We start from the raw sequence: 55,422 nt of genomic DNA, 5'->3' as shown, positions 1-55,422 counted from the left end.
AGCCGAAGTCGCCTTGCCTGGCGGTTGCGCCATTGGTTCGCGCCCGGTTGACCTGCACATTCGTGGCCTGGAAGCCATGGGCGCAGTCATCGACGTCGAAGGCGGCTACATCAAGGCCAAGGCGCCTGAAGGCGGCCTGCGCGGTGCGCACTTCTTCTTCGATACTGTCAGTGTGACCGGTACCGAAAACATCATGATGGCCGCGGCCCTGGCCAAGGGTCGCAGCGTCCTGCAAAACGCCGCTCGCGAGCCTGAAGTGGTCGACCTGGCGAACTTCCTGAACGCCATGGGCGCCAAGGTTTCCGGCGCCGGTACCGATACCATCACCATCGATGGTGTCGAGCGTCTGCACACCACCACGTATAAAGTGATGCCAGACCGTATCGAAACCGGTACCTACCTGGTTGCCGCTGCCGTGACCGGTGGTCGCGTGAAGGTCAAGGACACTGATCCGACCATCCTCGAAGCCGTTCTGGAAAAACTCCGTGAGTCCGGTGCCGAAATCACCTGCGGAGAAGACTGGATCGAGCTGAACATGCACGGCAAGCGTCCGAAAGCCGTCAACGTGCGGACTGCTCCGTACCCGGCGTTCCCGACCGACATGCAGGCGCAGTTCATCTCCCTCAACGCCATTGCCGAAGGCACCGGTGCGGTGATCGAGACGATCTTCGAAAACCGCTTCATGCACGTCTACGAACTGCACCGCATGGGCGCCAAGATCCAGGTCGAAGGCAACACCGCCATCGTCACCGGCACCGAAAAACTCAAGGGCGCGCCAGTGATGGCGACCGACCTGCGTGCTTCGGCCAGCCTGGTGATCTCGGCCCTGATCGCCGAAGGCGACACCCTGATCGACCGCATCTACCACATAGACCGTGGCTACGAGTGCATCGAAGAAAAACTGCAGATGCTGGGCGCCAAGATCCGTCGCGTTCCGGGCTAGACCCTGCTGCATGGGCATAAGGACGTGCCCGTTGATTTGTTGAAGTCGAGCCGTTTTCGGCTCGATGTGTGTCCGGCGCCATTTGCGACCGGGCATGAGTACCTTGATAAGGACTGACGTTTCCCATGTTGACCATCGCACTGTCCAAGGGCCGCATCCTTGACGACACCCTGCCGCTTCTGGCTGAAGCGGGCATCGTGCCGACCGAGAATCCGGACAAGAGCCGCAAGCTGATCATTCCCACGACCCAGGAAGATGTACGCCTGCTGATCGTGCGTGCCACCGACGTGCCGACTTACGTCGAGCATGGTGCCGCCGACCTCGGTGTCGCCGGTAAAGATGTGCTGATGGAATATGGCGGCCAGGGCCTGTACGAGCCACTGGACCTGCAAATTGCCCAGTGCAAGCTGATGACGGCCGGCAAGGTCGGCGCGGTCGAGCCCAAGGGCCGCCTGCGTATCGCCACCAAGTTCGTCAACGTTGCCAAGCGCTATTACGCTGAACAGGGTCGTCAGGTCGACATCATCAAGCTGTACGGCTCGATGGAGCTGGCACCGCTGATCGGTCTGGCAGACAAGATCATCGACGTGGTCGACACCGGTAACACGCTGCGGGCCAACGGCCTGGAGCCACAGGATTTCATTGCCGCCATCAGCTCCCGGCTGATCGTCAACAAAGCTTCGATGAAGATGCAGCACGCCCGTATCCAGGCGTTGATCGACACCCTGCGCAAGGCAGTGGAGTCTCGACACCGCGGCTGATTCACCTGCGCGACGTTAAGTCGCGCCCGTCTATCCGCCTCATAGCCAGAATTCTCAGGTGCCCAAGCGGAAACGACTGCTAAGTTAGGGCGCCTGAGTTTTTGCCATTCCTATGAGGCTCTCGCTATGACCGCACCGACTGCAATTCGCCGACTCAACGCTGCTGACCCGGATTTCGCGCATCATCTGGATCATCTGCTGAGCTGGGAAAGTGTGTCTGACGACTCGGTCAATCAGCGGGTGCTGGACATCATCAAGGCCGTGCGTGAGCGTGGCGACGCGGCACTGGTGGACTTTACCCGCCAGTTCGACGGCCTGGACGTGAAGTCCATGGCCGACCTGATCCTGCCGCGCGAGCGGCTGGAGCTGGCGCTGACCCGCATCTCCGTGCCTCAGCGCGAAGCCCTGGAAGTCGCCGCGGCTCGTGTGCGCAGCTATCACGAAAAACAGAAGCAGGATTCCTGGAGCTACACCGAGGCCGACGGCACCGTGCTGGGCCAGAAGGTCACGCCACTGGATCGCGCCGGCCTGTATGTACCGGGCGGCAAGGCGTCGTACCCGTCGTCGGTGTTGATGAACGCGATTCCGGCCAAGGTCGCCGGCGTGACCGAAGTAGTCATGGTGGTGCCGACCCCGCGCGGTGAAATCAACGAACTGGTGCTGGCCGCTGCCTGCATCGCCGGCGTCGACCGCGTGTTCACCATCGGTGGCGCTCAAGCCGTTGCGGCATTGGCTTACGGCACCGAAAGCGTGCCGAAAGTCGACAAGGTCGTCGGCCCGGGCAACATCTATGTCGCTACCGCCAAGCGCCACGTGTTCGGCCAGGTCGGTATCGACATGATCGCCGGTCCCTCCGAGATCCTCGTGGTGTGCGACGGCCAGACCGATCCGGACTGGATCGCCATGGACCTGTTCTCCCAGGCCGAGCACGACGAAGACGCCCAGGCAATCCTGGTCAGCCCCGACGCCGAGTTCCTCGACAAGGTCGCCGCCAGCATCACCAAGCTGATGCCGACCATGGAGCGCGCCGCGATCATCGAAACCTCAATCAATGGCCGTGGTGCACTGATCAAGGTTCGCGACATGGAGCAAGCCATCGAAGTGGCCAACCGCATCGCGCCGGAGCACCTCGAATTGTCCGTTGCCGATCCACAAGCCTGGCTGCCGCAGATCCGCCACGCCGGTGCGATCTTCATGGGGCGTCACACCAGCGAAGCCTTGGGCGACTACTGCGCCGGTCCCAACCACGTTTTGCCGACCTCCGGTACTGCGCGCTTCTCTTCGCCGCTGGGTGTGTATGACTTCCAGAAACGTTCGTCGATCATCTTCTGCTCCGAGCAGGGGGCGTCCGTACTGGGCAAGACCGCTTCCGTGCTGGCCCGTGGCGAGTCGCTGACTGCCCACGCCCGCAGCGCCGAATATCGCATCGTTGACGACAAGCAGGGGAACTGAACATGAGTAAATTCTGGAGCCCGTTCGTCAGGAATCTGGTGCCTTACGTGCCGGGCGAACAGCCGAAACTGGCGAAGCTGGTGAAGCTCAACACCAACGAAAACCCGTACGGTCCATCGCCGAAAGCCTTGGCTGCGATGCAAACCGAACTCAATGACAACCTGCGCCTGTACCCGGACCCGAACAGCGATCTGCTGAAGAACGCGGTCGCCAAATACTACGGCGTGCAGGGCAACCAGGTGTTCCTCGGCAACGGTTCCGATGAAGTGCTGGCGCACATATTCCACGGTTTGCTGCAGCACGATCAGCCGCTGCTGTTCCCTGACATCAGCTACAGCTTCTACCCGGTCTACTGCGGGTTGTACGGCATCAAGTTCGACGCGGTGCCGCTGGACGAGCAGTTCCGGATCAGCCCGGCGGACTACGCCAAACCGAACGGCGGGATCATCTTCCCTAACCCGAACGCACCGACCGGCTGCCTGTTGGCGCTGGAGGCGGTGGAGCAGATTCTCAAGGCAAGTCCGGATTCGGTGGTGGTGGTGGATGAGGCCTACATCGACTTCGGCGGTGAGACGGCAATCACCCTGGTGGACCGTTATCCGAACCTGCTGGTGACTCAGACCCTGTCCAAGTCCCGCTCCCTGGCCGGTCTGCGGGTCGGCCTGGCGGTCGGCCATCCAGACCTGATCGAGGCGCTGGAGCGGATCAAGAACAGCTTCAACTCCTATCCGCTGGATCGCATGGCGAATGTCGGCGCTGCCGCGGCGTTCGAAGATCGCGAGTATTTCGACAAGACCTGTCGGTTGGTGATCGAGAGTCGCGAGAAGGTCGTTGCACAGCTGGAGGATAAGGGTTTTGAAGTGCTGCCATCGGCGGCGAACTTCATATTCGCCCGTCACCCCCGGCACGATGCGGCGGGGCTTGCGGCGAAGCTGCGTGAGCAAGGCGTGATCGTGCGGCACTTCAAGCAGGAGCGGATTGCCCAGTTCCTGCGGATTTCCATCGGCACGCCTGAGCAGAATCAGGCGCTGATCGACGGCCTCGGCGACCTCTAAAACCAGGCACGACCCTGTGGGAGCGAGCTTGCTCGCGATGAGGCCATAACATTCAACATCATTGTTGACTGTCAGGCCGCCATCGCGAGCAAGCTCGCTCCCACAGTAGTTTTGGGCGCTACGTTACTCTTCTTCTTTATCCTTGACCGGAGCCGGCGGCGGACGCAGGCCGACTTCCGCCGTGAGCTTGAGCTCCTTGCCGTTGCGCATCACCTGGATTGCGACCTTGTCGGTCGGCTTGATCCGCGCCACCTGATTCATTGAGCGACGGCCATCACCGGCCGGTTCGCCATCGATGGCAAGAATCACATCACCCAGTTGCAGGCCGGCCTTCTGTGCCGGACCGTCGCGGAAGATCCCCGCCACGACAATGCCAGGACGCCCGGACAAGCCGAACGACTCGGCCAGTTCCTGGGTCAGCGGCTGCACTTCGATACCCAACCAGCCACGAATCACCTGGCCGTGCTCGATGATCGACTTCATCACTTCCATCGCCAGCTTCACCGGGATCGCGAAACCAATGCCCTGGGAGCCCCCGGACTTGGAAAAGATCGCCGTGTTGATGCCGGTCAGGTTGCCGATGGCATCCACCAGCGCACCGCCTGAGTTGCCCGGGTTGATCGCCGCATCGGTCTGGATGAAGTCTTCGTAGTTGTTCAGGCCCAGTTGGTTGCGCCCGGTGGCACTGATGATGCCCATGGTCACGGTCTGGCCGACGCCGAACGGGTTGCCGATGGCCAGCGCGACATCGCCGATGCGGATGTTGTCGGAACGCCCCACGGTGATCGACGGCAGGTTTTTCAGGTCGATTTTCAGAACCGCGAGGTCAGTCTCAGGGTCGCTGCCGATCACCCGCGCCAGGGTTTCCCGGCCGTCCTTGAGCGCCACCACGATCTGGTCGGCGCCGCTGGTCACGTGGTTGTTGGTCAGGATGTAGCCTTCCGGGCTCATGATCACGCCGGAACCGAGGCTCGACTCCATGCGTTTCTGCTTGGGCGAGTTATCGCCGAAGAAACGACGGAACTGCGGATCTTCGAACAACGGATGGTTGGGTTTGTTGATGACTTTGGTGGTGTAGAGGTTCACCACCGATGGCGCCGCGGTGGATACCGCTTCGGCATAAGACACCGGGCCCTGCTGCATGCTGGTGGTTTGCGGCGCTTGTTGCAGATTGACGTCGAGGCTCGGGAGCCCGACCCACTGCGGGTAACGCTGGATTATCAAAAGAGCGACAAGCACGCCGGCCAACAGCGGCCAGCCGGAAAAACGCAGCGCCTTGAGCATTAAGCAGTTCCTGAGAGAGTTGCAGGCGGTATGAGACCGCTCATAATGACGCGCATTATACGAGGCCGCACGCGCCTCTGAACGGGATATTTAGGAGTCTTTTATGGCCGTCGCCCTGAGCACCCTGGTCGAAGAAGCCGACCGCTACCTCAACAGCGCAAGAATCGCCGATTATTGCCCCAACGGCCTGCAGGTCGAGGGGCGGCCGCAAGTGATGCGCATTGTCAGTGGCGTCACCGCCAGCCAGGCCTTGCTCGATGCGGCCGTGGAAGCCAATGCCGACCTGGTGCTGGTGCATCATGGCTACTTCTGGAAAGGCGAGAACCCGTGCATCACCGGCATGAAGCAGCGCCGCTTGAAGACCCTGCTCAAACACGATATCAGCCTGTTGTCCTATCACCTGCCGCTGGACCTGCACCCGGACGTCGGCAATAACGTGCAGCTCGCGAAGCAGCTCGACATTACCGTCGAAGGTCCGCTGGACCCGGACAACCTGAAGATTGTCGGCCTGGTCGGCTCGCTGAATGAGCCGATGATGCCCAGGGATTTCGCCCGCCGTGTGCAGGAAGTGATGGGGCGTGAGCCGCTGTTGATCGAAGGCAGTGCAATGATCCGCCGCGTCGGCTGGTGCACCGGTGGTGGCCAGGGTTACATCGATCAGGCCATTCTGGCCGGTGTCGATCTGTACCTCAGCGGCGAGGCTTCCGAGCAAACCTTCCACAGTGCCCGGGAAAACGACATCAGCTTCATCGCCGCCGGTCACCATGCCACCGAGCGCTACGGCGTTCAGGCGCTGGGGGATTATCTGGCCCGTCGGTTTGCGCTGGAGCACATCTTCATCGATTGTCCGAATCCGATTTGACTCTGTCCGCAATGTGATCGCTCCCGTAGGAGCTGCCGAAGGCTGCGATCTTTTGATCTTGAAAAATCAACGTCAAAAAATCGCAGCCTTCGGCGGCTCCTACGTAGGGTGGGCATCCCAAACGGGCAGGCATATTCATATGCTCTTTCGATCTAGTTAGCGTCCTGATTAGAAGAGGTCGCTGTGCTAGGATCCCCGCTCGAACACGGCCCGCTGGCCGTTCATAAGAAAGCTTTCGTGAGTAGCCATGGTCGACAAACTGACGCATCTGAAACAGCTGGAGGCGGAAAGCATCCACATCATCCGCGAGGTGGCCGCCGAGTTCGACAACCCGGTGATGCTGTACTCCATCGGTAAAGACTCCGCCGTGATGCTGCATCTGGCACGCAAGGCGTTCTTCCCGGGCAAGCTGCCGTTTCCGGTGATGCACGTCGACACTCGCTGGAAATTCAAGGAGATGTACAGCTTCCGCGACAAGATGGTCGCCGAGCTGGGCCTCGACCTGATCACCCACGTCAATCCTGACGGCGTGGCGCAGGACATCAACCCGTTCACCCACGGCAGCGCCAAGCACACCGACATCATGAAGACCGAGGGCCTGAAGCAGGCACTCGACAAGTATGGTTTCGACGCAGCATTCGGTGGCGCCCGTCGCGATGAAGAGAAATCCCGCGCCAAAGAGCGCGTGTACTCGTTCCGCGACAGCAAGCACCGTTGGGACCCGAAGAACCAGCGTCCCGAGCTATGGAACGTCTACAACGGCAAGGTCAACAAGGGCGAGTCGATCCGTGTCTTCCCGCTGTCGAACTGGACCGAACTGGACATCTGGCAGTACATCTATCTTGAAGGCATCCCGATCGTTCCGCTGTACTTCGCCGCCGAGCGTGAAGTCATCGAGAAGAACGGCACGCTGATCATGATCGACGACGAGCGCATCCTCGAGCACCTGAGCGATGAAGACAAAGCCCGAATCGTCAAAAAGAAAGTGCGTTTCCGTACCCTTGGTTGCTACCCGTTGACGGGCGCGGTGGAGTCCGAGGCCGAAAGCCTCACGGACATCATTCAGGAAATGCTCCTGACGCGAACTTCCGAGCGCCAGGGCCGTGTCATCGACCACGATGGCGCCGGCTCCATGGAAGACAAAAAACGTCAGGGTTATTTCTAAGGGGTTGTCATGTCGCACGTATCTGATTTGATCAGCGAGGACATCCTCGCCTACCTGGGCCAGCACGAACGTAAAGAGCTGCTGCGCTTTCTGACCTGCGGTAACGTCGACGACGGCAAGAGCACCCTGATCGGGCGCCTGCTGCACGACTCCAAGATGATCTACGAAGATCACCTGGAAGCCATTACCCGCGACTCGAAAAAAGTCGGCACCACCGGTGAAGACATCGATCTGGCGCTGCTGGTCGACGGCCTGCAGGCCGAGCGTGAACAAGGCATCACCATCGATGTCGCGTACCGCTATTTCTCCACCGCCAAGCGCAAATTCATCATCGCCGACACCCCGGGCCATGAGCAGTACACCCGCAACATGGCCACCGGTGCCTCCACCTGTGACCTGGCGATCATCCTGGTCGATGCACGTTACGGCGTGCAGACCCAGACCCGTCGCCACAGCTTCATCGCCTCGTTGCTGGGCATCAAGCACATAGTCGTCGCCATCAACAAGATGGACCTCAAGGGCTTCGACCAGGGCGTGTTCGAGTCGATCAAGGCCGACTACCTGCAGTTTGCCGAAGGCTTGAAGCTCAAGCCGACCAGCATGCACTTCGTGCCGATGTCGGCCTTGAAGGGCGATAACGTGGTGAACAAGTCCGAGCGCTCGCCGTGGTACACCGGCCAGTCGCTGATGGAAATTCTTGAGACCGTGGAAGTGGCGGGCGATCGCAACTTCACCGACCTGCGTTTCCCGGTGCAGTACGTCAACCGTCCGAACCTGAACTTCCGTGGCTTCGCCGGTACGCTGGCCAGCGGCATCGTCAAGAAAGGCGATGAAGTCGTAGTGCTGCCGTCGGGCAAGAGCAGCCGCGTGAAGTCCATCGTCACCTTCGAAGGTGAACTGGAGCACGCCGGTCCCGGTCAGGCAGTCACGCTGACCATGGAAGACGAAATCGATATCTCCCGTGGCGATCTGTTGGTTCACGCCGACAACGTGCCGCCGGTGACCGACAGCTTCGAAGCGATGCTGGTGTGGATGGCTGAAGAGCCGATGCTGCCGGGCAAGAAGTACGACATCAAGCGCGCCACCAGTTACGTGCCGGGCTCTATCGCCAGCATCGTCAACAAGGTCGACGTGAACACCCTGGAAGAAGGTCCGGCCAGCGCGTTGCAGCTCAACGAAATCGGCAAGGTCAAGATCGCGCTCGATGCGCCGATTGCCCTCGACGGTTACGACAGCAACCGCACCACCGGCGCCTTCATCATCATCGACCGCCTGACCAACGGCACCGTTGGCGCGGGCATGATCGTCGCCCAGCCTTTGGCCCATGGCACCAGCACACACCACGGCAAACTGGCCCACGTCGCCACCGAAGAACGCGCACAGCGCTTCGGCCAGCAACCGGCCACCGTGCTGTTCAGCGGCTTGTCGGGCGCGGGCAAAAGCACCCTGGCATATGCCGTTGAACGCAAGTTGTTCGACATGGGCCGTGCGGTGTTCGTACTCGATGGCCAGAACCTGCGTCACGACCTGAACAAAGGTCTGCCACAGGATCGCGCCGGGCGTACCGAGAACTGGCGCCGTGCCGCACACGTTGCGCGTCAGTTCAACGAAGCCGGTCTGCTGACCCTCGCGGCGTTCGTTGCGCCGAGTGCCGAAGGTCGTGAACAGGCCCGGGAACTGATCGGCAAGGAGCGTCTGCTGACGGTCTACGTCCAGGCTTCGCCGACAGTCTGCGCCGAGCGCGATCCGCAAGGTTTGTACGCGGCGGCCGGGGATAACATCCCGGGCGACTCCTTCCCGTACGACGTACCGCTGGATGCCGATCTGGTGATCGACACCCAGTCCGTGTCCCTGGAAGAAGGCGTCAAGCAAGTGCTGGGTCTGCTGCGTGAGCGTGGTGCGATCTAAGCCTTAGCTGCAAAATGAAAAACCCGCCGATGAGTGATCATCGGCGGGTTTTTTGTGTCTTTCAGATCGTCAAAAGATCGCAGCCTTCGGCAGCTCCTACATTGGTTCGGCGTACATCCTGTAGGAGCTGCCGAAGGCTGCGATCTTTTGATCTTAAATCTGCGGATACTCGCGATGCATCTGTTCCAGCAACGCATCCTTGTCCTGCCACAACTGATTGATCCAGCCCTGGAACTGCAGGCGGTATTCGCCGTCCTGGTCATAGTTCTTGCCAATGAATTGCGGCGGAATCTTCAGCTCTTCAAAGTGCACCACCACATCCGCCACGTTCCCGCACAGCAAGTCCCAGAAACCCGGGCGCCCGGCGGGGTAGTGGATGGTCACGTTGACCAGGGATTCAAGCTGCTCGCCCATCGCATCCAGCACAAAGGCAATGCCGCCGGCCTTGGCCTTGAGCAGGTACTTGAAGGGTGACTGCTGTTGCTTGTGCTTGCCCTCGGTGAAGCGCGTGCCTTCGACGAAGTTGAAAATGCCCACCGGGTTGTCGCGAAATTTCGCACAGGTCTTGCGGGTGGTTTCCAGGTCCTTGCCTTTCTTCTCCGGGTGCTTCTCCAGATAGGCCTTGGAGTAGCGCTTCATGAACGGAAAGCCCAGCGCCCACCAGGCCAGCCCGATCACCGGAACCCAGATCAGCTCCTGCTTGAGGAAGAACTTCAGCGGCTGAATGCGCCGGTTGAGCACGTATTGCAGCACTAGGATGTCGACCCAGCTCTGGTGGTTGCTGGTAATCAGGTACGAGTGCTGATAGTCGAGGCCTTGCAGGCCGCTGATATGCCAGCGCGTGCGGCGTACCAGGTTCATCCAGCCTTTGTTGAGGCTGATCCAGGCTTCGTGGGTATGGCTCATCAGCCAGCCCGCGAGGCGCTGGGTGAGGGCGAACGGCAGTACCTTGACGAGTGCCACGCAGAACAGGAACGAACAGAGCAAAATCGTGTTCAGTGCCAACAGCAGCGAGGCGATCACGCCCCGCAACGGGGCGGGTAGGAAGTCCAGCATTTACACATCCATAGGTCGGTTGGCGGCTTGGATCGCGGTCAGGGCGATGGTGTAGACGATGTCATCGACCTGCGCGCCGCGGGGCAAATCGTTCACCGGTTTGCGCAAGCCTTGCAGCATCGGCCCGAGGCTGACGCAGTCGGCACTGCGCTGTACGGCCTTGTGCGTGGTATTGCCGGTGTTGAGGTCTGGGAACACGTAAACCGTGGCACGACCGGCCACCTGACTGTTCGGCGCCAATTGCCGGGCCACGCTTTCGTTAGCGGCGGCGTCGTACTGCAGGGGGCCGTCGATCAGCAGCGAGTGCTGTTGCTCATGGGCGAGCAGGGTCGCTTCGCGGACCTTCTCGACTTCTTCGCCGCTGTCCGACTCGCCGCTGGAGTAGCTGATCATCGCCACCCGTGGCGTGATGCCGAAGGCGGCGGCCGAGTCAGCGCTTTGCAGGGCGATCTCGGCCAGTTCGCTGGCGCTCGGGTGCGGGTTCATCACGCAGTCGCCGTAGACCAGCACCTCTTCCGGGAACAGCATGAAAAACACCGAAGACACCAAGGTGCAGCCGGGTGCGGTTTTGATCAGTTGCAGGGCCGGGCGGATGGTGTTGGCGGTGGTGTTGATCACGCCCGACACGAGGCCGTCGACTTCATCCAGGGCCAGCATCATGGTGCCGATCACCACGGTGTCTTCCAGTTGTTGCTCGGCCATCGGCGCGTTGAGGCTTTTGCTTTTGCGCAGCGCGACCATGGGCTCGACATAACGCTCGCGGATCGAGTCCGGATCGATGATTTCCAGTCCCGGCGGCAACTCGATGCCCTGGGCGCGGGCGACGGCCTGCACGTCCTCGGGCTTGGCCAGCAACACACAGCGAGCGATGCCACGGGCCTGGCAGATCGCGGCGGCCTGCACGGTCAGCGGCTCACTGCCTTCGGGCAGCACAATACGCTTGTTGGCCGCCTGCGCACGCTGGATCAATTGATAGCGGAACACCGCTGGCGACAGGCGCATTTCCCGTGGCGTACCGCAGCGTTGGTGCAGCCAGTTGGCATCGAGATGGCCGGCGATGAAATCGGTAATGATTTCGGCGCGCTCGCGATCGTCGATGGGGATTTCCTTGTTCAGGCCGTTGAGCAGGTTGGCGGTGTCATAGGAGCCGGTACTCACCGACAGCACCGGCAACCCGGCCTGCAGGGCGCCACGGCACAGGTCCATGATGCGCGGGTCGGGCAGGGTGTCGCTGGTCAGCAGCAGGCCGGCCAGCGGTACACCGTTCAAGGCCGCGAGGCTGACGGCGAGGATGATGTCGTCGCGGTCGCCAGGGGTCACCACCAGCACGCCGGGCTTGAGCAACTCCACGGTGTTGCGCATGGTGCGGGCGCAAATGATGATCTTGGTCATGCGCCGGGTTTCGTAATCACCGGCGTTGAGCACTTGCGCGCCCATCAGGTCAGCAACGTCGCGGGTGCGCGGGGCGTTCAGTTCCGGCTGGAACGGAATGCAGCCGAGCAAGCGGAAATCACCGCTGCGCAGCAAGGGCGAATGCTCCTTCAGGCGCGTGGCGAAGGCTTCCATGCTTTCCTCGGTCTTGACCTTGTTGAGGATCACACCGAGGACTTTCGGATCTTTCGGGCCGCCAAACAATTGCGCCTGCAACTCGACGCGACCGGAGAGTTCGGTCAGCACTTCGTTTTCCGGCGCCGAGACCAGGATCACTTCGGCGTCGAGGCTCTTGGCCAGGTGCAGGTTGACCCGCGCGGCGTAACTGGCGCTGCGGGTCGGTACCATGCCTTCGACAATCAGCACGTCCTTGCCGATGGCCGCCTGCTGATAAAGGGCGATGATTTCTTCGAGCAACTCATCGAGCTGACCGTCGCCGAGCATGCGCTCGACATGGGCCAGGCCCAGGGGCTGGGGCGGTTTCAAACCGTGGGTACGCGCCACCAGTTCGGTGGAACGTTCCGGGCCGGTGTCGCCCGGATGCGGCTGGGCAATCGGCTTGAAAAAACCGACCTTGAGGCCGGCGCGCTCAAGGGTACGCACCAGCCCGAGGCTGATGGAGGTCAGACCCACACCAAAATCGGTGGGCGCGATAAAAAAAGTTTGCATGCGGATTCTCTAAAGGTGCATTGCAAAGGCGATGACCTATAACTGGTCGTCTACCGAAATTCAGTCGCCAAGGTTATCGCTAACCGAGCCTTGTGCGCACCAACCACAATCAAAGGGTTGGCCTATTTTTTCCTGGCGCTGCGCAGGGTCCGTGACCCAGGCACGGGATTGCCATGGCGGCTGGTGCCGCAGGTGCTGGGTGTGGCCGCAGGAAAGCTCGGCCACCCAGTGCCCGTCCTCGTCCTGATGGAAGCCTGTGATCGTCGAATCCCGTCTGTCCGGGTTGTGTTCGCTTTCGGACGATTGCTTCGCTAAACTTGGCCTTTCAATCTTCTTATGCAAAAGGTCTCGCCCCATGCTGATCGCCGCCAATAAGGCTGTCTCCATCGACTATACCCTGACCAACGACGCTGGTGAGGTCATCGACAGCTCCGCCGGCGGCGCGCCGCTGGTCTACCTGCAAGGCGCAGGCAACATCATCCCGGGCCTGGAAAAGGCTCTGGAAGGCAAGGCTGTCGGCGACGAGCTGACCGTAGCCGTAGAACCTGAAGACGCTTACGGCGAATATGCTGCCGAACTGGTCAGCACCCTGAGCCGCAGCATGTTCGAAGGCGTCGACGAGCTGGAAGTGGGCATGCAGTTCCACGCCTCCGCTCCGGACGGCCAGATGCAGATCGTAACCATCCGTGATCTGGACGGCGACGACGTCACCGTCGACGGCAACCACCCGTTGGCCGGTCAGCGCCTGAATTTCCAGGTCAAGATCATCGACATCCGTGACGCCAGCCAGGAAGAAATCGCTCATGGCCACGTCCATGGCGAAGGTGGCCATCACCACTGATTTCTGCGCTAAGCTCAGATAACTGGAGAGGCGCCCTGTGGGCGCCTTTTTAGTCTGCGGCCGTCCCTGACGACACCGACAAGTGGCTGTTTCGAGAAGAACACGGGAATCTGGAGTACGCCATGAGTGCTTTTCACGACCTTAAATTGACAGCCCTGGATGGACAGGAGCTACCTCTGGCGCCTTTCAAAGGCCAAGTCGTACTGGTGGTCAACGTTGCCTCCAAATGCGGCCTGACCCCGCAGTACGCGGCGCTGGAAAACCTCTACCAGCAATTCAAGGCCAAGGGCTTCAGCGTCCTGGGCTTGCCGTGCAACCAGTTTGCCGGGCAGGAACCGGGGACCGAACAAGAGATCAAGGATTTCTGCAGCCTCAACTATGGCGTGACCTTTCCGTTGTCCAGCAAGCTGGAAGTCAACGGGCATGAGCGTCATCAGTTGTACCGTTTGCTGGCGGGCGAGGGCGCGGAGTTTCCCGGCGACATCACCTGGAACTTCGAGAAGTTCCTGTTGGGCAAGGACGGCCGTGTACTGGCTCGGTTCTCGCCGCGTACGGCGCCCGATGATCCGACCATCGTTCACGCGATTGAAAAAGCGCTGAGTTAAGCCAGAGATCAAGATCAGAGGATCGCAGCCTTCGGCAGCTCCTACGGCGAATGTGTACCCGTAGGAGCTGCCGAAGGCTGCGATCTTTTGCTTTCTGCCTTTTGACTCTTAATCACCGAAATCAATAATGCTGTTCAATGGGTTGGGCACTCCATATTATAGCCGTCATAAAGTCATTCTTCCGTGGAGCGTCCCATGTCCGTCAAAGCCCTGTTCAAACCGTTCCACCTCGGCACCCTCGAATTGCCGACCCGTGTCGTCATGGCGCCGATGACCCGCTCCTTTTCCCCGGGCGGTGTGCCTAATTCCAAAGTGATCGAATACTACCGTCGTCGCGCCGCTGCGGGCGTCGGCCTGATCATCACCGAAGGCACCACCGTCGGTCACAAGGCTTCCAACGGCTATCCGAACGTTCCGCATTTCTACGGTGAAGCGGCCTTGGCCGGCTGGAAGAAAGTCGTCGACGCCGTTCACGCCGAAGGCGGCAAGATCGTTCCGCAGTTGTGGCACGTGGGCAGCGTGCGCCGGATCGGCACCGAGCCGGACGCCAGCGTGCCGGGTTATGGCCCGTCGGAAAAACTGAAGGAAGGCCAGGTCGTGGTGCACGGCATGACCAAACAGGACATCCAGGACGTGATCGCCGCGTTCGCCCAGGCTGCCAAGGATGCCCAGAGCATCGGCATGGACGGCGTGGAAATCCACGGAGCCCACGGTTATCTGGTGGATCAGTTCTTCTGGGAAGGCAGCAACCAGCGTACCGACGAATACGGCGGCAGCCTGGCCAACCGTTCGCGCTTCGCCATTGAGTTGATTCAGGCCGTGCGTGCCGCGGTCGGTGAAGGTTTTCCGATCATCTTCCGTTTCTCCCAGTGGAAGCAGCAGGACTACACCGCGCGTCTGGTGCAAACCCCGGAAGCCTTGGGCGAGTTCCTCAAGCCGTTGGCCGACGCCGGCGTGGATATTTTCCACTGCTCGACCCGCCGCTTCTGGGAGCCGGAGTTCGACGGTTCCGAGCTGAACCTGGCCGGCTGGACCCGCCAACTCACCGGTAAACCGACCATCACCGTGGGCAGCGTCGGCCTGGATGGCGAGTTCCTGCAGTTCATGGTCAACACCGACAAGGTCGCGCAGCCGGCCAGCCTGGAAAAACTGCTGGAGCGCCTGAACAACGACGAGTTCGACCTGGTGGCGGTCGGTCGTGCCTTGCTGGTGGACCCGGACTGGGCACAAAAAGTGCGCGACGGCCGTGAGGATGACATTCTGCCGTTCAGCCGTGAGGCGTTGATGTCGCTGGTTTAAGCGGCGAGCGGGAAGGTCTCATCGCGAGCAAGCTCGCTCCCACAGGTTCTGCGGTGATCACCAATCATGTGTGAACCAAGAACCCTGTGGGAGCGGGCTTGCTCGCGAAGACCGACTCAAGAACACTGCAAAATCAAGGAACAATCGGTGCAATCGGCACCACCATCTCCCCGGTGCAGGCCCCGCGCAACTGCCCTTCGAACTGCTCGATGATCGTCGCCCAACCCTGGCGACTGGCATGTTGGCGTGCATTGAGGCGCACATTGCGCAAGGCTTCCCTTTCCTCCAGCAGCCATGCCGCTGCATCGCAGAACGCTTCTTCATCCCCCGGCATCGCCAGCACACCGTTGTAGCCATGACGAATATGCTGGGCGGCTGCCGCCTGGTCGTAGGCCACCACGCCGAGCCCCGAAGCGAGTGCTTCAAGCACCACATTGCCAAAGGTTTCGGTCAGGCTTGGAAACAGAAACACGTCGCCCGAGGCGTAGTGACAGGCCAGGGCTTCACCCCGTTGGGTGCCGCAGAAAATCGCCTCGGGCATTTCGTTTTCCAGTTCCTGGCGCTGCGGGCCATCGCCGACCACGATCAGTTTCAGCGTGCGCTGTGGATAACTCGCCTTGAGGGTATTGAAGGTGCGCTTGAGCAAGCCGAGATTCTTTTCCGGGGCCAGGCGTCCGACATGAATGACGGCGATGTCTGCTTCGGCCAGTCCCCATTGCTCGCGCAGGGCACTCAAGCGTTTGGCCGGGTGAAACAATTCGCTGTCGACCCCACGGGACAGCAACGCCACTCGCTCGAACTGACGTCGCTCCAGTTCCAGGCGCTGGCTGACGCTGGGCACCAGGGTCATGGTCGAACGGTTATGGAACCAGCGCAGGTAGTGGGTCAGCAGGCGCGTGAGCAAACCAAACCCGTACTGGTTGGAATACTGCTGGAAATTGGTGTGGAAACCGCTGACCACGGAAATCCCCAGTCGCCGTGCCGCACGTAGTGCAGAGAGACCCAGCGGGCCCTCGGTGGCGATGTAGAGCACATCCGGGCGGTGACGCGTCCAGCGCCGCAGCAGTTTGTGCATCGACGACTGACCCCATTGCAGGCCGGGATAGCCCGGTAGCGGCCAGCCGCGGCACAGCAGCAATTCATCGTCGCTGCCCAACTGCTGGTCGCAGCCCTGACGTGGTCGCACCAGCTCCACTTGATGCCCGCGCGCGCGCAAACCGTCGCACAAGCGACCCAGGGTATTGGCCACGCCGTTGATTTCCGGTGGGAAGGTTTCGGTGATCAGGGTGATATGCAGAGCTGTCGTCATGACCCCAGTGTCGACCGGGGCCATGTCGTCAGTGTGACGTCAGGATGATGGATTTATGAATTAGCGCTGGGTCACCAGGTTTTCCGCGCCGCGTTCACGCACCCAGAACAGCGTCGCCCCGGCCACGGCCGCCGGCATCATCAGAATGTTGACCACCGGGATCAGCAGCACCAGGTACACGCTGCCGCCGAAGCTCATGCTCTGCCAGCGCTTCTGCCGCAGCCAGGCGAGCATTTCGTTCCAGCCCAGCTTGTGGTTGTCCGCCGGGTAGTCGATGTACTGGATCGCCATCATCCACACTCCGAACAATAGCCACAGCGGCGCGGCGATGATGTTCACCACCGGGATGAACGAGAGGATGAACAACCCGACTGCCCTGGGCAGGAAGTAGCCGAGCTTGCGCATTTCCCGGGCCAGGGTGTGCGGGATCATGGCGATCAGCTCACCCCAGCTGAAGGCCGGGAAATCATCGGTGCCGCGCACCACCACTTCGACTTTCTCCGCGAGGAAACCATTGAACGGCGCGGCGATGACGTTGGCGAGCATGGTGAAGGTAAAGAACACCATGAACACTACAAGCACCACGAAAATCGGCCAGAGGATGTAGCTGAGAAAACTCAGCCAGTCGGGCAGGGAAGGCATCAAGGTATCGACCCACAGGCTGAATTGATGGCCGGCCAGGTAGATCAATCCGACGAACAGCACCAGGTTGATTGCCAGCGGCAACAGCACAAACAGACGCAGGCTGGGGCTCAGCACCAGCTTGAGGCCTTCGCGCAGGTATTGCGGGCCGGACAGGACAGGGGCGGGCATAAGAGGCTCCAGGCAGAGGGAAAACGCGCCGACCTTACCGGCTTTGCTTCACAGGCGAAAGCGCGATGGAGGTATCGACATTCACTGTAACAAAGACGTCGATATCATCGGCGAGATGGCATAGAGACCACCTATGAGCTGGATTGTTAAACCGTATTTCCTTAATCTTCGCCCCCTCGATACGCTGCACCCAATCTTTTTACAGGACGGTCGGGTTCAAGCCTTCCCCAAGTGCTTTCAACCGTTCTTTTTTATTCCAGCCGGCAATCCGGCGTTCCGCGCCAGGTATTCCGGGCCGGTCAACAGGAGCAGGTCATGTCTGAAGTCCGTCATTCGCGAGTGATTATTCTCGGTTCCGGCCCTGCCGGTTACAGCGCCGCGGTCTATGCCGCCCGTGCCAACCTCAAGCCGCTGCTGATCACCGGCATGCAGGCCGGCGGTCAACTGACCACCACCACCGAAGTCGACAACTGGCCGGGCGACGTCCATGGTCTGACCGGCCCGGCGCTGATGGAGCGGATGCGCGAGCACGCCGAGCGCTTTGAAACCGAGATCGTGTTCGATCACATCAATGCCGTCGACTTCGCTGCCAAGCCATACACCCTGACCGGCGACAGCGCGACTTACACCTGTGACGCGCTGATCATCGCCACTGGCGCCAGCGCTCGTTACCTGGGCCTGCCATCGGAAGAAGCGTTCATGGGCAAGGGCGTTTCGGCCTGCGCGACCTGCGACGGTTTCTTCTACCGCAACAAGCCTGTGGCTGTGGTCGGCGGCGGCAACACCGCTGTTGAAGAAGCCCTGTACCTGGCCAACATCGCCAGCAAAGTCACCCTGATCCACCGTCGCGAAACTTTCCGCGCCGAGAAGATCCTGATCGACAAGCTGAACGCCCGTGTTGCCGAAGGCAAGATCGAGCTGAAGCTGAACGCGACCCTGGACGAAGTACTGGGCGACAACATGGGCGTGACCGGTGCCCGCCTGAAGAACAACGACGGCAGCTTCGACGAAGTGACTGTCGACGGCGTGTTCATCGCTATCGGCCACACTCCGAACACTTCGCTGTTCGAAGGCCAGTTGACCTTGAAAGACGGTTACCTGGTAGTCCAGGGCGGCCGTGAAGGCAACGCCACTGCCACCAACCTCGAAGGTATCTTCGCCGCCGGTGACGTGGCTGACCACGTGTACCGTCAGGCCATCACCTCCGCTGGCGCCGGTTGCATGGCGGCACTGGATGCCGAACGTTACCTCGACGATCTGCAGAACGCTTGATTCTGCTTTCGTTGAACTGAAAAAACCGGCTTCGGCCGGTTTTTTTTGCCCGCGATTTACCACCCGATCACATTCCAGTGTGGGATTGTGTTCAGGTCAGTCTTGCCAGGCATGCCTCAAGGATGTCCAGCCCTTCCTCCAACACTGACGCCTCGATGGTCAGCGGCGCCAGCAGCCGGATGATGTGCCGCGATTTGCCGCTGGGCATCAGCAGCAGGCCCGCATCCCGCGCCAGGGCCAGCAGTTGGGTCAATTGCGCTGATGCGGGTGAGCCATCGGCGTTGATCAGCTCGATACCACGCATGGCGCCGACACCCGTCAGGCGTCCCAGGTACGGCGTCAGGTTGTTCGTGCGCCAGGTTGCATGGCGACCGACAATCGCTTCTTCCTGTTGGGAGCCCCAGGCATGCAGGTTGGCATCGGTCATTTCATCCAGGGTTGCCAGTGCCGCTGCGCAGGCGATGGGATTGCCGGAGTAAGTGCCACCAAGCCCGCCCTTGGGCAGGTTGTCCAGCAGCGACTTGCGTCCGACCACCGCACCCAGCGGCACACCGCCGGCGATGCTTTTGCCGAGCAGGATCAGGTCCGGCTCGATGCCCAGCCGCGAGAACGCGAAGCGCTGGCCGGTTCGGCCGAAACCGGACTGGATTTCATCGGCGATCAGCACGATGCCCTTGTCGTCGCAGAACTTGCGCAGTGCCTGGGCGAACTCGACATCCATGGCCACGAAGCCAGCTTCGCCCTGCACCGGTTCGACGATAAAGCAGGCGACGTCTTCGACATCAATCTCGACGCTGAACAGGCGCTCCATGGCTTTGAGGGCCTCGGCACAGGTGACGCCGTTGTCCTGGCTGGGGAAGGGCAGGTGAAACACCGGCCCCGGCAGCACGCCGACTTTCTGTTTGTAGGGCGCGACTTTGCCATTGAGGTTGAGTGTCGCCAGGGTGCGGCCGTGGAAAGCGCCGTCGAAGGCAATTACAGCGGTGCGACCCGTTGCGCCACGGACGATCTTCAGCGCGTTCTCAGCCGCTTCGGCGCCACTGTTGGTCAGCATGCCGCTGACCGGGTAATCGACCGGGATAAAGGCGCTGAGGCGGTCCATCAAGTCGATGTAAGGCCTATGAGGCGCGGCGTTGAACGCGTAGTGGGTCAGTCGGGTGGCTTGTTCGCGAATGGCTTCGACGATGCGCGGATGGCAATGGCCGAGGTTTAGCACGCCGATGCCGCCGACAAAGTCGATATAGCGCTTGCCATCGGTGTCCCAGACCTCGGCATTCTTGCCGTGGCTGAGCGTGACAGGGTGAACGATGTTGATCGACTGGCTGATGGTTTCGCTGCGCATGGAGGATCGGCTCGGAAGAAGGAGGACTTCTTTTTATCTAAGCCGTGAGCGGTGGTACGGGGCAAACGAAATAAAGTTGCCGGGTCAATCTTAAAAGTCGGAATGTGCAGGGCGAAACAATAGAGATCAAAAGATCACAGCCTTCGGCAGCTCCTACATTGAGGTTTGATTCCCTGTAGGAGCTGCCGAAGGCTGCGATCTTTTTGGTATCAGCGGCGGGTCAATGGCTGCTGAGCGAATTTCACACCAGCCAGGCCATGGGCAATCAACGCGCGGATGTTGGCGTGGTCGCTGCCTTCAGGTGTGGCAACGACCGAACGGTAATGCTCGCCAAAAGCCAGCAGTGCTTCTTCATCGCTCAAGCCTTCGAGCAGCGCCAGGCCCAGGGTCTTGCACGAACCTTCGTTCTGTCCGGCCGCGTTTTCCACGCCACCGTTGTTGAACACCTGAGGTTGGTAGTCGTAACCGGCGGCGATGAAGGCCAGGGTATCGGCGAAGGCGTGTTCGCCGGTCTTGAGGCTGGCACGCAGGGTGTTCAAATCACTCATTGGGTTTTCCTTTGGCGAACGCCGCTTGCTGGTCGGCGCTGGCTTCTTGCTGATATTGGGCTTTCCATTCGGCGTACGGCATGCCGTAAACCACTTCGCGGGCTTCGTCGAGGCTGACCTCGATCTGGCGGTCGTCGGCCGCCGCCTTGTACCACTTGGACAGGCAGTTGCGGCAAAAACCCGAGAGGTTCATCAGGTCGATGTTCTGTACATCCTTGCGGCTGTCCAGGTGGGCCACCAGCCGGCGAAAGGCGGCGGCTTCGAGTTCCAGGCGTTGTTGATCGGTCATGGCGGTCTCTGCGAGTCAGCTTCAAACGGCACGCTTGAAGCTGCAAGTTGGATGGCGGTGGCTGCAAGTTTACAGCCTGGCGCCTGTGGCTTGAAGCTAGCGGCTCGCTGCAAGCGTAATCGATACCGACTCGGCGAATCGCAGCGCGTGGGGCTTGTCGACCTCGACCTCGGCGTACAACACCGATGCGTTGGCCATCACCAGGTCGAGAATTTCCTGGGTCAGGCGTTCGAGCAGCGCAAAGCGGTTGCCTTCCACATGGGCGATGATCGCCTTGGTAATCGTGCGGTAGTTCAACGCGTGATCGATGTCGTTGTCCCGCACTGCTTCCTGGGCTGCGTACAGAATGGTGAGGTTGATCAGCACATCCTGCTTGTTGAGGATTTCATCCTCGTTGATGCCTATGAAGGTACGCAGGCCCAGGTCTTTGACCCGGATGCGTGCCATGCCTGGCTGAAGTTGTGGCATTGCTACTTGCTCCGTCCAATCAATTGCAGGAACTCCTGACGGGTGTTGCTCGACTCGCGGAAGGCGCCGAGCATCACCGAGGTGTTCATGGTCGAATTCTGTTTCTCGACGCCGCGCATCATCATGCACATGTGCTGTGCCTCGATGACCACTGCGACACCAGCCGCGCCGGTCACTTGCTGCACCGCGTCGGCGATTTGCCGGGTGAGGTTTTCCTGGATTTGCAGGCGCCGGGCGAACATGTCCACCAGCCGCGCGATCTTCGACAGACCCAGCACCTTGCCGGTTGGAATATAAGCCACATGCGCCTTGCCGATGAAGGGCAGGATGTGATGTTCGCAAAGCGAGTACAGCTCGATGTTGTCGACGATCACCATTTCATCGTTGTCGGAGGCGAACAGCGCGCCATTGACGATCTCTTCGACACTTTGCTCGTAACCATGGCAAAGGTACTGCATGGCTTTGGCCGCACGCGTCGGCGTATCGAGCAAACCCTCGCGGTCGGGGTTTTCACCGAGACCGATGAGGATCTCTCGATAATTCTGGGGCAGGGATAACGTCATGGAAAATCCTCGCGGGACACTATTTGATGTGCCTTCCGCCATTGACGGTCAGTGTGGTGCCGGTGACATAAGGGTTGTCGAGCAGGTAGCGCAGGCTCTGGTAGACCACTTCGCAGCCGGGTTCGATGCCCAGCGCGGACTTGGCCAGCGCCTTGGCGCGGTAGGCCGCGTCGTCCTCAGGGTTGAACAGTAGCAGGGCCGGCGCGATCCCGTTGACCTTGATGGCCGGCGCGTACCTGGCGGCGAAGGACAGGGTCAGGCTGTCGAGCCCGGCCTTGCTGGCGCAATAGCCGATGTGCTTGCTGCTGCCCTTGCGGGTCACGTCATCGCTGATGTGCACGATGTCGGCGGGGCTTGAGCGTTGCAACAGATCGGCGCAATGCAGGTTGATCAGGTAGGGCGCCAGCATGTGCACGCTGAACATGCGAGTGAATGCCGCGGCGTCGGTGTCCGGCGTTTCGGCCAGCCATTCGGAGGCGTTGTGGACAATCGCCCGCAAACAGTCGGTATGGGTTCTCAGTTCGCTGATGAAGGCGAGGATCCCGGCCTCGCTGGCGAAGTCCGCGAACACCGCGGTGGCCCCGAGGTCGCGCAGGGCTTGTACGCCGGGGCGCTCGCTGCGGTAACTGAATATCACCCGATGGCCATCTTCCAGCAATCGCCGGGCGCAGTGCAGGCCGACACGCTGGCCGGCGCCGGTAATGAGGACAGGGGCTGCGGAAGAAGTCATGAACGGCTCGCATCGCGGTGAGAGCAAAACTATACCAGCGAGGAGTCGTGAGATGTCTCGGAAAAGATCGCAGGCTTCGCCAGCTCCTACTAATCGACAACAGATGACGGCCCGTAGGAGCTGGCGAAGCCTGCGATCTTTTAACGATTTTGCGGTACTGAGGTCGTGGGCAATGGACGTACCGGCGTGCGGTTAAGCCAGCCGGCCAGCAAACGGGTCGACAACGGAATGAACAAATAAACCATCAGCGGCGTCAGGCACAGTGTGCTGAGCAATACCCGCGGCAGCAGGCTCATGTCGCTGATCAGCGGACCCAGTACAAAGTTGAACAGCAACGAAACCGGAAAGAACGCCAGCCAGATCGCCACTGCCTGTTTCCAGCGCGGCGGGCGTTGACCGACGGCACCGAACCAGCCCTCGATGCCGCTGACCCGGTGTTCTGTCGGGTGGGCGAACAGGTCGCTGCCACGTGCCAGCCAGGCAGTGCGCGAGGCCGAATGCTCCCAGGCGTGCAGGGTCTGCTCGTCGGCGAAGCGGAAAATGATCTGGAATTCGTCGTCCTCGGGCGGTGGAGCGAGCACACCGGAGCCGAGATAACCGGGAAAATCGGTGGCCAGTTGTTCGCCTTCGCGCAGCCAGGCAATCAGGTCCTGGTAACGTCCATTGGCAACGCGGCGAGCAACCATCAGCGTGACGGGAGGGGTAGACATTGTGTATCTCCGTAAGGCATTTGCGTCGCTCCGGATAGGAACTTCGCCAGGCACAGCGCCGGGGTGGTGGGCTGCGACTCGAAACAAGCAAGGATTATTCCTGATTCCGTCCCTGGCGTCTGTGACCTTGATCCGTTGATTGGCGGTATCGATTTTTTACGGAAACTTTACGGGGCAGGGGCGTTAGAATAAGGCTCGGACGATACAGGGATGTTTCAACAGGATGCCCATAATTACAGACGTCGCTTCAGGCTCCACGCAGGCCGTCGCTCTCGAACAGGAAGAACTCTTTCCCATTCGCGAGGTGGCGCGACTGACAGGTGTCAACCCGGTCACGCTTCGAGCCTGGGAGCGACGATATGGCCTGATTGCTCCAACACGCACCGATAGTGGGCATCGCCTGTATTCGATGTCCGATATCGAGCGTGTCCACCGCATCCTTGGCTGGATCGAGCGCGGGGTTGCCGTCAGCAAGATCGGCAAGATACTGGCCAGGACCAAGCCGCTCCAGCCGTTGTCGCACATCATCCCCAACAGCCTTGTGGAAGCCGATTACGCTCAGTGGCGGCAGCAGGTGCTTGCTGCGGTCAACGGGTTTGACGACCTTCGGCTGGAGCAGGTCTACGGGCAGATCTTTTCCAGCTACTCCCTGCCGGTGGTGTTCCAGGACATTCTGATCCCCGTCTGGAAGCAATTGTTGCAACGCCAGGACCAGTTCGGTGGAACCAGCGAGTGGCTGTTCCTGGATGGCTTTCTGCGGTCCCGGGTAGTGCAGCGTCTATTGTTGATGCGCGAAAAACAGCCGCGTGGCGTGGTCATTTGTGCTCTGGATGGCAATTGCCGGGAACTGGAACTGCTGGTCGCCGCGCTGTTCCTGAGTTCCGGACCATTGGCCGTTCGTGTACTGAACATGGGCCAGCCATTCGAGGAGCTGGCGCTGATGTGTGAAAGGATCAAGCCCCAGGCACTGGTGCTGTTTTCCAATCATGCGCCTGCTCCCGAGTTGCCGCGGCGCCTGAATCGCCTGGCCATGAGTCTGGAGTGTCGGTTGTTGTTGGCCGGCGATGCTTGCGACCTGGTACAGGAGAGCCTGGCCGGGTCATCGATTGGTTGCCTGGGCAATGAAGGGGAGTTCATGAGCCAGCGTCTGAAGCAGTTCCTGGCGGGTACTCTGGATACTTGAAGTTCAGAGATGCAGCGTTGGATGAGTCAAACGATGCTGTTGCAGGATGAACTGGCGCAGACGCTCGGTTTCGTCCGTATCGCCCTGGCTCAGTTGATAGGCGTAGAAGCCCTTTTCGTTTTCTTTCTCGAAGGTGCCGCGCAAGGCAATCCGCTCGTAGCCTGAGGGGCTGAACCACAAGGCGAAATGCTTCGGCGGTTTGGTCTTGTTGCGAGCTTCCAGCAAAACCCCTTTGCACGACACTTCGTGTACCCACAGGGTGCCGGGTTGACCCTTGGCGTTTTCCAGCGCTACCGGTTCGTCCAGCACCAGGCGCCAAGGCCGGACCATCGGGCCGTCTTCATAGATGCTCGGTACGCCGAGACGCAAATGCAGCGCATGGAACTCGTCTTCCACCAGGTGCAGGGGGAAGGTCATTTGCTGGTTTTCGAAGCTGGCTTGAATGGTGACCTGCTCATGGGCCGCCAGGCGAGTGAGCAGGTCACGGATTTGCGAACCACCGTTGACGAGCAGGCTCGACGTCGCGTCCCGCACATTGAGTTGCGGGTTGTGTTGCATGGTCTGGATGAAATCCAGCTCATCCTGGGTCAGGAGCGCGTCGCGTTGCATGGCCAGCTCGAAGGATATAGTTACAAAATCATTGGTGATTGTAGTTACTGACCATTAATTCCGGGTTTCGTTTGCGCCGTTCGTCGCCTTGAGCGCGGCAAGCTCGGCCTGGAGTTCAGCCAATTGCCCTTCCAGCTGTGCCACGCGCTGTTGCGCCTTGACCTGTACGGTGACGTCTTTCTGCACTCCAACGAAATAGGTTTGCCCGTCCGCCGGATTTTTCACCGTTGAAAGGGACAGCTCGTTCCAGAACGGTGTGCCGTCCTTGCGGTAGTTGCGCAGTATTTCCCGGCAGGATCCTTCGCGGTTCAATGCATCACGAATCAATGGCAGGGCTTCCTGATCGCGGTCCCCTGACTGCAGGAAGCGACAGTCCTGATAGAGGATTTCTTCACTGGAGTACCCCGTCAGGCGTTCGAACGCGGGGTTGACGTAAATGAGGATCTTGTCCTGTTCACCTTCCTTTTCGGCAATCACGATACCGTCATTGGAGGCGTTGATTACCATTTGCAGCAGTTGTGCATTAATCATCGGAGTATCCTTTCCTGATTGATTGTCGATTGCATTCTAAAAGAACTATCACGACCGTGCTGTTAATATCCGGGTCTTTTACTCGGATTCAGGATCAGATTGATGAAAGTCGCCATCATTTCCGGCTCGGTGTACGGCACGGCCGAAGAAGTTGCCCGCCACGCCGCCAGCCTGTTGAAAGCCGCCGGTTTCGAAACCTGGCACAACCCCCGTGCGACCCTCGCCGATGTCCAGGCGTTCGGCCCCGAAGCTTTTCTGGCGGTGACCTCGACCACCGGCATGGGTGAGCTGCCGGACAACCTGCAACCGCTGTATTCGAACATTCGTGACCAGTTGCCAGCAGCCTGGCGCGGTTTGCCGGGCGCGGTGATCGGGTTGGGCGATGCGAGCTATGGCGATACTTTTTGTGGCGGCGGCGAGCAGATGCGCGAATTGTTCGGTGAGCTGGGCATTCGCGAAGTACTGCCAATGCTGCGCCTGGATGCCAGCGAGAGCGTGACCCCGGAGACGGACGCCGAGCCTTGGCTGGCGGACCTGATCAACGCACTGCGCGACTGACCATTGCCACGACACCCACGCCAGTCATGGTTCTGACAGTGCGCTGAAAACGGCCTGTCTGACCCTCGCTGGCGCCGGTCAATTGACATGGATCCAAGGCGGCAGAACGGCTGACTCGCTGGGTCATCAAGCTGGCTGCCAATGCAACTACAGGAACCTCAAGGGCTGGCTAGACTCGGTAAAGATAGGAAACACTCCATCATAAAAACACCGAGGCTTCCTGCCGTGACCGTCGCTCCCGTCCAATCATCTCCGAGTGTCAAAGACCAGGTCAGTGCTGCCGAGTGGCAGACCCGCATTGACCTGGCAGCCTGTTATCGCCTGGTCGCCCAGCATGGCTGGGATGACCTGATCTTCACCCATATCTCCGCCAAGGTGCCCGGCACCGAAGATTTCCTGATCAACCCGTTCGGGTTGATGTTTCACGAAATCAGCGCGTCTAGCCTGGTCAAGGTGGATCAGGCCGGCAACAAGCTGATGGACAGTCCTTACGAGATCAATCCGGCGGGTTACACCATCCACAGCGCCGTGCACGAAGTCCGCCACGATGTCGTCTGCGTGCTCCACACCCACACGGCTTCGGGGGTTGCGGTGTCGGCACAGAAGCAGGGCGTTCTGCCGATCAGCCAACAGTCATTGTTCGTGCTTTCCAGCCTGGCCTACCACGCCTACGAAGGCGTGGCGCTCAACCATGAAGAGAAAGTGCGGCTACAGGCCGACCTCGGTGAAAACAATTTCCTGATGTTGCATAACCACGGTTTGCTCACCTGCGGCAGCACCATCGCCGATACGTTCCTGATGATGTTCACCTTTCAACGTGCCTGTGACATTCAGGTCATGGCGCAAAACGGTGCCGCTGAGCTGATCGCCATCGAACCGCAGATTCTGGCCGGAGCCAAAGCCATGATCGCGGGTGTCACCCGAAGTGCTCAAGGAATGGGCGGAGCGCTGGCCTGGCCGGCTCTGCTGCGCAAACTCGATAAACTGGACCCGGGTTATAAACTCTAATGACGCTCGCCGAGATCCCCTTGTGTGTCTGGCGCAAACGCAGCCAGGCGTTCGTGTTCCGTGGCCAGACCATCCGTTACTGGACAGCAGGGCAGGGTGAGCCGTTGTTGCTCATTCACGGCTTTCCGTCCGCCAGTTGGGACTGGCATTACCTGTGGCAGCCATTGGCCCAGCGCTTTCGCGTGATCGCTTGCGACATGCTGGGCTTCGGCGATTCGGCCAAACCGGTGAATCACGAATACAGCCTGCTGGAGCAGGCGGATCTGCAGCAGGCACTGCTTGAACACCTGAATGTCCAGCAGCCAGTGCACCTGCTCGCCCACGATTACGGTGACAGCGTGGCCCAGGAACTGCTGGCCAGGCATTACGAATCGCGGTTGGAACTGGCCAGTTGCGTGTTTCTCAACGGCGGGTTGTTTCCGGAAACCCACCACCCGCTACTGATGCAAAAACTCTTGCTCAGCCCGTTGGGCTGGATGATTGGCCGCGCCTTCAGTCGAGAAGGCCTGGTGAGAAGCTTTCGGCAGATTTTCGGCCCGCAAACCCGTCCCAGTGAAAGCCAGATGGATGACTTCTGGAGCCTGGTCGAAAGCCAGCGCGGGCCACGGATCATGCACAAATTGATCGCCTACATCCCGGAGCGACGCGTCTGGCGCAACCGCTGGGTGAGCGCGATGCAACGTGGTGAAGTGCCGCTGCGAGTGATCGATGGCGGGGTCGATCCGGTCTCCGGGGTGCACATGGTCGAGCGTTACCGTGAGCTGATCCCGGATGCGGACACAGTGGTGTTGCCCGACATTGGCCACTACCCGCAGATCGAGGCGCCCTGCGAGGTGCTCAAGCATTACCTGGTGTTTCGCGATCAGCTGCTCTTGCCGCCGCGCAAGGTGGCGTGTTCCTGAATCGCAGCGTTGAATCTGTCCTTCTTCTGTGGGATCGCGTCATCCTGTCCGACACGATCATCATCCCCCAGCCTTATCGCGCACCATTCAGCCTCCCCCGTGTTCATTGTGACCCGCTACGCCGTGCCTGAAACTCGGACTCACTGTCCCTTGGCCTGCTGGAGTCCCCCATGAATGAGTCTGTGCGCTTCGAAGATAAAGTCGTGATCATCACAGGAGCCGGTGGCGGTCTGGGACGGACGCATGCACTTCTGTTCGCCAAACAGGGCGCCAGGGTGCTGGTCAACGATCTTGGCGGCTCGGCCCAGGGCGAAGGCGCCAATGCCTCGGCCGCCGACCGCGTGGTCGCAGAGATCCGCGAGGCTGGCGGCATTGCCGAAGCCAACCACGACTCGGTCACTGACGGTGACAAACTGGTCCAGCACGCCCTGGACGTCTTCGGTCGCGTCGATGTGGTTGTCAACAACGCCGGGATCCTGCGGGACAAGACCTTCCACAAAATGGATGACGCCGACTGGGACCTGGTTTACCGCGTCCATGTCGAAGGCGCCTACAAAGTCACCCGCGCCGCCTGGCCGCATATGCGCGAGCAAAACTACGGCCGGGTGATTTTCACTGCGTCGACCTCGGGCATCTATGGCAACTTTGGCCAGTCCAACTACGGCATGGCCAAGCTCGGTCTCTACGGCCTGACGCGCACCTTGGCCATCGAAGGCCGCAAGAACAACATCCTGGTCAACGCCATCGCCCCCACCGGCGGCACGCGCATGACCGAAGGCCTGATCCCGCCGCAAGTCTTCGAACAGCTAAAGCCCGAACTGGTCAGCCCGCTGGTGGTGTACCTGGCCAGCGAGAACTGCCAGGAAACCTCCGGTCTGTTCGAAGTCGGCGGCGGCTGGATGGGCAAGGTCCGCTGGGAGCGCAGCCTCGGCATCGGTTTCGATCCACGGGCCGGTTTCTCCCCGGAAGACGTGGCGGCGCACTGGCAGCAGATTTGCGACTTCGAAGGCGCGGCGCACCCGAAGGACAACATCGAGGCGTTGAAGGAAATGATGGGGAATTTGCAGAGGTATTCGCTCTGAAAGCGCCGGCAAGGTCACATTGACTGACCTTGCCGGTTGTTGCATTTGTCGGCTGCAAAGCCGTTTGCCAATGGTCAGCCCGGGAAGTATTTGACTACCAGCGCCTTCAGGTTGGCGGCTGTTTGCGCGTCCATTTTTCCATCGAAGTTTTCCGGGCGAAAATGTAACTGGAATGCCCGCACCAATTGTTGAAAACCGCCTTCCGTGGACGCGCCCGAAACATCGTATCCATAGGTTTTGAACAGCCCCAGCAATTCGCTTCGGGCTGGAGCGCCGGATGTGTTGTATTGGCGCAGATACTCGTCCCGAGTGCTTTCATCGAACCAGGCCCCGACTCCTTTCAAGTAAAGCTCCCGCCAGGGAAGCATCGGTCCCGGGTCACTTTTGCGGCCGACCGAAACATCGGAGTGGCCCAGAACCTGGGTCGGCGTGATATCCGGGTAGCGATTGAGGATATTCAGCGCCAGTTGTTCAATCGCGGCAATCTGCTCGGAGTGATACGGCGGGAAGGTGAATTTACCTTTGTTGTCGGTTGCCAGATTCACGACTTCAATGCCGATGGACGTGTCATTCAGATTGCTGCGGCTGCCCCACTGACTGACACCCGCGTGCCACGCGCGATGGGTTTCATCCACCAGGTTGAAAACTTCCTGCCCGGTATAGCCGGCTTTCAGGTAAGTGGGGTCCGTGATATCTGGAACCAGATAGTGCGCGCTGACATTCGGGCCGGTCAGGGCACTGACAGAACTCGCAAAGTCAGCGGCCGTGTAGTGAAGAATCAGAAAGCGGATTCGACTATTGAAGCTTCGGGTGGATCGATAGTGGTTGTAGTTGATGGATTTCATGGTTGCACTCGCAATAAGTAAGTTTGAAGTCGGACGAAGATCAAAGTCGTTCGCCGACTTGCTGTTCAACTTAAAGACTCGAGTGCTTTTGGTGTTTACCTATGCTTGTAGGTACTTTCTGAAAGAAATGTAGGTATGTGAAGTTTTGACTGGCAGCTGTTACTCATCAAGAACCATCGCCCATAAAAAAGGCCGCTGCAAAGGCAGCGGCCAAAGTAAGACGTTGGATCAGGAGCTACAAATCAACGTCAGTGAACACGGGGTGACGAACCGAATCCTCAATTCATCTGAAATCTTTCAGTCACGGCGCAGGCCGGTACATCTACATCGTGCATCGCGGTGGATTACCGTGGCAGCCAGGCAAGAATAAACCCTCTGTACTGTAGGAAAAATACCAATTCCCGACATGCACTGTTGCAGCCCCGGCAACAGTCGGGATTCGGCTGCTCGTCGTCTGTGCCTGTCATCCTTTAGAGGTACACCACGAATACCTCCTTGGTGCGCTTATCGACCCCGAAGTCCGGCAGTAGGGTGAGGCCTTCTGTCACTCACCGGGGAAGACGCATGACAAAAACAACAATGCGCGCCATCTTCACACCACAGGCGCTGGCGGCTGCGGTCGCCTTGGGTTGCTGTGCCCAGGCGCAGGCCATTTCGTTCAACATCGGGGAAATCGAGGGGACATTCGACTCCTCGCTGTCGGTCGGCGCGAGCTGGGGCATGCGTGATGCGGATGACACCCTGGTGGGCACCGTCAATGGCGGTTCCGGCCAGTCTTCGACCGGCGACGACGGGCGATTGAATTTCAAGAAGGGTGAAACCTTCTCGAAGATCTTCAAGGGTATTCACGACCTCGAACTGAAGTACGGCGACACCGGTGCGTTTGTGCGTGGCAAGTACTGGTACGACTTTGAACTCAAGGATGAAAGCCGCCCCTTCAAGGACATCAGCGATCACAATCGCAAAGAAGGCGCCAAGTCTTCAGGCGGGCAAATCCTCGACGCATTCGTCTATCACAATTACTCCCTCGCCGATTTGCCAGGCACGGTCCGCGCCGGCAAGCAGGTGGTCAGTTGGGGCGAGAGCACGTTCATCGGCAACTCGATCAACAGCATCAATCCGGTCGACGTGTCCGCGTTCCGTCGTCCCGGCGCCGAGATCAAGGAGGGCCTGATCCCGGTCAACATGCTGTTCGCCTCCCAGGGCCTGACGGAGAAGTTGACCGTGGAAGGCTTCTATCAGCTGGAATGGGACCAGACGGTCGTCGATAACTGCGGCACCTTCTTTGGTGTCGATGTGGTGGCGGATGGTTGCAACAAGGGCTACACCGTCGCCAATCCGGCCATTGCGCCGTTGCAGCCGATTGCGGCTGCCTTCGGCCAGGGCTTCGAAGTCAGCAAGGAAGGGGTGATCGTTCCCCGTGGCGGCGACCGCGATGCCCGGGATTCCGGACAGTGGGGTACAGCGTTGCGCTGGTTGGGGGATGACACCGAGTACGGCTTGTACTTCATGAACTACCACAGCCGTTCACCGAATGTCGGGACCACCACCGCCGGCCCCGGTACGCTGGCAAGCATTCCGGGGATCGTTGCCGCCGCCAACCGCATCGCCCCCGGCAGTGGTTCGGGCCTGGCCCAAAGCGTGATGCTCGGTCGTGGCCAGTATTACCTCGAATACCCGGAGGACATCCGCCTCTACGGCGCGAGCTTCTCCACCACCTTATCCACCGGCACCGCGTGGAGCGGGGAAATCAGCTACCGCCCCAACCTCCCGGTGCAGGTCAACACCAATGACCTGACCCTGGCCATGCTCAATCCGATTGCGGGTGGTGCGGCATCGCCCATCGCCACGTCGCCCGGGGCTGACAACAAGGGTTATCGCCGCAAGGAGGTGACGCAGATCCAGAGCACCCTGACGCATTTCATCGATCAGGTCGCGGGTGCGGATCGCCTGACCCTGGTGGGTGAGGCCGGGGTGGTCCGGGTCGGTGGACTGGAGTCGCGCGGCAAACTGCGCTATGGCCGCGACTCGGTGTATGGCCAGTATGGTTTCGGAGGCGATACCGACGGCTTCGTGACCTCGACTTCATGGGGTTATCGCGGCCGGGCCATCCTCGACTACAACAACCTTATCGCCGGGATCAACGTCAGGCCCAACCTCTCGTGGTCCCACGACGTCGCAGGCTATGGCCCCAACGGTCTGTTCAATGAAGGCGCCAAGGCCATCAGCCTCGGTGTCGATGCGGACTATCGCAACACCTACACCGCGAGCCTCAGCTACACCGATTTTTTCGGTGGGGACTACAACGTCCTCACCGACCGTGACTTCGTGGCGTTGAGCTTTGGTGTGAACTTCTGATCTGGCTGAAAAGGATGATTTCAATGCGCAAGATGATTCTGCAATTGGGCACCGTTCTGGCCCTGAGTCTGCTGGCCGCCAACGTTATAGCCGCGGTGTCGCCGGAAGAAGCCGGCAAGCTCGGCGCCAGCCTGACCCCACTCGGTGCCGAGAAGGCCGGCAATGCCGATGGCTCGATTCCGGCCTGGACCGGAGGCATCCCGAAAAACGCTGGCGCGGTGGACAGCAAGGGTTTCCTGGCTGACCCCTTCGCCAACGAAAAGCCCTTGTTCGTGATCACCGCGGCGACCGTCGACAAGTACAAGGACAAGCTCTCTGACGGCCAGGTCGCGATGTTCAAGCGCTATCCCGAGACCTACAGGATTCCGGTCTACCCGAGCCATCGCACTGTGGCGTTACCGGCAGAAATCTATGAGTCGGCCAAGCGCAGCGCGCTGAACGTAACACCGATCAATGACGGTAACGGTCTGGCCAATTTCACCGGCAATCGCTACTACGCATTCCCGATTCCGAAGAATGGCGTGGAAGTGATCTGGAACCACGTCACTCGTTACCACGGCGGTAATCTGCGCCGCACCATCACCCAGGCGACACCACAATCCAATGGTGACTTCACCGTGATCCGCTTCAAGGACGAGGTCGCCGTGCCGTCGTTGCTCAGCGATCTGAAACCGGGCAGCGACGATAACGTCCTCAACTACTTCAAGCAGGAAGTGACCGCACCGGCGCGGCTGGCGGGCAACGTGTTGCTGGTCCACGAGACCCTCGACCAGGTCAAGGAGCCGCGCAAGGCCTGGATCTACAACGCAGGCCAGCGCCGGGTACGGCGTGCGCCACAGGTTGCTTATGACGGCGTCGGCACCTCGTCCGACGGCCTGCGCACCACCGACAACTTCGACATGTTTTCCGGCGCGCCGGATCGCTACGACTGGAAACTGATCGGCAAAAAGGAGATGTACATCCCCTACAACAGTTACAAGCTCGACTCGCCAAACCTCAAGTACACCGATGTGATCAAGGCCGGGCACATTAATCAGGACCTGACTCGCTACGAGTTGCACCGGGTCTGGGAAGTCGTCGCCACGGTCAAGCCGAGCGAACGCCACGTGTACGCCAAACGCCACATGTATATCGATGAAGACAGCTGGCAAGTGGCGCTGGCCGACCACTACGACGGGCGTGGTCAACTCTGGCGCGTCGCCGAAGGGCATGCCCAGTTCTACTACGATCACCAAGTACCGGCCTACACCGTCGAAGCGCTGTATGACCTGATTGCCGGTCGCTACATCGCCCTTGGAATGAAGAATGAAGAGAAGCGCAGCTTCGAATTCAACATCGATGCAAAAGCGGGGGACTACACGCCAGCAGCCTTGCGTAGCACAGGGGTTCGGTAGGTTTCCTACAGGTTCCTACATAAAAGGGTGACTTTGCGGTCACCTTTTTTATAGCGGTCGATCAGTGTGTTGAATACTTCTTCAACAAGCGCTCGGGAGGGGGCTAGGGTGGCGCCAGAATTATAAAAAAGGCGCACCACAATGACTGCAATGACGCACTGTCTGGACCGCCCTGGCTTCCTGCCCCGACTGTCGTCCCATCATCTGTCCCGCGAGCGGCTGATCGAGCCCATGCTGGTTTCGACTGCGCGAGTGAAGCTGCTTTGCGCGCCGGCCGGTAGTGGCAAGAGTGCATTGCTCACCGAATGCCTGCTGCGGGCGCCGGAGCACGTTCGGGTCTGTTGGCTGCCGCTGGCGGGGGCGTCGTTGAGCGCCGCCGATTTTTTGTTGCGCCTGACGCAAGCGCTGGGCCTGCCCTCGACGGATGAGCCCGGGTTGCTGGCGTATCTTGCCCGATTACAGGCGCCGACCTGGCTGTTTCTCGATGATTACTGCCGGGCACCCGATCCGGAACTCGACCGGATGCTCGATCGTCTGTTGGCCGTCGCCAGCCCGGCACTGACCTGGTGGCTGGGTTCCCGTCGACGACCGCCCTGCAACTGGCCGCGGCTGCTGCTCGATGATGAGTTGTACGAGTGCGAAGCCCGGGCGCTGGCGTTTACCGAGGCCGAGGTCGGGCAGTTGCTCGGTCATGTCGAGCCGAACCTGGCGGCGCAAACCGCCAAACGGGTGGTACAGCGCAGCGGTGGCTGGTGCGCTGGCGTGCGGATCGCGTTGCTCAATGGTTGTCCGTGGTCGGGTGAGCAGGGGCGTTCGGCGACATTGCTCGATTATCTGCAGCACGAATTGTTCAATACCTTGCCGCCGGAACTGGTTGAGGTCTGGCAGGTGCTGGTTCATCTGCCTCGCTTCAACGCCAGCCTGTGCGAGCATCTTTTCGGTACGGGGGAGGGCGCGCAGTGGCTGCACGCGTTGCAGGACATGGGCTGCTTCATTGAACCCTGGGAAGACTCCGTCGAGTGGTTGCGAATCTTCGAGCCACTGGCCCGGGAGATGCGTGAAGAGCCGACCCCGGCCGGACGATCCTGGCATCGCCGCGCGTGCCAGTGGTTCAGCGCCGAAGAAGACTGGCAGGGTGCCTTCGAGCAGGCGTTGCTGGCGCAAGAGCACGAAGTCGCGGTCAGCCTGATGCAACACTTCAGTTTTGAGCATCTGTTCAAGCGTCAGAACGTCAGCTGGTTACTCAAACTGCACGAGCAACTGGGTGAACAGTTGACCCTGGGCACGCCGCAACGGGTGGGGTTGATCACCTCGGCGTTGCTGTTTGCCGGGCGTTTCGAGCAGGCGGCTGCCTGCATTGGGCAACTGTCCCGATTTGCCCCGCAACCGACGGCATCCTTGCAACGGCAACTGCTGGCACGTTGGCAGGCGCAACAGGGCTGGTTGCTGCATTTGCAGGGACGCCTGCCGGCGGCACGGGCGCATTTTATCGAGGCGCTGGGCGAGTTGGCGGCCGAGGCGTGGCCCGCACGGTTACTGTGTCTGTCCGGGTTGACCCAGCAAGCGCTACTCAACGCCGACCTCGATGCCGCCCAGGCCTTCAATCGTGACGCCCTGTGCCTGGCGCGGGCACAAGGCTCGTTGCTGTTTGAAGGCTTGCTCGAACTCGATCATGCCCAGTTGCTGGAGCAGCGTGGTGCGCCGCGGCGAGCAGCGCAGTTGCTGGCCGACATCCATGAAATGCTCGGGCGACAGGCCGATCGACCGACGCCACTGCTGGGACGAATCGCCCTGCGGCGTGGTCGGTTGGCCCTGTGCCAGGGCCAGGATGAATTAGCCGGGGAATGTTTCCAGGCGGGCCTTGATGACTGTTTGCACAGTCAGGACAAGCACGTGTTGTACGGATTTTTGGGGCAGGCGCAACTGGCGGCCAATCAACGCGACTACGCCCATGCGTTTGATCGTCTGCGCGAGGCCGAACGGTTGATGCAGCAACGGCAGATCCCCGACACGGTGTATCGCGGGGTGCTGCTGCAAATCAGCAGTCATTTCTGGCTGCAACAAGGGCGCCCGGAATTGGCCCGGGAAGCGTTGACCCGAGTCTTGCGTCATTACCGCGGGGCCCACGCGCGCCAGGCACCGCCGGCCACGCTGCACTTGATTGCACGTATCGAATACCAGTTGGTATTGGCCGAAACCCAACTGCAACTGGTGCAACGTCCATTGGATCGACTCAGGGCGTTACTCGAGCACGCCCAACAACACGCCATGCTGGCGCTGGAAACGGAACTGCATTTGGCGATCAGCGAAGTGGCGGACCTGACGGGTGAGCCGGACATGGCCCACGCAGCTCTGCAGGCCGGTCTGGCGTTGGTCAAGCGTTGTCAGGGGCAACAGGCATTGCGTGATTTGAACTTGCGCCAGCCGAGCCTGATCTGTCGATTACAAGGCGAGGAGACGGTGACCGCGCTGGCCCTGGATGCCAGCCTGCTGAGCAGTCGGGAGCTGGAGGTGCTCGGCCTGATTGCCCAGGGTAATTCCAATCAGCAAATTGCCGAGCAACTGTTCATTTCTTTGCATACGGTGAAAACCCATGCCCGGCGCATTCACAGCAAGTTGGGTGTGGAACGGCGGACACAGGCAGTTGCCATGGCGAAGAAGTTGGGGTTGATAATGCAGAGTTGGTAGTTGTTTGTTTTTCGTTTGGAAATGAATTAAAACATACGGTTTCGTGCATAAATAACCATGTTGATTAGTATGGTTGTCGGCGCTGACCAATTTGCGTGCATTGCGCGGTGGGTTGATTAATATGTTAGATAGTGCTCGGTCAAGGTAATGTTTGTCAGGGTGCTAGCGCGCTAATAACTATTAATTATGGAGCTTTAAGGTATGGGGCAACTGACAAGGAAGTTGGTGCGGGCCAAGTTGCATGCAAGGCTCGGTGGTCGCGGCATTGATGTCGATAAGGTATATATCAATGCAATTGCGTCGGCTAACGATTCGACGGTTATTTACTCTCAATCACTGGTATGGGCATTTTTCCTTAAGTTGCAGGACGGTGAGGTCCCAAGATTCTCCAGTGAGAATCTTGGGATCTTTTCCGAACGGTACACCTTTGACCGGAAATATCGTTTCGATGGTGTGAAACTTGATGAGCTCAATGAAATGGGTGCAGCAATTGCCCGGGATTTACTGAGCTGATTGGTGGTTCTATCAAAGTAGTTGTGCCAACCCCTTGGTTGGCACAGCTGCCGCAATCAGGTTGCGGATACGGCGGGTTCAAAACCCAAGCGCCAGCTGACCGCATGGCTGGCGGATAACAGACGCTGCGCCGCCGGACCGTTTTCATCGGCATGGAACAACGATGTCGGCCCCACCACCGTCAGCACGGCAACCACTCTGCCCATCGCGTTGAACACTGGTGCCGACAAGGCATCCACCCCTGGCAGCAGTAAACCATGTACATGGTGCAAACCGCGTGCGCGGATTTGTTCGCACTGGGCCGCATAGGCCTGATCGTCTGCCAGCGCGTGGGCTGCGTGGGACTGCAATTCCTGCACGCGCAGATCCTCGGTTTCGCGTTTCGGCAGGTAGGCGCCAAACACCAGTCCCGTCGAAGAACTGAGCAACGGCAACACCGAACCCAGTTGTGTCACCACCGTCACCGCACGCACCGCCGGTTCGATATGCACCACGGTTGCGCCCTGATTGCCCCATACCGCCAGGAAACAGGTTTCGTTCAAGTCGTCGCGCAGTTCAGCCAGGGGCAGGGCGGCGACTTTTAGCACGTCCATGCTGTTGAGAGCCGCCAACCCTACGCGCAGGGCTTCGCGGCCCAGGCCGTAATGGTTGGTGGCGGCGTTCTGTTCGGCGAATCCACTGGCGATCAAGGCCTGCAAATAGCGGTGAACCTTGCTCGCCGGCATCTGCACGTGTTCGGCCAGGCGCGACAGCGAAGTCGAAGGCGACAACTCGGCCAGAGCCTTGAGGATGTCTGTACCAACCTCGGCCGAGCGGACTTTCTGTTTACCGTTGTTGTCGCTGGTTTTTTCCATGGTGGCTGGGATCCCGGGACGAATGGGCGTCTTTATAGCTTGACGGTCAATACCAATCAAATTACGTTATGCGTAATCAAATTACGATAAAAACAACCCGGGCGTGCCTCGACCTCTGCAACAGAGCGAGCGGCCACTGCCGACTCCCTGTTCAGGAGGCTCCATGAACCCCGATTCAACGATGCCAGCGCTGGCCTACCAGTCAGGCTTCGGCAACGAATTCAGCAGCGAAGCGTTGCCCGGCGCACTGCCTGTCGGCCAGAACTCCCCGCAAAAAGCCCCGTACGGTCTTTACACCGAACTGTTCTCCGGCACGGCGTTCACCATGGCGCGCAGCGAAGCGCGGCGGACCTGGATGTATCGCATTCAGCCGTCGGCCAATCACCCGGCATTCGTCAAGCTGGACCGGCAACTGGCGGGCGGCCCGCTGGGTGAGGTGACCCCCAACCGTCTGCGCTGGAACCCGCTGGACATTCCTGCCGAGCCGACCGATTTCATCGACGGCCTGGTGAGCATGGCCGCCAACTCGGGCGCCGAAAAGCCGGCCGGGATCAGCATCTATAACTACCGCGCCAACCGTTCCATGGAGCGCGTGTTCTTCAATGCTGATGGCGAGATGTTGCTGGTACCTGAACTGGGGCGCCTGCGCATCGCCACCGAACTGGGCGTGCTTGAACTCGAACCGCTGGAAATTGCCGTACTGCCACGCGGCCTTAAATTCCGCATCGAATTGCTCGATCCGCAAGCCCGCGGTTACGTCGCCGAAAACCATGGCGCGCCGCTGCGTCTGCCGGACCTGGGACCGATTGGCAGCAATGGCCTGGCCAATCCACGGGACTTCCTGACCCCGGTGGCGGCCTACGAAAACCTGCAACAACCCACCACGCTGGTGCAGAAGTTCCTCGGCGAGTTGTGGGCCTGCGAGCTCAATCATTCGCCACTCAACGTGGTCGCCTGGCACGGTAACAATGTGCCGTACAAATATGACCTGCGCCGTTTCAACACCATCGGCACCGTCAGTTTCGATCACCCCGATCCGTCGATCTTCACCGTGCTGACCTCGCCGACCAGCGTTCACGGCCTGGCCAACCTCGACTTCGTGATCTTCCCGCCACGCTGGATGGTGGCCGAGAAAACCTTCCGTCCGCCGTGGTTCCATCGCAACCTGATGAACGAATTCATGGGTTTGATCCAGGGCGAGTACGACGCCAAGGCCGAAGGCTTTGTGCCGGGCGGTGCTTCGTTGCACAGCTGCATGAGCGCCCACGGTCCCGACGGCGAGACGTGCACCAAAGCGATCAACGCGGACCTCAAGCCGGCGAAAATCGACAACACCATGGCGTTCATGTTCGAGACCAGCCAAGTGTTGCGCCCAAGCCGTTTCGCCCTCGATTGCCCGCAACTGCAAAACACTTACGACGCCTGCTGGGCTACGTTGCCCGCCACTTTCGACCCGACCCGGAGATAACCCATGACGCAGACTTCCATCACACGCAGCTGGGTTGCATCCGCCAACGGCCACGCGGATTTCCCCCTGCAAAACCTGCCACTGGGCGTGTTCAGCCTCAACGGCTCGGCACCGCGCAGTGGCGTGGCCATTGGCGAGCATATCTTTGATCTGCAAGCAGCCCTTGAGGCCGGATTGTTCGATGGCGCCGCGAAGACTGCCGTCGAGGCTACCCGTGGCGGCGAGCTGAATGCGTTCTTCGAACTGGGCCGCGAGGCTCGCGTCGCCTTGCGCGAGCGTTTGCTGGAACTGTTCGCCGAGGGCAGCACCCTGCACGGCAAGATTGAAGCCCAGGGCGCAAAACTGCTGCCGCTGGCGGCGGATTGCCAGATGCACCTGCCGGCGAAAATCAACGACTACACCGACTTCTACGTCGGCATCGAGCACGCGCAGAACGTCGGCAAACTGTTCCGTCCCGACAACCCGTTGCTGCCGAACTACAAGTACGTGCCAATCGGCTACCACGGTCGTGCGTCGACCATTCGCCCGTCCGGTACCGACGTACGTCGCCCGAAAGGCCAGACCTTGCCGGCCGGTCAAACCGAGCCGACCTTCGGTCCTTGCGCGCGCCTGGACTACGAACTGGAACTGGGTATCTGGATCGGCCAGGGCAACGACATGGGCGACTCGATTGCCATTGGCGACGCCGCTGATCACATCGCCGGTTTCTGCCTGCTCAACGACTGGTCGGCACGGGATATCCAGGCCTGGGAATACCAACCACTGGGACCGTTCCTGTCGAAAAGCTTCATCACCAGCATCTCGCCGTGGGTGGTCACCGCCGAAGCGCTGGAGCCGTTCCGTCGTGCCCAGCCTGCGCGTCCCCAAGGCGATCCGCAGCCGCTGCCGTACCTGCTCGACAAGCGCGATCAGGCTGCTGGCGCGTTCGACATCGAGCTGGAAGTATTGCTGCTCACCGAGGCCATGCGCGAACAGAACCTGCCAGCCCATCGCCTGACCCTGAGCAACACCGGGCACATGTACTGGACCGTGGCGCAAATGGTCGCGCATCACAGCGTCAACGGCTGCCAATTGCAGGCCGGTGACTTGTTCGGTTCGGGCACCTTGTCGGGGCCGCAGAACGGTCAGTTCGGCAGCCTGCTGGAAATCACCGAAGGCGGTAAAAAGCCGATCGAACTGGCCTCGGGCGAAGTGCGTAAATTCCTTGAGGACGGTGACGAAATCATCCTGCGCGGCCGTTGCCGCCGCGACGGTTTTGCTTCCATCGGTTTCGGCGAATGCCGCGGCAAAGTGCTGCCGGCGCGCTAACAGGAGCGGGGCATGGAACTCTATACCTACTACCGTTCGACGTCCTCGTACCGGGTGCGTATCGCGTTGGCGCTCAAGGGCCTGGATTATCAATCCTTGCCGGTCAACCTGATCGCACCGCAGGGTGGCGAGCATCGACAGCCTCCTTATCTGGGCATCAACCCTCAGGGCCGCGTGCCGGCCTTGCGCACCGATGAAGGCGATTTGCTGATCCAGTCTCCCGCGATCATCGAGTACCTGGAGGAACGTTATCCACAGGTGCCATTGCTGTCCAAAGACCTGGCTGCCCGTGCTCACGAGCGCGGCGTAGCGGCAGTGATCGGCTGCGATGTGCACCCGCTGCACAACGTCAGTGTGCTCAATCAACTACGCCAGTCGGGCCACGATGAACCGCAGGTGGTGGAGTGGATCGGTCACTGGATCGGCCAGGGGTTGTCGACGGTGGAGCAGTTGATCGGTGATGACGGTTACTGCTTCGGCCCCGAGCCTGGGGTGGCGGACGTCTACCTGATCCCGCAGTTGTACGCGGCCGAGCGGTTCAATGTTTCTCTTGAGGCTTACCCTCGGATTCGGCGAGTGGCGGCATTGGCGGCGACGCACCCGGCGTTCATAAAGGCGCATCCGGCTAATCAGCCAGATACGCCTTAAGTCAGAAGCAGGATTAAAAGATCGCAGCCCGCGGCAGCTCCTACCCCGATCCTCGTAGGAGCTGCCGCAGGCTGCGATCTTTTGCTTTTAATGGACGATGGAATTCGGCGGCAAATGCCCCAGCCGTTCCGTCAGGCGAATCCGCTGGATCGGATCGTCGCTGAGCAGCAACGCATGCTCCAGGTCAAAACGCTCGGCGTTCGGGCAGTCCAGCCGTTGGTACAGGCTGGCCCGGGCCAGATAGTCGGCCGCAGTGGCATTGCCCAGTTCCAGGACGCGCTCGGCGTCGATCAAGGCATTGATGAAATCGTCGTGGGACAGGTACAACTGGCGCAGGTTGCGCGACAACCGTTGCAGCATCTGCACCGGCTCGGCGGTTGTCAGGTGATCGGCGTTGAGCTTCATGTTCGGGCCATACTGGCGCTGCAGCAGTTCCCGACAATCGTTCGGATAAAGGCGACGGCCACCGCAGGGGTCGAGCAAATGATCGGCGCCCGGCACCCGCAGCAGGAAATGCCCGGGGAAGTTGACCCCGACCATGGGAATCTCCAGGCCCCTGGCCAACTCCAGCGCAATCAGCCCCAGCGTCAAGGGTTGCCCTCGTCGGCGCTCCAGTACTTTGTCCAGCAGTGCCACTTGCGGGCGCAAGGGGGTGAAGTCGTCCTGGGCGAAGCCAAGGTCATTCAAGCGCCGCAGCAGCGGCTGGGCCAGCTCACTGACCGGCAGCATCGGCAAGCCGCCACTGACCCGTTGTTGTAGCTCCTGAAAATCGGCCAACAGTGCTTGCGGCTGCACCTCGCTGTCGTGCTCGGCCGCAATCCACAGTGCCGCCTCGAACAGCGCGGGCGGTGAACGTTGCAGGCAGGCGAAGAACGATTGGCGCGGGGTCATCAAAATCTCCGGGCAATGCCTCGTTTTAGCCCCCTCTCCGGCGTTCGTCCAGTGCTGTAAAAGGGCGACCTCAGGATATTTCCGAAAGTCTGCATCGGGACCGTGCTTATTCCGGTGCGCTTCTGCAATTTTTGGGCGCAAGCCTATACTGGCGTCTACAAGAAGTGATTCGGGAGCCTTACGATGTTCGCTCTCATGCAAAGCACTCGCCTTGAATCGCTGCATCTGAGCGTTGACTCGGTCACCGGGTTGAAGGCGGTCATTGCCATTCATAACAGCCGGCTGGGGCCTGCCCTGGGCGGTTGTCGTTACCTTGCCTACCCTAACGACGAATCGGCGGTCGAGGATGCTGTGCGCCTGGCCCAGGGCATGAGCTACAAGGCTGCGCTGGCTGGCCTGGCCCAGGGCGGCGGCGTGGCGGTGATCGTGCGCCCGGCCCATGTGGAAAACCGCGCGGCATTGTTCGAAGCCTTCGGACGCTGCATAGAACAGCTCGAGGGCCGCTACATCACCGCCATCGACAGCGGCACCTCAGTGGCGGACATGGATTGCATCGCCCAGCAAACCCAGCACGTCACCAGCACCACTTCGGCGGGTGACCCAGCGCCCCACGCGGCGATGGGCGTGTTCACCGGTATCCGCAGCACCGCCATGGCCCGGCTCGGCAGTGACAACCTCGAAGGCCTGCGCGTTGCCATCCAGGGCCTGGGCAATGTCGGGTATGCATTGGCCGAACAGCTGCACGCCGCCGGTGCCGAACTGCTGGTCAGCGACATCGATCATGGCAAGGTGCAATTGGCCATGGAGCAACTCGGCGCCCACCCGATTGCCAACGACGCGCTGCTCAGTACACCTTGCGACATCCTCGCGCCCTGCGGACTGGGCGGAGTACTCAACAGCCATACCGTGACGCAGTTGCGATGCTCGGCGGTGGCCGGTTCGGCGAACAATCAGCTGACACATCTGGATGTCGCCGACCAACTGGAACGCCGGGGCATCCTGTATGCGCCTGATTACGTGATCAACGCCGGTGGGCTGATTTACGTGTCGCTCAAGCACCGCGGCGAAGAGCTGCCGACCATCACCGCACACCTGTCGAAAATCAGTTCGCGCCTGACCGAAGTGTTCGCCCACGCCCAGGCGGAAAAACGCTCCCCCGCACGGGTGGCCGACGAGTTGGCGGAGAAAGTGTTGTACCGATAGAAGCTCGGGCGATCTTTTTTGTAACGGGCATGAAAAAGGCCCTGGGTCATTCGACTCAGGGCCTGTTCAATTCGGGCTTTGCCTACTTGGCGGCTTTGGGGGCCTTGGCAGGCTTGGCCGGGGTGACAGGCTCAGCGGCCTCAACCTCTGCAACAGGTTGTGCGACTTCAACCGGCGCGCTGAGCAGTTCGGACAGGGCATCCGGCTGGCTCTTGAACGCCTTGGCGAATACGTCGCGATTTTTCGCCATGTAAATCCCGGCTTCTTCCACTTGCTGCTCGGTCAGGGACGGAACGGCTTTCTGTAACACTTCAGCCAGCAATTCGGCCAGTTCGAGCATTTTGTCATGACGGTCAGCTTCGGCTTTATCCATGAACAAGCGCTCCAGATCTCGGCTGCTGCGGTATACCACTTCGACGGCCATTCACCACCTCACATGCCTTCACATTGGTTGTCGATTTCGACTACTGTATCTATATACAGCTAAAGGATAAGCGAAACCCTGTCTTTTGGGTAGTGGCTTTTTAATGTAGACCGGATTCGGGATTTGTCAGGCAAGGCGTGCGCTGGTGCGACCAAACGCCACGGCGCGTAATCCAGAGCGGCTCGCCATCATGGGCTGGCCTTTTTTCTGCATGCAGGAAAACCGTCACGTCCAACCCGCATCATCCGGTCGAATCGACCTAAGGAAGCAGCATCGTGAAAATCAACTGGGCCGAAAAACTGCGGCAGAACGTGCATGAACTGGCCGAGTCCCTGGGCAATCTGTTCGTCGAAACCTTTCACTACCTGGCGTTGTTCGCCATTGGTGCGGTGACCGCGTGGGCGGCGGTAATGGAATTTCTCGGGATGATCGAAGAAGGGCACATCAAGATCGATGACATCTTGCTGCTGTTCATCTACCTGGAACTGGGGGCGATGGTCGGGATTTACTTCAAGACCAACCACATGCCCGTGCGCTTCCTGATCTACGTGGCGATCACCGCGCTGACGCGGCTGCTGATTTCCAACGTTTCGCACCACAACCCGCCGGACCTGGGGATCATCTACCTGTGCGGCGGGATTCTGCTGCTGGCGTTTGCGATTTTGGTGGTGCGGTACGCTTCGTCGCAATTTCCTTCGGTGAAGATCGAGAACCCACATCGCAAGACCGGTGCGGGCTCCAGTGAACATCCGGAAGTAGAAAAGGGCGAGCTTTAAAGCCCCATGGCGGGTCGGGGACGGCCATTGGCTGATGGCGGCGGCAGGCTGCGCGTGCCGCCATCGGTCATGGATTCGAGGATGGCCACGGCGCTGTGGCCCTGCTCGATGGCAATGCCGAACTGGATGCTTTGCACCAGTCGTTTCAGGCGCTCGGGATCATTGCGTTGTTCGGCGCTGATCATGCGTTTTGCGACTACGCGGCCACTGTTGGACAGGGTCAGCATGATGCTGCCATCCAGGCCCTGAATGCTCAGGTTGATCTGGTAATCCGCTGCAAAGGCATCGGTAATGAGCTGAAAAGGGTTGTCCATGATGCGTCACCGCCTGATTGAACGTGCAGTTGTTGACCGGCCGTGATCGGGTTGGTTCGCAATGCCTGACCACCGGCCATCTCGCCATCATTGTTCCAGCAGGGAAGTAGCAAGGCCCATGCCGGAAAATTGTCGGACAAAAAAACCGGTAACAAAAAGGCGGGCACTGAGGCCCGCTGGTTTTTGTCTGCCTTTGCCTGCCCGTTTCAGGGCAATAACGGCTGGCGTGCAACCAAAATGGTCAACATTCCACCCAGTTCACCGCCAGGCCGCCCCGTGACGTCTCTTTGTATTTGTCGTGCATGTCGGCCCCGGTGTCGCGCATGGTACGGATCACCCGGTCCAGGGAGATGAAGTGCTGGCCATCGCCGCGCAGGGCCATTTGCGTGGCGTTGATGGCCTTCACGGCGGCGATCGCGTTGCGCTCGATGCACGGCACTTGCACCAGTCCGCCAACCGGGTCGCAGGTAAGACCGAGGTTGTGTTCCAGACCGATTTCGGCGGCGTTCTCCAACTGCTCCGGGGTGGCGCCAAGCACCTCTGCCAGGCCGGCGGCGGCCATGGCGCAGGCGGAGCCGACTTCACCCTGGCAGCCGACTTCAGCCCCGGAGATCGATGCGTTTTTCTTGCACAGGATGCCGACCGCAGCTGCGCCCAAAAAGAACGAGACCACGTCATCGTCAGACGCATCGGCATTGAACTTCATGTAGTAGTGCAGCACTGCCGGAATGATCCCCGCCGCGCCGTTGGTCGGTGCCGTGACCATGCGCCCGCCGGCGGCGTTTTCCTCGTTCACGGCCAGGGCGTACAGGTTGACCCATTCCATTGCCGACAAGGTGGACGTAATGACATTCGGCTTGCCGATTTCCTGCAGGCTGCGATGCAGTTTCGCCGCTCGACGCGGCACATTCAGACCGCCGGGCAAGATGCCTTCGTGGCGCAAGCCCTGTTCGACGCATTCGCGCATCACCGACCAGATATGCAGCAAGCCCTGGCGAATGTTTGCGTCACTGCGCCAGGCCCGTTCGTTGGCCATCATCAGTTCGCTCACCCGCAGCCCGTGCTGGTTGCACAGCTTGAGCAGTTCGGCGGCGCTGGAGAAATCGTAAGGCAGCACCACATCACCGGCCGGTGCGATCCCGGATTCGGCTTCGGCCGCTTCGATGATGAAACCGCCACCCACCGAGTAGTAGGTCTGCTCGAACAGTTCGCCGGTTTCACCGACGGCTGCCAGGGACATGGCGTTGGGGTGGTAAGGCAGGCTTTCGTTTAGCAGCAGGAGGTCGCGTTGCCAGTCGAAGGCAATTTCCGTTACGCCTGCCAGGCACAATTTGCCGGTTTCGCGCAGGGTGTGAATGCGGCTGTCGATGGTGGTCGGATCGATGCGGTCGGGCCATTCGCCCATCAGGCCCATGACGCAGGCGCGGTCCGTTGCGTGGCCGACACCGGTCGCCGACAGAGAACCGTAAAGGCGAATTTCCACGCGTCGCACGTCAGCCAGAAAACCCTGATTGAGCAGCGCTTGGGCAAAGGTTGCGGCAGCGCGCATCGGACCGACGGTATGGGAACTGGACGGGCCGATGCCGACTTTGAAGAGATCGAAAACACTGATAGCCATGCTAAAGCCTGTACATGTAATGGAAGGAAAATCGCTGCCATTTCTGTAGGACAAGCGCAATTTGGGCGATACTGCCTGTCACGATCCTGCGTGACCAACGAAAATTCCTAAGACATCCTTTAGCAGGACTAAACGATGAGCCGTCAATTACACGCCCAGACGTATGTCTGGCTGAACGTGTTTGCCTGTGCCGCGCGGCACCTGTCGTTCACCCGGTGCGCCGAAGAGCTGCACATCACACCGGGAGCGGTCAGCCAGCAGATCCGCCAGCTGGAAGAACGCCTGGGCTTTCGCCTGTTTCACCGTCGCGCCCGCGGGGTGGAGCTGAGCGCAGAAGGCCAGCGCCTGGCCATTACCGTCAACGAGGCCTTTGGCAGCATCGACGCGGAATTGCGGCGACTGGATGCGGGCATGATCAGCGGGATCCTGCGGGTGCGTTCGATTCCGTCGTTCCTGAGCAAATGGCTGACGCCGCGCCTGCCGCGCTTGCAGCAGCGCTTTCCGGACATTCAGTTGCGCCTGGTGGCCGAGGACAGCAGCGTGCCGTTGCATGAAGGCGACTTCGACCTGGCGATCGACCTCAATGACGGCAGTTATCCGGGCCTGTTATCCACAGCCTTGCTCGATGAACAGATTTTTCCGGTGTGCGCGCCGAGCCTGTTGCGTGGTCGTCCGCCGCTGCACGGTCCGGCAGACCTGATGCACTTTCCCTTGCTGCACGACATCACCGCCTGGCGCGGCAGCTATGAGTACGCGGAATGGGAGTTTTACCTCAATGCCATCGGCTTCGAGGGCGCGGATGTGCGACGTGGCCATACCTTCAATCGCAATCACCTGACCATCGAAGCGGCCATCGCCGGGATGGGCGTGGCGATTGCGCGCCGAACCTTGCTCAATGATGAGTTGGAGCGTGGAGCCTTGATCGTGCCGTTTGGCCTGGCGGTGCCCAATCACAAGCGCTACATGCTGCTTTACGCACCGGGGGCGTTGAGCCATCCGGGTGTGCGTGCGGTGCACGATTGGTTGGTGGAGGAGGCGGGTGCTTTTCGCAGCCTGCACCCGCTGGGGGAGCAGCAGATGTGAGAAATTTTGGCGGGTAAGCAGGGCGACCCGACTCCCGACAGTAACAGCGCTTTTGCTCGTTGTCCGGCTTTTTTTGCGTATGAATATTTATCTTTTTTCAGGGGTTGAATTGTTCAGCGTACAGACCGATTGTGTAAGTAAGAGGTCACGGTGATGACGCCCAAGGGCTTAGCTGACCGGCCTCTCGCGAGCTAGCTGAAATAAGGGATGAACTATGCAAATCCAAGTCAATAGCGATAACCATATTCAAGGCAGTAAACGACTGGAGGAGTGGGTACGTACGACCATTGAGAGCACGCTCGAACGCTACGAAGAGGACCTGACACGAGTCGAGGTCCACCTGCGGGACGAGAACGGCGACAAGCCGGGTCCCCACGACATGCGCTGCCAGCTGGAGGCGCGGCCAAAAGGCCATCAACCGGTTTCCGTCACCCATAAAGCCTCCATCATGGAGCAGGCGATCGACGGAGCGGCCACCAAACTTGAACATGCGCTGGAGCATATGTTCGGCAAATTACGCGGAAAACGAGCCAATGTGGTGCCCATCGAGAGCGCTGCCCATGCCGACCATCTGCTGGAAGAAGAGTTTCTTGAGAACGAACAGGCAGCGCTTAACGGCTGACACCTGATTCACTTTTTTACCTTTCCATGAAAACGGGCCTGCATTGCAGGCCCGTTTTGTTTTCGGTGGCTTTTGGATTCCATGGTCATTGACTGGCTGTGGGACAGCCAGGTTTGCGCTGCAATCAACGCGCGTATATAGAGGGCTACATCCGATCCTTTTGCATGTGAGAATATTTATCATTATTATCGCGGCCTTGCCGGCCCCCTGACGCTGTCGTGGCCTCACCGGTTTTCAGGTCGAAACATGAACGATGATCACTCTGCCCCCCGACCCCCACGATATCGAGCACGATCAACAGCGTGGCGACCGTGCGCATTTTCTCCAGGTGTTTCTCTCCCAGCGTTCGCAAATGGAAGCACTGGTGAGTCGGCGTGTCGGTTGCCGGGCGACGGCGGCTGACCTGGTACAGGATTTGTTCCTGCGTTTCTGGAAGCGGCCGCTGGTGCAAGTCGAGGAACTCAGCACCTACCTGTTGCGCTGTGCCGGCAACATCGCCATCGACCATTTGCGCAGTGAAGGCACGCGGGGCCGGGCCAGCGAAGGCTTGATGGTGGAACCAACGGACGGCGATGGCAGCGGACCGCAAGCGGCACTGGAGGCGGGCAACGATTTGCGCAACGTCGAAGCCGCGTTGCGCGCCTTGCCGGAGCGCACGCGGCAGATCTTCTTGCTCAATCGCATTCACGGCCGCAAATACGCCGAGATCGCCAAGGCCATGGGCTTGTCCCAAAGTGCCGTGGAAAAACATATGATGCGCGCCCTCGAAGCCTGCAAGGCCAGCCTTCGGGAGCCCGATCCGCGTACGCCAGGGAAAGCACCGTGAACCACTTCGAACGCGTCGTTCCGACACCTGCGCAGGAGCAGGCCGCGCTGGGCTGGCTGAGCCTGTTACATGACCAGCCCGGCAGGGGTGACCAAGTGAAGTTCAGCCAATGGTTGCAGGCCGACCCCGCCCATGCCGAGGCCTATGCCCGGGCGCAGGTCCTGTGGGAGTTGAGCGAAGGGCCGGCGCGAACACTTGCCAATGAAGACGCTTTTGCCTTGCAGGGGTATCTCAACGCCATGGACAAGCCGCGGCACAGCACGGTTGGGCGCTGGTCCGGTGTGTTGGCGATGGCCGCATGTCTGCTGTTGATGATCAGTCTCGGCACAGGCTGGCAGCCGATGCGCTGGATCGATGACCTGGGGGCGGATTACGTCTCCGCACCGGGAGAAATCCGCACCGTCACCCTGGCCGATCAGTCACAGGTGACATTGGATGCCGACAGCGCCATCGCCGTGGATTTCAGTCGCGGGGAGCGACATGTGCAACTGCGTCGTGGCACCGGTTTTTTCAGCGTGACGCATACGGGGGAACCCTTTGTGGTCGACGCGGAAAAAGGTCAGGCGCGGGTCCTGGGGACGCAGTTCGAAGTCCGTTTGCAGCCCCACGGTGCACAGGTCACGGTGCTGTCCGGCCGAGTGGGCGTGACGGCGGACCAAAACGCCGAACAGCAAATTCTTACCGCCGGCCAGCAAGTGGCCTATGGCGACGGCGCGGCGCAAACGCTCCACGCGGTGGACGGCGAAGCGCAGTTGGCCTGGCGCCAGGGCTGGCTCAATTACTACAAGGCGACGCTGGCCGATGTGGTGCGGGATTTGGCGCGCTATTACCCCGGGCGGATCTTGATACTCAACGATGAACTGGCGATGCGCCGGGTCAGTGGCAGCTTTCCGAGCAGGAACCCGCAGGCGGTGTTGGGTTCGTTGCAGGGAGTGTTGGGGTTTGAGCAGCATCAGGTTATGGGGCATCTGATTATTTTGCGTTGAATCGATTGGCCCCATCGCGAACAGGCACCCAATAACTCAATGTAAAAATATTTTCATTTTTTTGCTGAGGTAAACCCGATTGCCATTCGTGTAGTGACTGAAACTGCGAGTCATTCGCATCCGTTGCGGTTCTACACAGGTCATGAGTCATGAAGTCCAGGGCAAAATCGGGGTCGATCAAACAATGGTTGGGTGTGTCGGCGTTGAGCTTTTTGGCAATGGCGTTGTTGGCGCCGAGCGTGGCGCTGGCCGCAGAGGCTGGCAGCAGTCAGTCCCGTGGGCAATTCAATTTCGCACTGGCCGCCAAACCGTTGCCCCAGGCCCTGAGTGATTTCAGCCGAGTGACCGGCATCAGCGTCGTCTACACCGATGAAGCGCCGTACGGTCTCAATGCGCCGGCCATCAATGGCCAGATGAGCGCCGAACAGGCTTTGCAACGTCTGCTCACCGGTTCGGGTTTGACCTTCCGTCGCACCGACGGCCACACCATTGCACTGGAACCACGGCCGACTGAAGGTGCGTTGAACCTGGGCGCGACCACCATCACCTCGGTGATGGATGACTCCATGAGCTATCAGCCGCCACCGACCTCTTCGGTGATGCGCTCCTCGGCCCCGGTTCAGGAAATCCCGCAGACCATCAATGTCGTCCCGGCCCAGGTCATCCGCGACCAGGCGCCGCGTAATCTCGATGACGCCCTGGCCAATGTCAGCGGCATCACCCAGGCCAACACCTTGGGCAGCACCCAGGACTCGGTGATGGTCCGCGGCTTCGGCGACAACCGTAACGGCTCGATCATGCGCGACGGCATGCCGATCGTGCAGGGCCGTGGCCTCAACGCCAGCGTGGACCGGGTCGAAGTGCTCAAGGGGCCGGCCTCGTTGCTCTATGGCATCCAGGATCCGGGCGGCGTGGTCAATATGGTCAGCAAGAAGCCCGAGCTTGAGCAGTACAACGCACTGACCGCGCGCGGTTCGAGTTATGGCGACGGCAAGAACGGCAGCGGCGGCGGTCTCGACAGCACCGGAGCCCTCGGCGATTCCGGACTGGCCTACCGGATGGTTCTGGACTACGAAGATGAAGATTACTGGCGCAACTTTGGTGTGCATCGCGAGAGCCTGATCGCGCCTTCCCTGGCCTGGTATGGCGAAAGCACCACGCTGCTGTTCTCCTATGAGCACCGCGAATTCCTCACACCGTTCGACCGCGGCACGCTGATCGATCCACGGACCAACCATCCGCTGGACATCTCGCGCAACGAGCGTCTCGACGAACCGTTCAACAACATGGAAGGGCGTTCGGATCTCTATCACTTCCAGGCCGATCACGAACTCAACGACAACTGGAAAGCCCATTTCGGCTACAGCTGGAACCGCGAAACCTACGATGCGAGCCAGGTGCGCGTGACCGCCATCGACACTAAAAAAGGCACTCTGACCCGCAGCATGGATGGCACCCAGAATGCGATCAGCACCGACCGGTTCACCACTGCGAGCCTCGAAGGCAACGTGAACGTGCTTGGCATGCAGCACGACCTGCTGTTCGGCGTCGATGACGAGTATCGCAAGATCTACCGCGAAGACCTGATCCGCCAGAAAAGCCTGACCACATTCAGTTACGTCAACCCGGTCTATGGTCGGGAAGTGGCAGGCACCACTGTCAGTGCGGCCGACAGCGCGCAGACCGATGAATTGCGCAGCGATTCGGTGTTCCTGCAAGACTCCATCCACCTCACCGATAAGTGGATTCTGGTGGCCGGTGCGCGTTTCCAGGCGTACGACCAATACGCCGGCAAAGGCGTGCCGTTCCACGCCAACACCGACAGCAACGGGCAGAAATGGGTACCGCGCGCGGGCCTCGTGTACAAGTACACCGATGCCTTGTCGTTCTACGGCAGCTACACCGAATCGTTCAAACCCAACTCCACCATTGCGCCATTGAGCGGCAGCAGTACCGTGCTGGACGGCGGTATGGCGCCGGAAGAAGCCAAGTCCTGGGAGCTGGGTGCCAAGCTTGATCTGCCGGGCCGCGTCACCGGCAACATCGCGCTGTTCGACATCAAGAAACGCAATGTGCTGGTGGCCAATGCCGAAGGTCCGACCACGATTTACAGTGCCGCTGGTGAAGTGCGTTCCCGTGGCCTGGAAGTGGATCTGAGCGGTCAACTGACGGATCGTTGGAGCATGATCGGCAGCTACGCCTACACCGATGCCGAGGTTACCGAAGACCCGGTTTACAAAGGCAATCAGTTACAGAACGTGGCGAAGAACAGCGGCTCGTTGTCGGCTGTCTATGACTTCGGCAGCGTCATTGGCGGCGATCAGCTTCGGGTTGGCGCCGGGGCGCGTTATGTGGGTGAGCGCGCGGGCAATGCGGTGAACGATTTTGACCTGCCGAGCTACACCGTGGCCGATGCGTTCGCCACTTACGACACCAAAATCGAAGGGCAGAAGGTCAAGTTTCAGCTCAACGTGAAGAACCTGTTCGACCGCACCTACTACACCTCGGCGGCGAGCCGGTTCTTTGTTTCGATGGGGGATTCGCGGCAGGTGACGTTGTCGAGCACCTTGGAGTTCTGACGACAGGCCGCGTCATCGTTTTTCGTCGGAACGCCGCCCGGAGCCGGCTCGCTCCCACAGGGAAAAGCAGTCCAAAGGTGGGAGCGAGCCTGCTCGCGATGGCGGCCTGAAAGGCGCTGAAGATCCCGGATCTAGCGCAAAAACGCCTGCCGATACTCACCGGGCGTCCCGCCAAGTGACTGGCGAAAGCGATTGGTGAAATGGCTGGCACTGGAAAAGCCGCAAGCCAGTGCAATCTCCCCCAGTGGCTGCGAGGTCGTGCGCAGCAACTCCCGCGCCCGGTCAAGGCGCCGCGCCAGCACGTACTGGTGGGGTGGCAAGCCGAAGCTTTCGCGGAACATCCGCGCAAAGTGGTACTCGGACAACGCGCACAACGCCGCCAATTGACCGAGGCTGATGGCCTCGTCCAGATGGCTGTCGATGAACTCCACCAGATACCGACGCTGATGCGCGGCCAAGCCGCCTTTAAGGCGCAAGCCCTGGCGTACGTTGACCTGGCTGAGCAGGGCATGGCTGAGCAGTTCGTGAGCCAGGCTGCTGGTGAGCAGGCGCTCGCCCGGCTCATCCCAGTTCAAGGTGATCAACTGCCGAAAGCGTAGCGCCTGCTGAGGATCATCAAGAAAAGTCTGCTCGCGCAGCTGCATTTCCCGTGGCTCGCGATCGAGCAAGGTGATGCAGCCGAGGGCAAATTGTTCGGGGCTGAAATACAGGTGCGCCAGGCGAATATCGCCGTTGATCACCCAGCCTGACTGGTGATCGGCCGGGAGGATGCACAGTTTGTCCGGACCACCCTTGTTACCGGGCTGGTCACGGCGAAAGGTGCCGGTGCCGCCGGCGATGTAACAGGACAACGTGTGATGGCTGGGCGCTTCGTATTCCTGGGCGTCGTGGTGATTGCTCCACAAGGCTGCGGACAAGCCGTCACCGAGCTCGGCGCTGTGCTCAAGGCGAGCATTCGGCGAACGGTTGAGGGCTTGAAAGACTTGCAGGTTGTCCAGTGCGGCCATATGGGTTCTCTCCAACGCCTTGCATCCTACTCCGTAGACGCGTGCCTGCCAGCCTGTCGCCAGACAAAAGCGCAAGTTTATGCAAGTGCGCCCAGGCGTGGCGCCGGAGACTGGGCTCATATCGAGGAGCCTTAGTCATGAACCTTTCTTTGTACCTGCTGACCGTGTTGATCTGGGGGACCACCTGGATTGCCTTGAAATGGCAACTGGGCGTGGTGGCCATTCCCGTGTCGATCGTCTATCGCTTCGGCCTCGCCGCGCTGGTGCTGTTCGTGATCCTGCTGCTCAGCCGACGCCTGCAAGTGATGAACCGTCGCGGGCACCTGATCTGCCTGGCTCAAGGCTTGTGCCTGTTCTGCGTCAACTTCATGTGCTTCCTCACCGCGAGCCAGTGGATCCCCAGCGGTCTGGTGGCCGTGGTGTTTTCCACCGCCACCCTGTGGAATGCCCTCAACGCGCGGGTGTTCTTCGGTCAGAAAATCGCCCGCAATGTGCTGATGGGCGGTGCGTTGGGCCTGCTGGGGCTGGGCTTGCTGTTCTGGCCGGAACTGGCTGGGCATACCGCCAGTGCGGAAACCTTGCTCGGTCTCGGTCTGGCCCTTTGCGGCACCTTGTGTTTCTCGGCGGGCAACATGCTTTCGAGCCTGCAACAGAAGGCCGGTCTCAAGCCGCTGACCACCAATGCCTGGGGCATGGCTTACGGGGCGGCGATGCTAACCGTGTGGTGCCTGGTCAAAGGCATTCCCTTCGACATGGAGATGAGCACGCGTTACATCGGGTCACTGTTGTACCTGGTGATTCCGGGATCGGTGATCGGGTTCACCGCTTACCTGACGCTGGTCGGGCGCATGGGGCCGGAACGTGCTGCCTACTGCACTGTGCTGTTCCCGGTGGTGGCGCTAAATGTCTCGGCGTTCGCCGAGGGTTACCAGTGGACCGCTCCGGCACTGGCGGGGCTGGTGATGGTCATGTTGGGTAATGTGCTGGTGTTTCGCAAGTCCAAGGCAAGTGCCGCTCCGATGGCCGGCAAGCTGGCCTGAAACTATTCAGGTATCCTTTACCGCCAACAGATAAATAATACCGAAGAACATGTATTGAATGTGGGTTTGTGCCCATTCAAAGGCGTTGGCCTGTTTGGAATACTCTAAGTCAAACCATTCGTTTAGTATGATGATGTAGAAAATCTGATACGCAAAAATGGCTGTAATAAAGCCTACTATGGAAAATTTTTTGGCTTCGTTGAACTCGCCGTGTGGTGCGCCGAGTTTGCGGTAGAGCTGATAAACTCCAACTATGAAGCTGCATGTGAATATGGTCTCTAGTGTTATCAGTGCCCAGTAAAAACGGTGGTGAAACAGGGTTGAGCTTATAGCTCGGTAACGGCGGGAGTCATTGCCGACGGTGTCGCTCATGCTGATGATTCGCCCGATATACTCGGCGTATGCAGTGTAGTCGGTAATGTTGTTGATAAGGGTTGTTGTACCGAATAATGCCGCCATGAAGACAACTATTAATTTGCTCCGCCTTACTAAGCTGGCAGTGGTGAAATAGCTCATGCAGGATACTCTCCGAATGTACGATTGATGCGTTTTTGTCTTTCGGAGTTTATAGGGGTTTAGAGGGTGTGGGGGTGAAGAGTGGTTTGCAGGTTATGTCGCTTTTTATATGAGCTGGACGGTAAATTGTTTGAGGGAGATGATTCCAGTATGTATATAAAGTGGCACGCCGATTATGGCGTGCCATTGTTTAATCAGACTTTCCACACCTGC

Annotated in this window: 54 protein-coding genes and 1 pseudogene (2 of these 55 only partly in view); 31 read left to right on the top strand and 24 right to left on the bottom strand. The window is 60.0% G+C overall.

Going from position 1 to position 55,422, the window contains the following annotated elements:
- The 4 genes from murA to hisC all read left to right on the top strand — a co-directional run.
- Positions 1 to 943, top strand: the 3' portion of a protein-coding gene (gene murA / locus ACM6G4_RS15130; protein WP_056728381.1) for a UDP-N-acetylglucosamine 1-carboxyvinyltransferase. Its footprint begins 323 nt before the window's first position; the window shows 943 of its 1,266 coding nt (coding positions 324-1,266); its start codon lies off the left edge, out of view; its stop codon occupies positions 941 to 943.
- Between the two features lie 125 nt (positions 944 to 1,068).
- The gene (gene hisG, locus ACM6G4_RS15125; protein ID WP_008018703.1) at positions 1,069 to 1,704 is read left to right on the top strand and encodes an ATP phosphoribosyltransferase; all 636 of its coding nucleotides are present in this window, start codon (positions 1,069 to 1,071) and stop codon (positions 1,702 to 1,704) included.
- A gap of 126 nt (positions 1,705 to 1,830) precedes the next feature.
- Complete coding sequence (gene hisD, locus ACM6G4_RS15120) at positions 1,831 to 3,156, top strand: histidinol dehydrogenase (RefSeq protein ID WP_056728382.1); 1,326 nt, start codon at positions 1,831 to 1,833, stop codon at positions 3,154 to 3,156.
- A gap of 2 nt (positions 3,157 to 3,158) precedes the next feature.
- Positions 3,159 to 4,211, top strand: a complete 1,053-nt coding sequence (gene hisC, locus ACM6G4_RS15115) for a histidinol-phosphate transaminase (protein WP_414914019.1) — start codon at positions 3,159 to 3,161, stop codon at positions 4,209 to 4,211.
- Between the two features lie 123 nt (positions 4,212 to 4,334).
- Here hisC and algW read toward each other — a convergent pair whose 3' ends face one another.
- Entirely contained in the window at positions 4,335 to 5,495 is a 1,161-nt protein-coding gene (algW, locus tag ACM6G4_RS15110) for a Do family serine endopeptidase AlgW (protein ID WP_056728386.1), read from the bottom strand.
- Positions 5,496 to 5,598: 103 nt separating this feature from the next.
- Here algW and ACM6G4_RS15105 point away from each other — a divergent pair, with 103 nt between their 5' ends.
- The 3 genes from ACM6G4_RS15105 (at position 5,599) to cysN (ending at position 9,430) form a co-directional block, all read left to right on the top strand.
- On the top strand, positions 5,599 to 6,357 hold the full coding sequence (locus tag ACM6G4_RS15105) for a Nif3-like dinuclear metal center hexameric protein (RefSeq protein ID WP_223542490.1): 759 nt from the start codon (positions 5,599 to 5,601) through the stop codon (positions 6,355 to 6,357).
- A 247-nt stretch (positions 6,358 to 6,604) separates the two neighbouring features.
- A complete protein-coding gene (gene cysD, locus ACM6G4_RS15100) occupies positions 6,605 to 7,522 on the top strand; it encodes a sulfate adenylyltransferase subunit CysD (protein WP_008046199.1) in 918 nt (305 codons plus the stop codon).
- Positions 7,523 to 7,531: 9 nt separating this feature from the next.
- Positions 7,532 to 9,430, top strand: a complete 1,899-nt coding sequence (gene cysN, locus ACM6G4_RS15095) for a sulfate adenylyltransferase subunit CysN (RefSeq protein ID WP_223542489.1) — start codon at positions 7,532 to 7,534, stop codon at positions 9,428 to 9,430.
- A gap of 153 nt (positions 9,431 to 9,583) precedes the next feature.
- On the opposite strand, the gene ACM6G4_RS15090 is transcribed toward cysN, so the two are convergent.
- Genes ACM6G4_RS15090 through ACM6G4_RS15080 form a run of 3 tightly spaced genes read right to left on the bottom strand, consistent with a single transcriptional unit; the run spans position 9,584 to position 12,973 of the window.
- A complete protein-coding gene (locus tag ACM6G4_RS15090) occupies positions 9,584 to 10,486 on the bottom strand; it encodes an acyltransferase (RefSeq protein WP_223542488.1) in 903 nt (300 codons plus the stop codon).
- On the bottom strand, positions 10,487 to 12,586 hold the full coding sequence (gene pta, locus ACM6G4_RS15085; protein ID WP_056728390.1) for a phosphate acetyltransferase: 2,100 nt from the start codon (positions 12,584 to 12,586) through the stop codon (positions 10,487 to 10,489).
- A 60-nt stretch (positions 12,587 to 12,646) separates the two neighbouring features.
- Positions 12,647 to 12,973, bottom strand: coding sequence for a DUF3565 domain-containing protein (locus ACM6G4_RS15080; protein WP_056728391.1), 327 nt, complete (start codon positions 12,971 to 12,973; stop codon positions 12,647 to 12,649).
- Here ACM6G4_RS15080 and ACM6G4_RS15075 point away from each other — a divergent pair.
- The 3 genes from ACM6G4_RS15075 to ACM6G4_RS15065 all read left to right on the top strand — a co-directional run bounded on the left by ACM6G4_RS15075 (position 12,942) and on the right by ACM6G4_RS15065 (position 15,331).
- Positions 12,942 to 13,427 (top strand): FKBP-type peptidyl-prolyl cis-trans isomerase, encoded by a 486-nt coding sequence (locus ACM6G4_RS15075; protein ID WP_007901600.1) that lies wholly within the window; start codon positions 12,942 to 12,944, stop codon positions 13,425 to 13,427. The genes ACM6G4_RS15080 and ACM6G4_RS15075 overlap by 32 nt on opposite strands.
- 122 nt (positions 13,428 to 13,549) lie before the next feature.
- Entirely contained in the window at positions 13,550 to 14,032 is a 483-nt protein-coding gene (locus ACM6G4_RS15070; protein WP_056728393.1) for a glutathione peroxidase, read from the top strand.
- A gap of 195 nt (positions 14,033 to 14,227) precedes the next feature.
- Positions 14,228 to 15,331, top strand: a complete 1,104-nt coding sequence (locus tag ACM6G4_RS15065) for an NADH:flavin oxidoreductase (protein WP_414914018.1) — start codon at positions 14,228 to 14,230, stop codon at positions 15,329 to 15,331.
- 133 nt (positions 15,332 to 15,464) lie between these two features.
- Here the strand turns inward: ACM6G4_RS15065 and ACM6G4_RS15060 are convergent, their stop codons facing one another.
- Together ACM6G4_RS15060 and cysZ are read right to left on the bottom strand one after the other, a co-directional pair.
- The gene (locus ACM6G4_RS15060) at positions 15,465 to 16,664 is read right to left on the bottom strand and encodes a glycosyltransferase family 4 protein (protein ID WP_056728396.1); all 1,200 of its coding nucleotides are present in this window, start codon (positions 16,662 to 16,664) and stop codon (positions 15,465 to 15,467) included.
- Positions 16,665 to 16,700: 36 nt separating this feature from the next.
- Positions 16,701 to 17,453: a sulfate transporter CysZ gene (cysZ, locus tag ACM6G4_RS15055; RefSeq protein ID WP_414914017.1), complete on the bottom strand. Its 753-nt coding sequence runs from the start codon at positions 17,451 to 17,453 to the stop codon at positions 16,701 to 16,703.
- Between the two features lie 315 nt (positions 17,454 to 17,768).
- Between cysZ and trxB the strand changes: the two genes are divergently transcribed.
- Positions 17,769 to 18,725: a thioredoxin-disulfide reductase gene (gene trxB, locus ACM6G4_RS15050; RefSeq protein ID WP_056728400.1), complete on the top strand. Its 957-nt coding sequence runs from the start codon at positions 17,769 to 17,771 to the stop codon at positions 18,723 to 18,725.
- Between the two features lie 91 nt (positions 18,726 to 18,816).
- Here trxB and ACM6G4_RS15045 read toward each other — a convergent pair whose 3' ends face one another.
- The 7 genes from ACM6G4_RS15045 to ACM6G4_RS15015 form a co-directional block, all read right to left on the bottom strand.
- On the bottom strand, positions 18,817 to 20,067 hold the full coding sequence (locus ACM6G4_RS15045) for an aspartate aminotransferase family protein (protein WP_409078294.1): 1,251 nt from the start codon (positions 20,065 to 20,067) through the stop codon (positions 18,817 to 18,819).
- A 209-nt stretch (positions 20,068 to 20,276) separates the two neighbouring features.
- The gene (locus ACM6G4_RS15040) at positions 20,277 to 20,615 is read right to left on the bottom strand and encodes a HopJ type III effector protein (protein ID WP_409078293.1); all 339 of its coding nucleotides are present in this window, start codon (positions 20,613 to 20,615) and stop codon (positions 20,277 to 20,279) included.
- Positions 20,608 to 20,904, bottom strand: coding sequence for a DUF1244 domain-containing protein (locus ACM6G4_RS15035; RefSeq protein WP_046040093.1), 297 nt, complete (start codon positions 20,902 to 20,904; stop codon positions 20,608 to 20,610). The genes ACM6G4_RS15040 and ACM6G4_RS15035 overlap by 8 nt, the downstream gene beginning before the upstream one ends.
- Positions 20,905 to 21,000: 96 nt before the next feature.
- Positions 21,001 to 21,372, bottom strand: coding sequence for a dihydroneopterin triphosphate 2'-epimerase (folX, locus tag ACM6G4_RS15030; RefSeq protein ID WP_056728405.1), 372 nt, complete (start codon positions 21,370 to 21,372; stop codon positions 21,001 to 21,003).
- A 2-nt stretch (positions 21,373 to 21,374) separates the two neighbouring features.
- Positions 21,375 to 21,935, bottom strand: a complete 561-nt coding sequence (gene folE / locus ACM6G4_RS15025) for a GTP cyclohydrolase I FolE (protein WP_008046221.1) — start codon at positions 21,933 to 21,935, stop codon at positions 21,375 to 21,377.
- A 19-nt stretch (positions 21,936 to 21,954) separates the two neighbouring features.
- A complete protein-coding gene (gene folM / locus ACM6G4_RS15020) occupies positions 21,955 to 22,665 on the bottom strand; it encodes a dihydromonapterin reductase (RefSeq protein ID WP_414914016.1) in 711 nt (236 codons plus the stop codon).
- Between the two features lie 140 nt (positions 22,666 to 22,805).
- Positions 22,806 to 23,375: an antibiotic biosynthesis monooxygenase gene (locus ACM6G4_RS15015; RefSeq protein WP_409078291.1), complete on the bottom strand. Its 570-nt coding sequence runs from the start codon at positions 23,373 to 23,375 to the stop codon at positions 22,806 to 22,808.
- Between the two features lie 223 nt (positions 23,376 to 23,598).
- Here ACM6G4_RS15015 and ACM6G4_RS15010 point away from each other — a divergent pair, with 223 nt between their 5' ends.
- On the top strand, positions 23,599 to 24,558 hold the full coding sequence (locus tag ACM6G4_RS15010) for a MerR family transcriptional regulator (protein WP_414914015.1): 960 nt from the start codon (positions 23,599 to 23,601) through the stop codon (positions 24,556 to 24,558).
- Positions 24,559 to 24,561: 3 nt separating this feature from the next.
- Here the strand turns inward: ACM6G4_RS15010 and ACM6G4_RS15005 are convergent, their stop codons facing one another.
- Together ACM6G4_RS15005 and ACM6G4_RS15000 are read right to left on the bottom strand one after the other, a co-directional pair.
- Positions 24,562 to 25,167 (bottom strand): hypothetical protein, encoded by a 606-nt coding sequence (locus ACM6G4_RS15005; protein ID WP_056728415.1) that lies wholly within the window; start codon positions 25,165 to 25,167, stop codon positions 24,562 to 24,564.
- A gap of 54 nt (positions 25,168 to 25,221) precedes the next feature.
- Entirely contained in the window at positions 25,222 to 25,698 is a 477-nt protein-coding gene (locus ACM6G4_RS15000) for a PAS domain S-box protein (RefSeq protein WP_056728416.1), read from the bottom strand.
- 102 nt (positions 25,699 to 25,800) lie between these two features.
- On the opposite strand from ACM6G4_RS15000, the gene ACM6G4_RS14995 reads away from it, so the two are divergent.
- From ACM6G4_RS14995 to ACM6G4_RS14980, 4 genes are all read left to right on the top strand, one after another.
- The gene (locus tag ACM6G4_RS14995) at positions 25,801 to 26,256 is read left to right on the top strand and encodes a flavodoxin (protein WP_223542484.1); all 456 of its coding nucleotides are present in this window, start codon (positions 25,801 to 25,803) and stop codon (positions 26,254 to 26,256) included.
- 225 nt (positions 26,257 to 26,481) lie between these two features.
- The gene (locus ACM6G4_RS14990; RefSeq protein WP_056728421.1) at positions 26,482 to 27,264 is read left to right on the top strand and encodes a class II aldolase/adducin family protein; all 783 of its coding nucleotides are present in this window, start codon (positions 26,482 to 26,484) and stop codon (positions 27,262 to 27,264) included.
- Complete coding sequence (locus ACM6G4_RS14985; RefSeq protein WP_414914014.1) at positions 27,264 to 28,166, top strand: alpha/beta fold hydrolase; 903 nt, start codon at positions 27,264 to 27,266, stop codon at positions 28,164 to 28,166. The genes ACM6G4_RS14990 and ACM6G4_RS14985 overlap by 1 nt, the downstream gene beginning before the upstream one ends.
- A 170-nt stretch (positions 28,167 to 28,336) precedes the next feature.
- The gene (locus ACM6G4_RS14980; RefSeq protein WP_414914013.1) at positions 28,337 to 29,248 is read left to right on the top strand and encodes an SDR family oxidoreductase; all 912 of its coding nucleotides are present in this window, start codon (positions 28,337 to 28,339) and stop codon (positions 29,246 to 29,248) included.
- Between the two features lie 74 nt (positions 29,249 to 29,322).
- Here ACM6G4_RS14980 and ACM6G4_RS14975 read toward each other — a convergent pair whose 3' ends face one another.
- Positions 29,323 to 30,093 (bottom strand): N-acetylmuramoyl-L-alanine amidase, encoded by a 771-nt coding sequence (locus ACM6G4_RS14975; RefSeq protein ID WP_414914012.1) that lies wholly within the window; start codon positions 30,091 to 30,093, stop codon positions 29,323 to 29,325.
- A 564-nt stretch (positions 30,094 to 30,657) separates the two neighbouring features.
- On the opposite strand from ACM6G4_RS14975, the gene ACM6G4_RS14970 reads away from it, so the two are divergent.
- The 4 genes from ACM6G4_RS14970 (at position 30,658) to ACM6G4_RS14955 (ending at position 37,046) form a co-directional block, all read left to right on the top strand.
- A complete protein-coding gene (locus tag ACM6G4_RS14970; RefSeq protein ID WP_414914011.1) occupies positions 30,658 to 32,451 on the top strand; it encodes a DUF1302 domain-containing protein in 1,794 nt (597 codons plus the stop codon).
- A 23-nt stretch (positions 32,452 to 32,474) separates the two neighbouring features.
- Positions 32,475 to 33,845, top strand: a complete 1,371-nt coding sequence (locus tag ACM6G4_RS14965) for a DUF1329 domain-containing protein (protein WP_414914010.1) — start codon at positions 32,475 to 32,477, stop codon at positions 33,843 to 33,845.
- A 141-nt stretch (positions 33,846 to 33,986) separates the two neighbouring features.
- Positions 33,987 to 36,533, top strand: a complete 2,547-nt coding sequence (locus ACM6G4_RS14960) for a LuxR C-terminal-related transcriptional regulator (RefSeq protein WP_414914009.1) — start codon at positions 33,987 to 33,989, stop codon at positions 36,531 to 36,533.
- A gap of 201 nt (positions 36,534 to 36,734) precedes the next feature.
- Entirely contained in the window at positions 36,735 to 37,046 is a 312-nt protein-coding gene (locus ACM6G4_RS14955; protein WP_414914008.1) for a hypothetical protein, read from the top strand.
- Between the two features lie 56 nt (positions 37,047 to 37,102).
- Here ACM6G4_RS14955 and ACM6G4_RS14950 read toward each other — a convergent pair whose 3' ends face one another.
- A complete protein-coding gene (locus ACM6G4_RS14950) occupies positions 37,103 to 37,900 on the bottom strand; it encodes an IclR family transcriptional regulator (protein WP_056728435.1) in 798 nt (265 codons plus the stop codon).
- A 163-nt stretch (positions 37,901 to 38,063) separates the two neighbouring features.
- Here ACM6G4_RS14950 and hmgA point away from each other — a divergent pair, with 163 nt between their 5' ends.
- The 3 genes from hmgA to maiA are packed head-to-tail and all read left to right on the top strand — an operon-like array spanning position 38,064 to position 41,324.
- Complete coding sequence (gene hmgA, locus ACM6G4_RS14945) at positions 38,064 to 39,368, top strand: homogentisate 1,2-dioxygenase (protein ID WP_056728438.1); 1,305 nt, start codon at positions 38,064 to 38,066, stop codon at positions 39,366 to 39,368.
- A 3-nt stretch (positions 39,369 to 39,371) separates the two neighbouring features.
- The gene (gene fahA, locus ACM6G4_RS14940) at positions 39,372 to 40,676 is read left to right on the top strand and encodes a fumarylacetoacetase (RefSeq protein ID WP_414914007.1); all 1,305 of its coding nucleotides are present in this window, start codon (positions 39,372 to 39,374) and stop codon (positions 40,674 to 40,676) included.
- A 12-nt stretch (positions 40,677 to 40,688) separates the two neighbouring features.
- Entirely contained in the window at positions 40,689 to 41,324 is a 636-nt protein-coding gene (gene maiA, locus ACM6G4_RS14935; RefSeq protein ID WP_414914006.1) for a maleylacetoacetate isomerase, read from the top strand.
- A gap of 87 nt (positions 41,325 to 41,411) precedes the next feature.
- On the opposite strand, the gene ACM6G4_RS14930 is transcribed toward maiA, so the two are convergent.
- Positions 41,412 to 42,215 (bottom strand): SirB1 family protein, encoded by an 804-nt coding sequence (locus ACM6G4_RS14930; RefSeq protein WP_056728445.1) that lies wholly within the window; start codon positions 42,213 to 42,215, stop codon positions 41,412 to 41,414.
- A 183-nt stretch (positions 42,216 to 42,398) separates the two neighbouring features.
- On the opposite strand from ACM6G4_RS14930, the gene ACM6G4_RS14925 reads away from it, so the two are divergent.
- The gene (locus ACM6G4_RS14925) at positions 42,399 to 43,418 is read left to right on the top strand and encodes a Glu/Leu/Phe/Val dehydrogenase family protein (protein ID WP_056728446.1); all 1,020 of its coding nucleotides are present in this window, start codon (positions 42,399 to 42,401) and stop codon (positions 43,416 to 43,418) included.
- 184 nt (positions 43,419 to 43,602) lie between these two features.
- Here the strand turns inward: ACM6G4_RS14925 and ACM6G4_RS14920 are convergent.
- Positions 43,603 to 43,842: pseudogene (locus tag ACM6G4_RS14920) on the bottom strand (YebG family protein); the annotation flags it as partial.
- Positions 43,843 to 44,117: 275 nt separating this feature from the next.
- Here ACM6G4_RS14920 and ACM6G4_RS14915 point away from each other — a divergent pair.
- Positions 44,118 to 44,618, top strand: coding sequence for a phosphate-starvation-inducible protein PsiE (locus ACM6G4_RS14915; protein ID WP_008000650.1), 501 nt, complete (start codon positions 44,118 to 44,120; stop codon positions 44,616 to 44,618).
- On the opposite strand, the gene ACM6G4_RS14910 is transcribed toward ACM6G4_RS14915, so the two are convergent.
- Together ACM6G4_RS14910 and ACM6G4_RS14905 are read right to left on the bottom strand one after the other, a co-directional pair.
- Positions 44,615 to 44,932 carry a DUF3509 domain-containing protein gene (locus ACM6G4_RS14910; protein WP_056728450.1) on the bottom strand — a complete coding sequence of 106 codons (318 nt, stop codon included), beginning with the start codon at positions 44,930 to 44,932 and terminating at the stop codon, positions 44,615 to 44,617. The genes ACM6G4_RS14915 and ACM6G4_RS14910 overlap by 4 nt on opposite strands.
- Positions 44,933 to 45,173: 241 nt before the next feature.
- Complete coding sequence (locus ACM6G4_RS14905; RefSeq protein ID WP_414914005.1) at positions 45,174 to 46,550, bottom strand: L-serine ammonia-lyase; 1,377 nt, start codon at positions 46,548 to 46,550, stop codon at positions 45,174 to 45,176.
- 135 nt (positions 46,551 to 46,685) lie between these two features.
- On the opposite strand from ACM6G4_RS14905, the gene ACM6G4_RS14900 reads away from it, so the two are divergent.
- The 5 genes from ACM6G4_RS14900 to ACM6G4_RS14880 all read left to right on the top strand — a co-directional run bounded on the left by ACM6G4_RS14900 (position 46,686) and on the right by ACM6G4_RS14880 (position 52,646).
- Entirely contained in the window at positions 46,686 to 47,633 is a 948-nt protein-coding gene (locus ACM6G4_RS14900) for a LysR substrate-binding domain-containing protein (RefSeq protein WP_056728454.1), read from the top strand.
- Positions 47,634 to 47,847: 214 nt separating this feature from the next.
- Positions 47,848 to 48,255 carry an HPF/RaiA family ribosome-associated protein gene (locus ACM6G4_RS14895; RefSeq protein WP_414914004.1) on the top strand — a complete coding sequence of 136 codons (408 nt, stop codon included), beginning with the start codon at positions 47,848 to 47,850 and terminating at the stop codon, positions 48,253 to 48,255.
- Positions 48,256 to 48,508: 253 nt separating this feature from the next.
- Positions 48,509 to 49,081 carry an RNA polymerase sigma factor gene (locus ACM6G4_RS14890; protein WP_414914003.1) on the top strand — a complete coding sequence of 191 codons (573 nt, stop codon included), beginning with the start codon at positions 48,509 to 48,511 and terminating at the stop codon, positions 49,079 to 49,081.
- A complete protein-coding gene (locus ACM6G4_RS14885) occupies positions 49,078 to 50,067 on the top strand; it encodes a FecR family protein (RefSeq protein ID WP_414914002.1) in 990 nt (329 codons plus the stop codon). The genes ACM6G4_RS14890 and ACM6G4_RS14885 overlap by 4 nt, the downstream gene beginning before the upstream one ends.
- Positions 50,068 to 50,216: 149 nt before the next feature.
- A complete protein-coding gene (locus ACM6G4_RS14880; RefSeq protein WP_414914001.1) occupies positions 50,217 to 52,646 on the top strand; it encodes a TonB-dependent siderophore receptor in 2,430 nt (809 codons plus the stop codon).
- Between the two features lie 131 nt (positions 52,647 to 52,777).
- Here the strand turns inward: ACM6G4_RS14880 and ACM6G4_RS14875 are convergent, their stop codons facing one another.
- Complete coding sequence (locus ACM6G4_RS14875; protein ID WP_414914000.1) at positions 52,778 to 53,653, bottom strand: helix-turn-helix domain-containing protein; 876 nt, start codon at positions 53,651 to 53,653, stop codon at positions 52,778 to 52,780.
- A 137-nt stretch (positions 53,654 to 53,790) separates the two neighbouring features.
- Between ACM6G4_RS14875 and ACM6G4_RS14870 the strand changes: the two genes are divergently transcribed.
- Positions 53,791 to 54,693, top strand: a complete 903-nt coding sequence (locus ACM6G4_RS14870) for a DMT family transporter (protein WP_414913999.1) — start codon at positions 53,791 to 53,793, stop codon at positions 54,691 to 54,693.
- A gap of 6 nt (positions 54,694 to 54,699) precedes the next feature.
- Here ACM6G4_RS14870 and ACM6G4_RS14865 read toward each other — a convergent pair whose 3' ends face one another.
- Together ACM6G4_RS14865 and ACM6G4_RS14860 are read right to left on the bottom strand one after the other, a co-directional pair.
- Entirely contained in the window at positions 54,700 to 55,209 is a 510-nt protein-coding gene (locus ACM6G4_RS14865) for a DUF2165 family protein (protein ID WP_414913998.1), read from the bottom strand.
- A gap of 194 nt (positions 55,210 to 55,403) precedes the next feature.
- A protein-coding gene (locus ACM6G4_RS14860; protein ID WP_414913997.1) for a 2-hydroxyacid dehydrogenase crosses the window boundary here: on the bottom strand, positions 55,404 to 55,422 show its 3' portion. It continues 956 nt past the right edge of the window; 19 of the gene's 975 nt are visible here — the last part of the coding sequence; its start codon lies off the right edge, out of view; it ends in the stop codon at positions 55,404 to 55,406.

Origin of the sequence: Pseudomonas sp. IT-P258 (assembly GCF_949767825.1) — a bacterium.
Taxonomy (GTDB): Bacteria; Pseudomonadota; Gammaproteobacteria; order Pseudomonadales; family Pseudomonadaceae; genus Aquipseudomonas; species Aquipseudomonas monachiensis.
The sequence above is the reverse complement of the archived record's forward strand: the minus strand, read 5'-3'. Positions and strand labels throughout refer to the sequence as shown.

Bases quoted from the DNA above. Each gene is read 5' to 3' on its own strand.
- hisG (WP_008018703.1), top strand. From the start codon at position 1,069: ATGTTGACCATCGCACTGTCCAAGGGCCGCATCCTTGACGACACCCTG.
- hisD (WP_056728382.1), top strand. From the start codon at position 1,831: ATGACCGCACCGACTGCAATTCGCCGACTCAACGCTGCTGACCCGGAT.
- hisC (WP_414914019.1), top strand. From the start codon at position 3,159: ATGAGTAAATTCTGGAGCCCGTTCGTCAGGAATCTGGTGCCTTACGTG.
- algW (WP_056728386.1), bottom strand. From the start codon at position 5,495: ATGCTCAAGGCGCTGCGTTTTTCCGGCTGGCCGCTGTTGGCCGGCGTG.
- ACM6G4_RS15105 (WP_223542490.1), top strand. From the start codon at position 5,599: ATGGCCGTCGCCCTGAGCACCCTGGTCGAAGAAGCCGACCGCTACCTC.
- cysD (WP_008046199.1), top strand. From the start codon at position 6,605: ATGGTCGACAAACTGACGCATCTGAAACAGCTGGAGGCGGAAAGCATC.
- cysN (WP_223542489.1), top strand. From the start codon at position 7,532: ATGTCGCACGTATCTGATTTGATCAGCGAGGACATCCTCGCCTACCTG.
- ACM6G4_RS15090 (WP_223542488.1), bottom strand. From the start codon at position 10,486: ATGCTGGACTTCCTACCCGCCCCGTTGCGGGGCGTGATCGCCTCGCTG.
- pta (WP_056728390.1), bottom strand. From the start codon at position 12,586: ATGCAAACTTTTTTTATCGCGCCCACCGATTTTGGTGTGGGTCTGACC.
- ACM6G4_RS15075 (WP_007901600.1), top strand. From the start codon at position 12,942: ATGCTGATCGCCGCCAATAAGGCTGTCTCCATCGACTATACCCTGACC.
- ACM6G4_RS15080 (WP_056728391.1), bottom strand. From the start codon at position 12,973: ATGGAGACAGCCTTATTGGCGGCGATCAGCATGGGGCGAGACCTTTTG.
- ACM6G4_RS15070 (WP_056728393.1), top strand. From the start codon at position 13,550: ATGAGTGCTTTTCACGACCTTAAATTGACAGCCCTGGATGGACAGGAG.
- ACM6G4_RS15065 (WP_414914018.1), top strand. From the start codon at position 14,228: ATGTCCGTCAAAGCCCTGTTCAAACCGTTCCACCTCGGCACCCTCGAA.
- ACM6G4_RS15060 (WP_056728396.1), bottom strand. From the start codon at position 16,664: ATGGCCCCGGTCGACACTGGGGTCATGACGACAGCTCTGCATATCACC.
- cysZ (WP_414914017.1), bottom strand. From the start codon at position 17,453: ATGCCCGCCCCTGTCCTGTCCGGCCCGCAATACCTGCGCGAAGGCCTC.
- trxB (WP_056728400.1), top strand. From the start codon at position 17,769: ATGTCTGAAGTCCGTCATTCGCGAGTGATTATTCTCGGTTCCGGCCCT.
- ACM6G4_RS15045 (WP_409078294.1), bottom strand. From the start codon at position 20,067: ATGCGCAGCGAAACCATCAGCCAGTCGATCAACATCGTTCACCCTGTC.
- ACM6G4_RS15040 (WP_409078293.1), bottom strand. From the start codon at position 20,615: ATGAGTGATTTGAACACCCTGCGTGCCAGCCTCAAGACCGGCGAACAC.
- ACM6G4_RS15035 (WP_046040093.1), bottom strand. From the start codon at position 20,904: ATGACCGATCAACAACGCCTGGAACTCGAAGCCGCCGCCTTTCGCCGG.
- folX (WP_056728405.1), bottom strand. From the start codon at position 21,372: ATGCCACAACTTCAGCCAGGCATGGCACGCATCCGGGTCAAAGACCTG.
- folE (WP_008046221.1), bottom strand. From the start codon at position 21,935: ATGACGTTATCCCTGCCCCAGAATTATCGAGAGATCCTCATCGGTCTC.
- folM (WP_414914016.1), bottom strand. From the start codon at position 22,665: ATGACTTCTTCCGCAGCCCCTGTCCTCATTACCGGCGCCGGCCAGCGT.
- ACM6G4_RS15015 (WP_409078291.1), bottom strand. From the start codon at position 23,375: ATGTCTACCCCTCCCGTCACGCTGATGGTTGCTCGCCGCGTTGCCAAT.
- ACM6G4_RS15010 (WP_414914015.1), top strand. From the start codon at position 23,599: ATGCCCATAATTACAGACGTCGCTTCAGGCTCCACGCAGGCCGTCGCT.
- ACM6G4_RS15005 (WP_056728415.1), bottom strand. From the start codon at position 25,167: ATGCAACGCGACGCGCTCCTGACCCAGGATGAGCTGGATTTCATCCAG.
- ACM6G4_RS15000 (WP_056728416.1), bottom strand. From the start codon at position 25,698: ATGATTAATGCACAACTGCTGCAAATGGTAATCAACGCCTCCAATGAC.
- ACM6G4_RS14995 (WP_223542484.1), top strand. From the start codon at position 25,801: ATGAAAGTCGCCATCATTTCCGGCTCGGTGTACGGCACGGCCGAAGAA.
- ACM6G4_RS14985 (WP_414914014.1), top strand. From the start codon at position 27,264: ATGACGCTCGCCGAGATCCCCTTGTGTGTCTGGCGCAAACGCAGCCAG.
- ACM6G4_RS14980 (WP_414914013.1), top strand. From the start codon at position 28,337: ATGAATGAGTCTGTGCGCTTCGAAGATAAAGTCGTGATCATCACAGGA.
- ACM6G4_RS14975 (WP_414914012.1), bottom strand. From the start codon at position 30,093: ATGAAATCCATCAACTACAACCACTATCGATCCACCCGAAGCTTCAAT.
- ACM6G4_RS14970 (WP_414914011.1), top strand. From the start codon at position 30,658: ATGACAAAAACAACAATGCGCGCCATCTTCACACCACAGGCGCTGGCG.
- ACM6G4_RS14965 (WP_414914010.1), top strand. From the start codon at position 32,475: ATGCGCAAGATGATTCTGCAATTGGGCACCGTTCTGGCCCTGAGTCTG.
- ACM6G4_RS14960 (WP_414914009.1), top strand. From the start codon at position 33,987: ATGACTGCAATGACGCACTGTCTGGACCGCCCTGGCTTCCTGCCCCGA.
- ACM6G4_RS14955 (WP_414914008.1), top strand. From the start codon at position 36,735: ATGGGGCAACTGACAAGGAAGTTGGTGCGGGCCAAGTTGCATGCAAGG.
- ACM6G4_RS14950 (WP_056728435.1), bottom strand. From the start codon at position 37,900: ATGGAAAAAACCAGCGACAACAACGGTAAACAGAAAGTCCGCTCGGCC.
- hmgA (WP_056728438.1), top strand. From the start codon at position 38,064: ATGAACCCCGATTCAACGATGCCAGCGCTGGCCTACCAGTCAGGCTTC.
- fahA (WP_414914007.1), top strand. From the start codon at position 39,372: ATGACGCAGACTTCCATCACACGCAGCTGGGTTGCATCCGCCAACGGC.
- maiA (WP_414914006.1), top strand. From the start codon at position 40,689: ATGGAACTCTATACCTACTACCGTTCGACGTCCTCGTACCGGGTGCGT.
- ACM6G4_RS14930 (WP_056728445.1), bottom strand. From the start codon at position 42,215: ATGACCCCGCGCCAATCGTTCTTCGCCTGCCTGCAACGTTCACCGCCC.
- ACM6G4_RS14925 (WP_056728446.1), top strand. From the start codon at position 42,399: ATGTTCGCTCTCATGCAAAGCACTCGCCTTGAATCGCTGCATCTGAGC.
- ACM6G4_RS14910 (WP_056728450.1), bottom strand. From the start codon at position 44,932: ATGGACAACCCTTTTCAGCTCATTACCGATGCCTTTGCAGCGGATTAC.
- ACM6G4_RS14905 (WP_414914005.1), bottom strand. From the start codon at position 46,550: ATGGCTATCAGTGTTTTCGATCTCTTCAAAGTCGGCATCGGCCCGTCC.
- ACM6G4_RS14900 (WP_056728454.1), top strand. From the start codon at position 46,686: ATGAGCCGTCAATTACACGCCCAGACGTATGTCTGGCTGAACGTGTTT.
- ACM6G4_RS14895 (WP_414914004.1), top strand. From the start codon at position 47,848: ATGCAAATCCAAGTCAATAGCGATAACCATATTCAAGGCAGTAAACGA.
- ACM6G4_RS14890 (WP_414914003.1), top strand. From the start codon at position 48,509: ATGATCACTCTGCCCCCCGACCCCCACGATATCGAGCACGATCAACAG.
- ACM6G4_RS14880 (WP_414914001.1), top strand. From the start codon at position 50,217: ATGAAGTCCAGGGCAAAATCGGGGTCGATCAAACAATGGTTGGGTGTG.
- ACM6G4_RS14875 (WP_414914000.1), bottom strand. From the start codon at position 53,653: ATGGCCGCACTGGACAACCTGCAAGTCTTTCAAGCCCTCAACCGTTCG.
- ACM6G4_RS14870 (WP_414913999.1), top strand. From the start codon at position 53,791: ATGAACCTTTCTTTGTACCTGCTGACCGTGTTGATCTGGGGGACCACC.
- ACM6G4_RS14865 (WP_414913998.1), bottom strand. From the start codon at position 55,209: ATGAGCTATTTCACCACTGCCAGCTTAGTAAGGCGGAGCAAATTAATA.